The organism is Arthrobacter sp. 05L417 (genome assembly GCF_056397865.1).
Genome location: NZ_JBFTOG010000010.1, coordinates 1 through 55459 on the forward strand (window position 1 = coordinate 1; position 55459 = coordinate 55459).

Sequence of the window (55459 nt, forward strand, 5' to 3'; positions counted from 1 at the left end):
CCCTCATCGTCAAGCTGGTTGTGAGTCATTCATTACCTGTTGATTGAAGGAGCCGGCGATGGCCGTTGATAACAAGGGTTTTACGCGTGAAGAGATCCGTGAGTTCATGCATGAGTACTATTTGCAGCCGCACGGGACGAGGAAGGAATGGATGGCCTCGACGTCCGTTTCGGAATGGACGTTCCGCAGGTGGCGCAAGATGATGGTCCAGGGCGATATCGACCGTGGCCTGATTCCGCGGGAGCATGGAGGCATGGTCCCAACGAATCGTGAACTCTCCGCGTTTGAAAAAGCACGCGCGAAGGAAATGGCTGCCCACCGTGCCGAAGTCGAAAAACTCCAGAAGCGGGTGCAGGAGCTGGAGGACACGAATTCCGCGCTGGGAAAMGCTATCGGGCTCTTGCACGAGTTGAGCGTGCCAGAGCCCGATACAACCCCGACGAGCGCTCACAACGATTCATAGCGGCCGAGAACACTCTGGTCCTGGAGCTGCATGTGATCATCGGCTCCCAGCGGACAGCGCTCAAGCTGGCGGGCGTGTCGCGCGGGACCTGGCATTACCGGTCCAATCCCCGTCCGGCGGTGCAGCACCCGATCCACCAGGCCGACCGGGCCTACGAATCCCGGATCAGCACCGCACATCAGGACCGGATCCTGGGGCTCATCCTGGCCAGCTGGGAGAAGGGCAACTCCGTTGACCMTGCCTTCGCGACGGCCTGGGACAACGGCGTGCTGCTCGCCTCCAACCGCTCGTGGTGGCGGATCGCGGCAGAGTACGAGGACCAGCAGGCCCGCCCCACCATCCCGCGCAAGCGCGGGGGCACGCGTGGTTCCTCTGAAATGCCGGTCCTCAAGGCCACCGGACCCTGCCAGATCTGGTCCTGGGACATCACCGACATCTATTCCAAGTGGCAGGGCAAGGCTTTCAAGGTGTACTCCATCATGGACATCTTCTCCCGGGAGATCGTCGGCTGGCGGGTGGAGGAACGCGAGTCCGACCACCTCGCCGCGGAGATGTTCAAGACAGCCATCGCCCGGCACGGCGCCCCGCGCATCGTGCACGCCGATTCAGGCCCGGCCATGAGATCAACCCTGCTCCGTGACACCCTCACCGCCCGCGGCGTGGAACTCAGCCATAACCGCCCGTACGTCTCCAACGACAATCCCTTCTCGGAGTCAGGCTTCCGCACGATGAAATACCGGCCCGGCTACCCCCGGATCTTCAACGATCTCGAGGCCGCCAGGGAGTACCTCACCTGCTACGTGCACTGGTACAGCACCGATCACAAACACTCCGGCATCGCACTGTTCTCGCCATCACAAGTCCACGATGGCTCGTGGAAAGAACTCTGGAACAAGCGAGACAAAGTCCACCAGGACTACTACGAACGACACCCCGGAAGATTCCGCCAACGACCCGCCACACCGGCCCCCGCCACACACGCCGGGATCAACCTCCCGCAGACCAAAACACCCCAAAAACCAGCCCAGTGACTCCACACAGCTTGACAACTTTCGAGGACCGTCTCGCCGTCGTGCTCGTAGTTGGGATCGCCCATGGTGATCTTCTCGAGCTGGTAGCCGGCAACGTCGCACAATTCACGGATGATGAGCTCGAATTCAGGGGCGTTCTCGAGTTCGGCTTCGGCGGCCTCGGCCTGGCGCTCTTCGAGGTTCGGGATGAGGGCTACTCGCTCGGCGATGTGTGCCTTCAGCTGTTCCTCGTCCAGGTAGAGCACACCGTCCTGGCTGCGGAGCCACGCTGCGTTGAGTTCGATAATGTCTTCGGTTTCCAGGAGGGATTCGAATTCGCCGTCGAGGGCCTCGAGCTCGGCAACGGCTTCGGGTGCCACTTCGGACTCGTCAAGGTCGCCGTCCAGGTAGGCCTCGGCGTCGTCCTCGGACAGCGCGTCGAATGCCGCGGCGGTGCGGTTGAACAGCTCAAGGTGGCCTTTGGCACCCATCCCTTCGAGGCCTTCGCGGACAAACGCATCCACCTCTTCGCGTTCCGGGACCGTGAAGACGTACTGGGCGAAACCGCCAGCGAGTGCCTGGGTCAGGTAGTAGTCCACAAAGTAGCTGCGCAGGGCGTTGGTAGCGATTTCCTCATGGTTGAGGAGCTCCTCGTACATCTCGTTGACCACGGTGACGTTCGCGTCCACAACGTCTGCGTTGTCGGCCTCGATGCTGTCCTTCGTCAGAACTGTTACGTACCTGAAGGTGGTCTCATTGCTGGTCATGGGATTTCCTCACTGCTTGGAAGCTTGTGCTGCTCCGGACCCTTTCAACGTACGCGGGGGCGGTTGTCGGGCAAGCTAGGCAGAGGTGAACGTCCGGCAAAGTTTCAGGGCTGCTCCGTGGGCCCTAGGATTCATAGATAGCCTCCTGCCGAAAGTAGCCTTAACGAATGCCTTCCCATTCAGACGATTCCTGGGAACTGGCGATTCAGACACCCGCCATTAACGACCGCTCCCTCGCGGCCGGCCTCGCATATGCCATGGGAAGCCGGGTCAGCGGCATCACTTTCGACTCCGCCACGGGTCTGATGATGGGCAAGGTCAGGGGCAGCGGCCCATCTGCGTATTCGACGTCGGCCAAGCTGGTCCGTAAGCCCGGCGGCTGGAGCTGCACTGTGGGAGTGTGCAGTTGCCCCGTCCGCAAGGACTGCAAACACGTGGCCGCCCTGCTCTTCGCCGCCGAAGACCATCCCGCCGTGCGGGCACAGCTGCTCAGCGCGCCCGCGTTCGGACAGACGGCCCAGCCTGGGACAGCCGTGCAGCGCCCGGCCTGGGAGCAGGCACTCAGCAAGCTCATCGCCACTCCGGGGACCACCCCGCAAGGCCAGGGCCTCCCCTTGGCACTGGCGTTCGAGGTGGAAGAACCGGCCCCGCACTTCTCCTACACAGGCCGGCGGGATCCTCTCCGCAGCGTGCGCCAGCTCAAGGCCCGCCCGGTGATGATGGGGGCCAAGGGCAAGTGGATCCGGGGCGATGTTTCCTGGACCAACCTGAACTACCTCGGCTACAAGCGCGAGTTCAACGAAGCCCATATCGACTGGATGCAGAACTTCCTGGCCGCGCATTCCACCGCTGACTACCGGCAGCTCACGTCCAGCATGTGGATGCTCCTCAACGAGTTCGCCGGCAAGAACCTATGGAGCCTGCTGGCCGAAGCCTCGAAAGTCGGGGTTTCCCTCATCCACTCCGGCGGGACCGAGCCGATCCGCATTGCGGCGGATCCCGCCGTCGTCGGGCTTGACCTGAGCCGGCCCGACGACGGACTGCAGCTGGCGCCGTCGGTGACCTTGGGCGGCGACGCCCTTGATCCGGCGGCCTTGGGCTTGATCGGACGCCCGGCGCATGGGTTGTTCTTCACGGGCCCTGGCGAGGGGCACTTGCCCGGCGTACCGGCACCCGGGAACCTCATCACTCTGGCCCCTTTGGAGGGCGGCGAATCGCAGGAACTCCTCGATTTCGTCATGGGCGCATCCCGGCTCCAGATCCCGGCGAAGGACGAAGAACGATTCCTCACGGCGTTCTATCCGAAACTCAAGCAGTCCACGCGGGTCACGGCAGCGGACCATTCCGTTGAGTTGCCGGTCCTCGCCGTGCCCATGCTGTCCCTGCTGGCGAACTACGGCTCCGACCACCGGGTCCGGTTGCACTGGGAGTGGCACTACAAGGCCGGTAAGCTCGTGACGGCCCAGCCCCTCTGGCGGCACCCGGACGACCACGGCTACCGCGACGACGCCGCGGAAGCCCGGATCCTGGAGTCCCTGGGCCGGCCTTGGGATGTGGTTGCCGCGCTGGGCGAGTCGCCGAGCGGCGGTTGGGGGGCTCCACGGCTGGCGCCCTCCGTGGCTCTTGATGGCCTGGACACGCTGGCCCTCACCGAGGAGGTGCTTCCCCGCCTCCGCGAGCTGCCCGACGTCGTCGTGGATACCTCCGGCGAGATCGCCGACTACCGCGAGGCCACCGAAGCTCCCGTCGTCTCCATTTCGACCAAGGCCACCGACAGCCGCGACTGGTTCGATCTCGGCATCGTCATCACGCTCGAGGGCGAACCTGTGTCCTTCGCGGCGGTGTTCTCCGCCCTCGCGGCCGGCCAGAGCCGGATGCTGCTGCCCAGCGGCGCCTACTTCTCGCTGGACCTGCCCGAACTGCACCAACTCCGCGCGCTGATCGACGAAGCCAGGTCCTTGCAGGACAACCCGGACCGGCACGGCACCCTGCAGATCAGCCGTTTCCAGGCCGGGCTCTGGGATGAGCTCGCGCAATTGGGGATCGTCGACGAGCAGGCGGCCGCATGGCGCGAGGCCGTGGGCGGATTGCTCGACGACGGCGTGACCGGGCTGCCGCTGCCGGGCTCGCTCGATGCCGAGCTGCGTCCGTACCAGTTGGAGGGCTTCAACTGGCTGAGTTTCCTCTACCGCCACAGCCTGGGTGGCGTCCTGGCCGACGACATGGGCCTCGGCAAGACAGTGCAGGCGATCGCCTTGATGTGCGCGGCAAAGGAGCACGCCGAATCCGGCGCAGGTGGGGCGGGTGGCTCGGGTGGCGGCGCTCCCTACGCCCCCTTCTTGGTCGTTGCCCCCACCAGCGTCGTGGGCAACTGGGCCGCAGAGGTGCAACGCTTCGCGCCCGGCCTGAGCGTGAAGACCATCGGAGAGACCTTCGCCAAGAGCGGCGCGGATCCGCAGGAATCCATGGCCGGGACCGACGTCGTCATCACCTCTTATGCGCTGTTCCGGATCGACTACGAGGCCTACGCCGCCAAGGAATGGGCCGGGCTCATGCTCGACGAAGCCCAGTTCGTCAAGAACCACCAGTCGAAGGCATACCAGTGCGCCCGGAAGCTCCCGGCATCCTTCAAGCTGGCGATCACAGGAACGCCGCTTGAGAACAATCTCATGGAATTCTGGGCTCTGACCTCAATCGTCGCGCCAGGGCTGTTCTCCAGCCCGCGCCGCTTCGCGGAGTACTACCAAAAGCCGGTCGAAAAGAACGGCGACAAGGGCCAACTCGCCAAGCTCCGCCGTCGGGTCCGCCCCCTCATGATGCGCCGCACCAAAGAGCAAGTCATCAAGGACCTGCCGCCCAAGCAGGAACAGGTGCTCGAAGTGGTGCTCAACCCGCGGCACCAGAAGGTTTACCAGACGCATCTGCAGCGTGAGCGGCAAAAGATCCTTGGGCTCATCGACGATGTCAATAAGAACCGCTTCACCATTTTCCAGTCGCTCACCCTGCTGCGGCAGTTGAGCCTGGATGTTTCCCTGGTGGACGAGTCCTTGTCCGCGGTGCGCTCGTCCAAGCTGGACGTGTTGTTCGAACAGCTGGAGGACATCGTGGCCGAGGGGCACCGGGCGCTCATCTTCAGCCAGTTCACGGGGTTCCTGGGCAAGGTCCGGGAGCGGCTCGACGCGGAGGACATCGAGTATTGCTACCTCGACGGCAGCACGCGGAACCGGGCCGACGTCGTGAGCGAATTCAAGAACGGTGCAGCGCCCGTGTTCCTCATTTCCTTGAAAGCCGGCGGCTTCGGCCTGAACCTGACCGAAGCCGACTACGTGTTCCTGCTGGACCCGTGGTGGAACCCCGCCTCCGAAGCGCAGGCCGTGGACCGCACCCACAGGATCGGGCAGGCGAGGAACGTCATGGTCTACCGATTGGTGGCCAAGGACACCATCGAGGAAAAGGTCATGGCGCTCAAGACCAAGAAGTCGCAGCTGTTCGCGGATGTGATGGAAGGCGACGCCCTGTCCGGTGGCGCCCTGACGGCGGAGGACCTGGCGGGCTTGTTCGCGGAGTAGGGTTCACGCCTGCGACTCAGAAACAACCACCAAGGTCGGCGCTATTCACTTTTGATGCCACAAATGTGAATAACGAGCGAGCAACTCACCGTTCCAAAGACTAGAAGACCTCTTCTTGATTCCCACCTGAAGCAACCGTTTCGACGTGGCCTAGTCTGGACCGCATGGCTATCATCCACAGAGCGACCCTGAGTCCCAGCAAACTTGAACTCATCGAAAAGTACTTGCCCGTTCAGCCGTGGTTCACCGAGGACGGCTCCGCACCGCCCGAGCTGCTCGGAGCGTACCGCTTCGATGATCCGGACGGCGAAGTCGGCCTCGAGACCCACCTGGTCTCCCACGGCGGCAAGGTCTACCAGGTTCCCCTGAGCTATCGGGGTTCGGAATTGCCCGGCGCGGAGGACTCGCTACTCGGGACCATGGAACACTCCGTGTTGGGCACGAGGTGGGTGTACGACGCCTGCGCCGATCCCGTCTACGTCACTGCCCTTGCCACCGCCATCCTCACTGGACAGCGGGAAGCCGAACAGTTCGTGGACGTGGACGGCGTGCTGGAGCCACGCAAGAGTTCCGTCGAGGCCAAGGGCAGCGGAACTCCCGGTAGCGAAGTCCCTGCACTGACCCCGGCAGCCCCGATTACCGAACACAGCGTCACCAGCATCGACGCCGGTGAGCTCACACTGCTGGTGAACTGTGTCCTGGATCTGGGGACCCAGGGTTCGGAAGATTCGGCTGCCCTTCGGGGCACGTGGGCCGGACAGGAAGCGACGGTGCTGCTGGCGTCCCTCTCGCAGCACTAGAGGACTACTCCCCCGGTCGCGGCCGCCACACCACAACTGCCTGGGACCGCGCCCGGGGGCGCTGCCCGCGGGCCAGGCTGACGACGTCGCCCGCTGCTCCCGCGGCGAAAACGCGGGCCTCCATCGGGCTCCGCCGGCGCTGCAGTTCCTCGCTCAACTCGGCAACGCGGAACTGCAGCGCGGCCACCTGATTTTCGAGCTCAAGGATCCGCTTGATGCCCTCGAGGGACACGCCCTCGTGGGAGAGCCGCTGGACCTCGCGCAAACGGTCGATGTCGCGCTGGGAGTAACGCCGCGACTTGCCCGGGGCACGGCTCGGCGACACGATGCCGAGGCGGTCGTACTGGCGCAGGGTCTGCGGATGCATGTCAGCCAGTTCGGCCGCGACGGAGATGACGAAGATCGGCTGGTTGATGTCGATGCCCATGCCTGCGTCCCCTCCCATGTGTTCTGCCGCTACAAGCGGGCCTTGGCGGCCAGGTCGTGGCGGGGATCGGCGTCGGCAGTGGCTGCGGCGAATGCCTTGACGGCCTCCTCGGCCTCTTTGTTAAGGTTCTGCGGGACGGCGACGTCGATCGTCACCAGCAGATCCCCGGTCCCCTTCGATGTTTTGACGCCGCGGCCCTTGACCCGGAGCGTGCGCCCGGAAGGCGTGCCGGCCGGGACGCGGACGGTGACGGAGTCGCCGTCGAGCGTCGGCACGTGGATGTTGGAACCCAAAGCCGCCTCCGCGAAGGTGACCGGCACATGGATGCGGATGTTGTCGCCGTCGCGGTTGAAGAAATCGTGGGGCTTGACGTTCACCGTGATGATGAGGTCCCCGTTGCCGGCGGCACCGGGGTTGCCCTTGCCGCGCTGACGGACCTTCTGGCCGTCCCTGATGCCCGCCGGAATCTTCACGTCGATGACGTTGCCGTTGCTTTCGCGCAAGCTCACCGTGGTGCCGTGAATGGAGCCGGCAAAGGAAATCGAGGTGGATGCCGTGCGGTCGCTGCCTTTTTGGGGAGCGCGCTGGAAACCGGTCTGTCCGCCGCCGAAACCGCCGCCGAAGAGATCAGCGAACTCGGGCGGGATGCCTCCAGCACCGGCAGGCTGGCGCGCGCCGCCGCCGAAAAGCCCTCCGAACAAGTCCTCGAAACCGCCATTGGCCGGCCCGCCGCGAGCTGCTCCCGGAGCGAAGCGAGCCCCGCCCATGGCGCGAATGGCATCGTACTGCTGGCGCTCCTCGGCATCCGAGAGCACCGAATAGGCCTCCGAGATGTCCTTGAACTTCTTCTCCGCAGTAGCATCCCCGGAATTGGTATCCGGATGGTACTTCCGCGCAAGCTTGCGGTACGCCTTCTTGATGTCAGCGTCAGAGGCGTCCTTGGCGACACCAAGGATGGCGTAAAAATCCTTCTCAACCCAGTCCTGGCTGGCCAAGGGCGTTTCCTTTCGTTTCTGGTCAAGTCTGCGCTCCGCTGGATAGGGGGCCGTGCCCGCTTCGCGGTGCCCGCCACGCCGCGGCCCCCTATCCAGCTGCGCTGCGCTCATCCCACCTTAGGTGAGACGACCGCCTGAGCGGAGCGAGGCAAGGGGCCCGGGAGTGGCATCGGGCCTGCCGAAGCCGGGTGGCCAAGGATCGCAGATCCTAGGCCACCCGGCGAAGGGGCGGGGCCCCTTGTCTCGTTTCGCGGTGCGGCCCCCTCATCCGCGAAGGCGCGGTGAGGCGGTAACTCCGTCTACGCCGGCACAGCCACAATCACTTGGGCCGCGCGCAGCACGCGGTCGCCGGAGCGGTAGCCCGAGCGCAGCACTTGGCTGACGGTGTCTACTTCGATGTCCTCGCCAGGCTGCTGGATGAGGGCTTCGTGGATCGTGGGGTCGAAGTCGACTCCGGTTTCCGCGATGCGCTCCAAGCCGTACGTCTTCAGCGCGTTCTCCAGTTTGGCTGCGATCGCGGCGAACGGGCCGTCCACGAGGTCGCCGTGCTGGCGGGCGGCGTCGACGTCGTCCAGCACCGGCAGCAGGGAGTTCAGGACGCCGATGACGGCCATTTCCCCTGCGACGGCGCGGTCGCGTTCGACGCGCTTGCGGTAGTTGACGTACTCAGCCTGCAGTCGGAGGAGGTCGTTGCGGAGTTCCGCGGCCTCTGCTTCTGCAGCGGCTCCGGGGGCTACCGACTCTTCAGCCGGAACCTCCATGCCGTTGAGGATTTCCTCAGCCTGGGACAGGGCGTCGCCCTCGGCGGCAGCGGCGTTGGAATCAGCTGCCGATCCTTGGGCGTGGCGGGCGGCCCCGGTCTCCGGGTCAACCTTGCGGTTGTCCCGAATGACCGGCTTGTGCTGCTCGTTGCCCTCGTTGTTGGAAGGTGAGTGCTCTGCGTCGTTGCCGTGGTGAGGCATGCTTACTTCTTTTCGTCTTCGTCGATGATCTCGGCGTCGACGATGTCCTCGTCTGCAGCCTTGGGATCAGCGTGAGCGCCTTCAGCACCAGCGGCGCTGCTTGCGCCGTCCGGGGAACCGGCCTGCGAGTAGATCGCTTCGCCGAGCTTCGACTGCGAGTGCTGCAGCTTCTCGAAAGCGGTCTTCACTGCTGCGTCGTCGGTGCCCTCGAGGGCCTTCTTGAGGGCGTCGACGTCGGCCTTGACCTCGGTCTTGACCTCTTCAGGCAGCTTGTCGTCGTTTTCGGCGATGAGCTTGTCCACGGAGTAGGCGAGCTGCTCGGCAGTGTTGCGGGTGTCGGTAGCCTCGCGGCGGGCCTTGTCCTCGGCTGCGTGTTCCTCGGCTTCGCGGACCATGCGGTCGATGTCTTCCTTCGACAGCGCGGTGCCGCCGGTGATGGTCATCGACTGCTCCTTGCCGGTGCCCTTGTCCTTGGCGGAGACGTGGACGATGCCGTTGGCGTCGATGTCGAAGGTGACCTCGACCTGGGGGACGCCGCGCGGTGCCGGAGCGATGCCGGTCAGTTCGAACGTGCCCAGCGGCTTGTTGTCGCGGGTGAATTCACGCTCGCCCTGGAAGACCTGGATGGCCACGGACGGCTGGTTATCGTCAGCGGTGGTGAAGGTCTCGGAACGCTTGGTGGGGATGGCCGTGTTGCGCTCGATCAGGTGCGTCATGACGCCGCCCTTGGTTTCGATACCGAGGGACAGCGGGGTGACGTCGATCAGGAGGACGTCCTTGCGCTCGCCCTTCAGCACACCGGCCTGGAGGGCAGCGCCAACGGCGACAACTTCGTCCGGGTTGACGCCCTTGTTGGGCTCCTTGCCGCCGGCAAGTTCCTTCACGAGGTCGTAAACGGCGGGCATACGGGTGGAACCGCCCACGAGAACGATGTGGTCGATTTCGGAGAGCTTGATGCCGGTCTCGGCGATGACGTCGTGGAACGGCTTCTTGGTGCGCTCGAGCAGGTCCTTGGTGAGGTCCTGGAACTTGGCGCGGGTCAGCTGCTCGTCCAGGTGGACCGGGCCGTCGGGGGTGACGGAGAGGTACTGGAGGGAGACGTTGGTGCTGGTGGAGGAAGAGAGTTCCTTCTTGGCCTGCTCCGAAGCCTCGCGCAGACGCTGCAGGGCGATCTTGTCCTTGGAAAGGTCGATGCCCTTGATCTTGAGCTGGTTCAGCAGGTAGTCAACAACGCGCTGGTCCCAGTCGTCGCCGCCGAGGCGGTTGTCACCGGCCGTGGCGCGGACCTGGATGGTGGAGAAGCCGTCTTCGTCCTTGCCGACTTCCAGCAGGGAGACGTCGAACGTTCCGCCGCCGAGGTCGAAGACCAGGATGAGTTCGTCTTCCTTGCCCTTGTCCAGGCCGTAGGCAAGTGCAGCGGCGGTGGGCTCGTTGACAATGCGGAGGACGTTCATGCCGGCGATTTCGCCGGCTTCCTTGGTGGCCTGGCGCTCGGCGTCGTTGAAGTAGGCCGGGACGGTGATGACAGCGTCGGTGACCTTTTCGCCGAGGTAGCTCTCGGCGTCGTTCTTCAGCTTCATGAGGATACGCGCGGAGATTTCCTGCGGCGTGTACTTCTTGTCGTCAATGGCAACGGACCAGTCGGTGCCCATGTGTCGCTTCACGGAAGCGATGGTGCGGTCGATGTTGTTGACGGCCTGGCGCTTGGCAATTTCACCAACCAGGACTTCACCGGACTTGGAGAATGCAACGACCGACGGCGTGGTGCGTCCACCCTCGGCGTTGGCAATGACGGTGGGCTCGCCACCTTCGAGAACAGAGACGACGGAGTTGGTGGTTCCGAGGTCGATACCTACAGCGCGTGACATATGTTGCTTCCTTTCAATGAAACCGGGTTGAGCGTTCTTCACTCAACTGTACTCAGGCCTCGTTCGATGTCAATCCAAAGTTGAGTCAAGTGCGCTCAACTCTGCGGATTCGCGGCCAAGGAACCCCGGAAACTCGGAGATTTACGCGCGATTTCGCCGTGGGAGAACGCCGGTCGTGTCAGGCGGCATCGGCTTGTAGACCCATGCCACCAGCACCACGGAGATGATCATCAGGAGGAACCACGAGACAAGCTTGTCCGCCGACACCAAATGCCAGCCGTCCAACTGGCTCGGATACAGCCAGGCGTGCGACCAAGTGGCGATGTTCTCGGCAATCCAGATAAAGAGCGCCACCAGCAGGAACGCGACGACCAGTGGCATCCGGAGTCGACGCCGAAACACCCGGAAGTACATGACGCACCGCCCATAGATCACGGCGACGGCCGCCAGCAGGACCCAGCGGGCATCAAAGGTGAAGTGGTGGGAAAAGAAGTTCACATAGATTGCCGCAGCCAGGACCGCAGTGATCCAACGCCGCGGATACCGGGCGAAGCGCAAGTCGAAAACCCGGTAAACCCGCACCATGTACGAGCCGACCGCCGCATACATGAAGCCGCTGAAGAGCGGAACGGCGCCGACCCGCAGCACGCCCTCAGCCTCATAGGACCACGAGCCGACGCCGGTCTTGAACAACTCCATGACCGTTCCCACCAAGTGGAAGAGCACGATCACCCGGAGCTCGCGCAAGGTTTCAAGCCTCGTGGCCACCATCAGGATTTGGATCACGACGGCGGCGATCGTCAGGAAATCGTTCCTCGCGAGGCCGGCGTTGGCCGGGTACCAGAGGTGCGCGCCGAAAATGACGGCAAGGAGCGAAGCGCCGAAGATGCACGCCCAGGCCTGTTTGAGGCCGAAGACGGTGAACTCCGTGAGCCTGGACCGGAGTCCTTGGTCCGGCGCGCCGACCAGGAAGCGGCTCGCACTCCCGTCGATAAGTTCCTCTACCGCGGTGAGCTCACGCATGGGCGCCTACTCGCCAAGGCCGGTCTCGCCAAGGCCAAGCTCGCCCGGTCCGAGCCGACCAAGATAGTAGTTTTTCGGCCAATGTCTGACTTTTTCCGGCAGCCTTGGATAAGCCGCCGCCAAGAGCCGGATGGTGCCGTCGAAGCTGCGTCGATGGCGGGGCTTCCACGGAAGTCCGAATCCCGCACGAAGCTGCTCAGGCAGCAGGCCCGCGGTCAACAACCGGACCAACGGCATGCTCAAGCGCATCAAGAACGGTCCGCTCGTGGGATACAGGAGCTCGTGGGCCACCCTCAAGGCGGCTGCATCCGGTTCGAGGTTCCGCAGGGATTCGTCCAAATAGCGCGCGAAGGCCGGGCGGTCGGCAGGCCAGAGCTCCGCGGGAAGCTGCAACGCTGTCCCGATCCGCGCATACTCACGGTAAATACGATCGGCGGTGTCGTCGTCGAGGGCTCCATGGACCTTTTCGTAAACGGTGACGGCGGTGTCATAGAGGGTCGCCACCACCCAGAGCTGGGATTGCGCGTCGAAGGCGTTGTACCCCGCGGTGGAATCGTCCGCCGTCCGTCGAACCGGGGCGTGCGCACGATTCACAGCTCGGCGCACCGCTGTCAGTTGCTGTTCCGAGCCGTAGATAACGGCGTAGACGTACGTCATGGTGGCGCGCAGCCTGTCCAGCGGCCGTTCGGCGAAATTGCTGTGCTCCGCGACGCCATGACCGACCGCGGGATTGGCGATCTGCATCAGGATGGCGCGGCCTGCTCCGGCGAGCAAAACGCCCTCCGCACCGATGTCAGAAAGTCCACGGGCCATGCAGTTACTGTACCTTCGCGCACCGTCTTTCATGCACGGTTGCGAGGGCGGCTACAGCCCCACGATCCCCTGCAGGACCTCGAGCTGGTGCTCAAACAGCTCGTCGCGCGCGGCGAAGGTGTCAGCCCCGTATTGGCCGAACACCTCGAAGCTGACCGCCCCGAAAACCGACGTCCACACCAGCACACCCCGGGCCAACGCGGGTTCGGGAACAGTCACGCCCAGTTCGGCCCGGATGGCCGCTAGGTCTGCGGCAAGGGCAGAAGGAACGACGACGGCGGGCGCCACTTCGGCGGCCAAGGCACCGGCGCGGTAGGCGGCGTCGAAGATCCCCACCATCCGGTAAATCACCCGCGTTCCGGGTTCCGTAGTGCGCTCTGCGGGCGCCTGGTATCCGGGCACCGGGCTGCCGAACAGGAGGGCATACCTTGCCGGCTCGCGCAGGGCCCACTGGCGAACGGCCCGCCCGAGCGCCAGGAACCTGCCACGGTAGTCGTCCCCCGGGAGGGCATCGACGGCGGCATCCACTTCGTCGCCCAGCTCGCCGTAAGCGTCAATCAGCAGGAGGGTCAGAAGTTCGTCGCGGCTCTCCACATAGCGGTACACGGCGGAGGACACCACGCCGAGATCGCGGGCGACCGCCCTCAGGGACAAACCCGCGGCGCCATGCAAGGCAAGGTGCTGGCGGCCCAGCCGGATGATGTCCGCCACGGTCTGGGCCCGGGCCCGCTCGCGGGGCGTCGCTTGTTTGGCCACTGCGGCGGAAGGGAGGTCCATGCATCCAGCATGCCACAAAGGAGAGCACTGACAACAAATGTGAGCAGTGCTCTTGACATGCGATTCAGCAAGGTTCATTCTGAGTTCAGAGAGCACTGCTCTCGAAATAGCCTGACACTCAAGAGCGAAATTCCCAGCCAGAAAGCGAGCAACACCATGTACGTCGTCACAGGAGCAGGCCCCGTCGGATGGACCATCGCCGAGCAACTCGCGGACCGCGGAGAACAGGTGCGCGTCCTGACCCGCTCAGGCGGCGGCCCGGACCACCCGCTGATCGAAAAGCTCCGCGTGGATGTCTCGGACCCGGCCAAGTTGGCGCAAGCCTTCGACGGCGCCACGGCCGTCTTCCATTGCATCCACGGTTCTGCCTACCGGGCCAAAGCCTGGGCGGCCGAGCTTCCAGGAGCAGAGCGCGTGGTGATGGACGCCGCTGCGGCGGCGGGCGCCGTCGTCGTCTTCCCTGAGAGCCTTTACTCCTATAGCGAGCCGGACAAGACCATCACCGAAAGGAGCCCGCGGGAAGCGGCCGGTGGCAAGCGCGGGATCCGCTCCGCCTTGCTGAAGGCCCGGCAAGCCCACCCTGCGAATACCGTCAGCGTGGTGGCGGGCGATTTCTTCGGGCCGCGGGCCCGCATGGCGCATGCCGGCGAGCGCATGGTCCCCCTGGTCCTCAAGGGCAAGCCGGTCCAGGTTCTCGGAAGCGCCAAGCAGCCACACTCTTTCACCTATGTCCCGGATCTTGCCGCAGCCATGATCGCCGCGGCCCAAAAGCCCGAACTCTGGAACTCAGTGCTGCACGCCCCCACGGGACCGGCAATGACGATGCGGGAAATTGCGGGAAACTTCGCACGCTCGGCTGATCTTCCCGAACCGAAGCTGAGTGTGGTTCCAGGCTGGCTGCTCCGGACCCTGGGCCTGTTTTCAACCGACATGCGGGAGCTGGCCGAAATGCTGTACCAGTTCGAGCGGCCGTTCGTCATGGACTCCACTGCGAGCCAGGCCAAGCTCGGCCTGCAACCGACGCCGCTTCCTAGCGCGATGGCGGCGACCGTGGCCTGGTGGCGGGATCAGGAAGCCGTGGCCGCCCGCTGAGCCTCTTTCGACGCCGGATCGCGGGCCAAGCGTCCTGGCCACCAAATCCGCCCGCCGATGTCGTAGGACAGAGCAGGCACCAAGAGCGAGCGCACGATCGTTGTGTCGAGCAGCACCCCGAAAGCCACAATAAAAGAGATCTGCGCGAGGAACAGGATCGGAATGACCCCCAGGGCGGCAAAGGTCGCGGCAAGAACGACCCCCGCCGAGGTAATCACCCCGCCGGTGGCACCGAGCCCCTTCAAGATGCCGGCCCGGGTTCCGTTGAGCGTCGACTCTTCCCGGACACGGGTCATAAGGAAGATGTTGTAGTCAACGCCGAGGGCCACGAGGAATACAAAACCGAAAAGCGGAACCGAGGCATCCGCTCCGGGGAATCCGAACACATTGTTGAACACCCAGGCTGAGACACCCAACGCCGCCGCATAGGACAGCACTACGGTGCCAATCAGCAATAGTGGCGCCAGGACGGACCACAGCAGTGCCATGAGTACCAACAGGATGACGGCCAAAACGATCGGGATGATGCGCCACAAATCGGATTGCGCGCTGGCGTTGGTGTCCGCGGCTGTGGCGGTGGTTCCTCCTACCAGGGTCCCGGGCGCCTTGTCATGCAGCTTCTGCCGGAGGACTGCGATGGTCTGCTCGGCCTTCGCTGAATCTGCCTCCGAGGACAGCGTGGCATTGATCAATACCCGGCCGTCCCGCACCAAGGGGGCAGGGTCCGTCGCAGCTTCCGCCAGCGGGCGGACCCCGGAATTCGGTTGAGCCGAAACCACGGATGCATCCGAGATGCCTCCCTGGGCTTTGACTTCCGCAAGTACCGTGGCTGCCGACTTTTCCTCAGCCACAACCACCACCGGGCTCCCTGCACCGGCGGGATAATGCCGCCCCAGCGCCGTCTGACCATCGACTGCCTCGGATTTGCTCAGGATGAGTGCCGACTGCGGAACCCCGCTGGCTTGGAGTTGCAGCAGACCCAAGGCGCAGACCACCAAAACAGCGGCTGCGCCGAGCCATACGGCCCTGGGCCGCTTGGCTATGATGCCAGCCAGAAGCCTCCAGACCCGGGGGATGTCGGAGCTGGCCGGGCTGGCGACGCCGGCTCTCGCGGCCGAGCCTTTCCCCGGGGTACGCGGCCAAAATGCGGACCTGCCCAGCAAGCCGAGGGCCGCAGGAAGCAGGGTCAGGCTAGCCAACATTGAAAAGACGATTCCGATTGCGCCGATGGGACCCAATCCCCGGTTTGAATTCAGCTCCGAGAAGAGCAGGCAAAGCAACCCCACGGCGACCGTTGTCCCGGATGCCAGGATGGCCCCAAAGCTGCCCTTGTACGCGCGTCCCACCGCGGACCATTTGTTCGACGCCTGGCGCAGGGCCTCACGGTAGCGGGCCACAAAGAGGAGGGCGTAGTCGGTGGCCGAGCCGACCACCAGGATGGACAGGATCCCTTGGCTTTGTCCCGTCAATTGGATTGCACCCGCCTTCGCCAAGGCAAAGACCAGCAGAATCGAACCGCAAAGCGCGAAGACGGCGGTAAGCAACACCACAAAGGGCAGCACCACGGATCGGTAGACGGCCAGCAGGATGACCAAGACGGCACCGAGTGCCGCGAAAAGCAGTATTCCGTCGATGCCGCCAAAAGCGTTGACCAAATCGGCGAGAAAGCCCGCCGGTCCGGTCACGTAGGTAATTGTTCCAGCGGGAACGGCCGCCCCCGCGGTATAGTCCGTCGCCTTTGCGCGAAGCGCTTGGATGCTCCCTTTGACCCCGTTTCCTTCCTCAACCGGAACAATGAATTGCGCCGCCTTGCCATCCGCGGACGGAATCGGCCCAACCGTCGACGTCGAATGGCTGGCCCCGACGACGGCGGACAGTTGGGTGCCAAGGGACGCTAATCCGGCGAGTTGTGCGGGTGAGAGCTTCTCAGGAGACTCGATCAGCACCACCGCGGGAACACTGCCGCTGGAAGTGAACTTACCTTGCCACTCACGGGCTTCGGTGGATTCGGCGCTCGCTGGCAGGAAGGATGCTTGGTCGTTGCTGGACACCTCGCTGAGCTTTCCAAAGGTAGGGCCTCCGATTCCGCCGACCCCTATCCACGCCGCCAGCGATAGCACCGCCCCCGCCAACCACAACCGCGACCTGCTTCGTCGGCCGGTTCCCGGCAGTTTGTCCGTCATGACCGCACCCTTCGTAATTACTTCCACGACGAAATATATCTATCATGGAGATAATTGGTCAATGGCATCTCGGTGGGATAATTTGAGGCTGAAGGAGGCCTCATGGATGACAATCAGCACGTCCGGTCCTCAGCTGTGCTCCTCGGGCTACTCCAGCAGTTCACGGTCGAAACGGAGCGCTACGTCGAGGCCGTCAGCAACCACCACCACCTCCATCGAACGGACCTGAATGCGTTGGCGGCCATGGTGGCTGCCGCGCGGGAGGGCAAGACCATGACTCCCGGGGCGCTCAGGGCGGCACTCAACCTGAGCTCGCCGGCAACAACTGCTCTTGTGGACCGGCTCGACAGGGCGGGCCATCTGGCACGCCGCCGCAGCGAAACGGACCGTCGTCAGGTTCACCTGGAGATGACTGATTCCGCGCGCGCTACCGGCAGTGAACTGTTTTCGCCCCTGGCAGGCGCCATCGCGCCGGTCATTGACGCACTTTCGCCGGAAGAACTCCACACAGTCATGACTTTCATGCAAGGCGTCATCGAGGCCACCACGACGGCCCGGAACGATGTCACGCCAAAAGGGTAACCATCGAATGGAGTTACGCCTGTGATCCCAGTGACTCGCAGGCCACTGCGGGAGTAACCTATAGCACATCGGCTGTGCTGGACCACTTTGTGGGACTGGGGTGTCACCGTGGGTGTTGTGAGATCGTCGTTGACCGAGCTCCTCGGGATACTTTCGGACGCCGTTTCGCCCGAGCGTGTCCGCTTCGACGACGGCTCCGAACCGCCTTCCGGTCAACCAAGGGATGCCGCTGTCACCGTCCACGCCGTCGCCTTGAACCGGGTTGGCCGCTCCCGGCGTGAAGGCCCGCTGCTGGACCTCGAGCTCAAAGTTGCCGTGGAATGCCACGGCCCCACGCAGCTGGACAACATGGAGAAACTCCTGCTGGCCCTTGAGCAAAACACCCAGTACTCGGTGGTCTCCAGTGGCGAATTCCAGCCGGACGAATACGATTCCGGCATCCGCCAAGGCCTCGGTTTCCTGATCCGCGTCCCGGTGGGGATACGGCTCGACGAGCCTTTCGGACCGCCTGTCACTGAACCCCTCATCGCGTCCACCACAGTGGCCCGCCGGATCCACGGCCGGCTGGTCGACGTCCACAACAAGGGCATCCCCGATGCCTACATCCGCCCGCATTCGTCCGCCGCCGCCGTCGTGAGCGATCCCACCGGCCATTTCGAGGTCCTGGCCTCGGCAGACGAACTCCAGCACTTTGTCGTGGCAGTCCGCGGCACTGAACGTGAAGTCTCAGCAGACACGAGCAGCCTGCCGGTCATCATCCGGTGGGAGTGAAAGGGAGCACACCATGGCGAATTACCAGGCGCCGGGAGTGTATGTACAGGAAGTGCCCAGCGGTGCCCGCTCGATCGGACAGGTCAGCACCAGCATTGCCGGTTTTGTAGGAGTTTCACCAGACCCGTCGGCATATCCGGACGAAGCAAGGGTTCTGGACAACTGGACCCAGTTCGTGGACCAATACGTCGGCAAATCCACGCAGGGCACACCCCTGTCCAACGCCGTCTTCGGATTCTTCGCCAACGGCGGGAGCCGCTGCTATGTGGTCAACATCGGTTCCGGTAGCAGCCTCACCGGCACCGCCGCGAAGCCCACCGGCGTGACTCTGTTCGAGGCGATCGACGACATCTCCATGGTGGCCGCCCCCGGATACAGCGACGCCGAAGCGTACGCGGCGCTGCAGGCCCATGTGGAGCATCCCTTGCGGCAGGACCGCATGGCGATCATGGACACCCCGGAGAAAGTGGACGACGTCGGAGCCCTCACCCGGGCGGCTACTTCCGGCGTGCCGGACGCCCCGAAGCCGAGCGACGGTGAATCAGACGACAAAGCCGATGCCGACAAGACAAAGACCGGGCGGGCGACCGGCGAGGACGCGATCGGAGCGCCCCAATCCCCCGGCGGCTACACAGCGCTGTACTTTCCGTGGATCGTCATGACCGATCCGGTGTCCGGCAAGAAGGTGACTCAACCGCCGTCGGGCCATGTTGCCGGAGTGTGGGCCCGCGTGGACGCGACGCGTGGTGTCCACAAGGCCCCCGCGAACGAACCCATCCAAGGAGCGCTGGACCTGGTCCGGCGGGTCAGCCGCGGCGAACAGGAAGTACTGAACCCGGCCGGGGTGAACTGCATCCGCTATTTCCCGGGAGAAGGCATCCGCATCTGGGGTGCCCGGACCAAGGCACCCGAGGCAAGCGAATACCGCTACGTCAACGTCCGCAGGCTGACCAACATGATCAAGGAATCCGTGGCTGACGGTACGCGCTGGGTGGTCTTTGAACCCAACGACCACACCTTGTGGAAGTCCATCCGACGCGACATCGGCGCATTCCTGACCAACGTCTGGCGGGACGGGGCTCTGTTGGGCACTACTCCCCAACAGGCCTTCTTTGTGAAATGCGATGAAGAGACCAACCCGCCCGAAGTCCGCGATGCGGGGCAGGTTGTCACCTTGATCGGCATCGCACCCGTCAAACCCGCCGAGTTCGTGATCTTCAAGCTCATGCAGTCGGCAGACAACACCAGCGAGACAGAGAGCGCAGGAGCCTGAAATGAGCACGCAGCCAAGCACGCCAGCCCCTGCTGCCCAACCCGGGAACGTGGTGGACCCCTACCGCGCCTATAACTTCAAACTGGTCATCCAGGGCGTGGTCCAAGGACACTTCACCAAGGTTGAAGGGCTTGGGCTGAAGATCGACCGCATCTTGTACCGCTCCGGTGGCGAGAACAGCACGGTCCGGGTCATCCCCGGCCAGGTCGAGTACACCCCGGTGACCCTCCGCTATGGGCTGACCGACTCCACCGAAATGCTCCAATGGCTGTTCAAGGCCGTCGATGGACGTGTGGAGCGGCGCAACGTCTCCATCGCCATGCTCAACGACGCCGGCTCGGTGGAGGTCCGCCGCTGGAACTTGCTCGGCGCCTGGCCATGCGACTGGTTCGGGGCCCCGTTGGATGCCCTCGGCAAGGACCTGGCCATCGAATCCCTCAGCATCGCGTACGACCGCTTGGAGCTCGACGATGCCCGCGCTCCCGTGGCTTGACGGGAGGCGGTTCCGGAATCCGTGGCGTCATAAGGCGGCGCGGCGGCTGCGGGAACTCGCGGAAAGGCTCGAACGGCCGTCGCAACTTGATGCCGAAGCTGATGCCGGGGCTGCCGTTGTTGAAACAGGGCGCATCGCCGGGACTGGGCGCATCGTTGGGACTGGGCGGGCGGTCGGAACGGAGGGCCCGACGCCGGCTCGAAGACTGGACACGTCCGGCGCACCGGAGCATTGGGTCCAGTTGCTCCGCGACGCCGGCCTCGTCGCCAACCCCAACCCTCGCTCACATACACCCCCCACCAGCCCCAACCCTCGCTCACATCCGGGCGAGTCCAGCCCCAATATCGTGAGCGAGACCGGGCCCGCAAGCCCGGCCCGGAACAGCGCCCTGGGGCCCGTGGCCCGTACGCTCCCCCGCTTGATGCTCGGCTCGCGACTGCAGAGACCCACATCCACGGGCTCCCTGCCGGACCGTGCCGCCGGAAGCGCAGCCACCATTTCCTGGCCACACCTCGCGCCGCCGGCAATCCCCGTAGGCGAGGCAACCATCGATGCCCCAGCAGCCCCCGCGGTGGATGCCGTATCCCCACACGCTCCGCAGTCAACGCGCCCGGTGCTGAGACTTCGTGGAATCCCGCTGGTCATCGCCAAGGACCGGCCCGCCACTCGACAAGTAGTTTTTGAACAAGCAGTCCCAACTCAGGCAGCCCTTGAACAAGCTGAGCAGCGCCAGGAAGCCCCAACAGGCTCCAACAAGACCAGCCCGCCTAACCCAATCACGGCTCAGCCGGCCACACCGCCCCTGCACCAACCGCCAGATGCGGCGCGCGCCGTCGTCGTCCTCCCAGAGCACCCGCGCCCGGAGCACCCGAACGCGGAGCACCCGAACGCAGAGCACCAAGGCCACCCGAGCACGACGCCGGAGCGTGCCCCCTCCGCACCAATAACCGGAAACTGGCCCGAAATGGCCCCACGCCCCGCGCCCCGGCCCGCCGCGGAAAGAGCAACAACAGAAGAGATGGCCCGCGCCGCCCGACTGAGCAACGAACAATTGGCGGTCTGACATGGAACGCGTCGCTTTCCTGATCGAGGACACCGGGGAACACCTTGGGTGCCTGCTCAATCCGGAAACCGTAGTCATGTCGCGAACCGCGGGCGTGGAGCCTCGGCGCTCGGCAGGGGGCAAGCTGACCGGAACGGGGCTCGCGGACGATCCCTTGCTCTTCACGGGAGGCGGACACACCGAGCTTCGCTTGGATCTCCTGTTCGACGTCGACCTCGCGCCGGCGTCGCTCCATGTGCAGGACGTGCGCCAGATGACGCGGCCCATCTGGGCGCTCGCAGAGAACTCGGCCGAGGTGGAGAGGCAACGCCGGCCGCCGTCGGTCCGGTTCGTGTGGGGGCGCGCATGGAACGTGCCCGGGATCGTGACCGAAGTAGCGGAGCGTTTCGACCGCTTTTCGCCGGATGGCTCCCCCTTGCGTTCGTGGATGCGCATGGTATTTGTGCGGGTCGGGCAGAGCGCTGACGAGGAAGGCGGCGAGAACTACGAGCTCGCCCAGCGGCTGCCGGCGGTGGACCTGACGGCGCCGCCCGTGGATACGCTCGCGGTGGGCGGCGACGGCAGTACGGACAGGAATGCAACAGCGCCCGACGGCGGCGAGCTGGTTCCGGAGGTTCCGCCCGGTGAGCTGGGACGCCTCAGCCTGGCCGCCTTTGGCACGCCGCTGCTGTGGAAGTTGCTGCTGGAGTACAACAACATCGACGATCCCGCGCACTTCGACGGCCCCCTCGCCGTTCCCCCGGTTGGCGAGGCGCCATGAGGCAGCTCCAAGGCTTGCCGGAACTCATCGTCACCCTCGGGCGGCGCCGGCTCTCCGCATCCGAAACCGCGGCGATCATCTCGGTGCAGGTCCTCAGCTCGCTCGCCAGGCCGGCCCAGTGCCTCATCAGCTGGCGCCCCGGTCCGGGACGCTCCGCGACAGCGCGCGGCGGAGTGGACCCCGCGCCGGGGGATGCGCTGCGCGTGGAACTCGGTGGCCAGCGCACTCCGCTTTTCGTGGGCGAAGTGACCGTGGTGGAACACAGCTACGGCGCAGATCTTTCGCAGGAAGTCCGCGTCCGTGCCTACGACGCCCTGCACCGCCTCAGGAAACGCCAGTTCACCCGATTGCACAGCGACGTCGACCTCGCCGGGTTGGCCCGCACACTTACCGAGGGCACAGGGCTGCAAGTGGTAGGCGGCGCAACCCGGCTGGGTGAGGTGTACCAGTGTGCCCGCTCAGACTTGAGCCTGTTGGTGGAACAGAGCGCCCGGGCGGGTGCGTATCCCGTGGTCGATGGCGACGTCCTGAGACTCGGCGATTTGTCCGGCGAAGGCGAACCTATCGAGCTGGAACTTGGCAGCAGCCTGCATTCGGCCGAGGTGGAACTAAGCCAGGAGCCGGCGTACCTCGGGGCCAAAACCACAGGCTGGCGGTCCGACGACGCCTCGGTGCAGGAAGCCTCTGCCAATACCAGCGACGCGAAAGCCAACGTCTCCGCGGACCCTGCGCTCCCGAGCGTCGGCGCGGGCGGCGATCTCCTGCGCGACAACGAGGCCCTCGCGTCCCAATCCGCAGCCCACGGCTTGGCCCAGGCGGATCTCGACGTCCGGATGGCCGGGCAAGTCACCGCAGTCTTCGTGGCCGACGGCGATCCGCGCCTCCGGGCGGGCCGTCGGGTTCGCGTGCGCGGACTCGCGACGTCGCTCGAAGGCACCTACGCGATTGCCACTGCCACCCACCGGCTGGACAACACGGGCTACGAAACCACCATCGCCACGCGTCCCCCGGAAGCCCCTCCCGTCCGGCGTCCCGACGTCTTCACCCTTGGCACGGTCCTGGATGTGGAAGATCCGGAGGGCCGCGGCCGGGCACGGGTCGGGCTCCCCGCATATCCGCCGCTGGAGTCAGCCTGGGCGCCGGTCCTCACAATGGGAGCCGGAACAGGGAAAGGTTTCGTGGTGCCGCCAGCCGCGGAGGACACTGTGCTGGTCCTGCTGCCTGCCACGGATCCGGCGCAGGCCATCATTCTGGGCGGTCTCTATGGCCGCGAACAGACCCCGGACAACAGTGTGAACTCGCCTCGGGATAGCCGGTACGCCTTCCGGAGCGCTGACGGCCAGCAGATAGTGCTCGACGGCGGCAATCGCACCGTCAGCTTCACGGACGGACATGGCTCAACGGTGGAACTCGGGCCGGACAAGCTGCGCATCACCGCGGCTACGGACCTGGTCCTGGAGGCACCGGGTAAGGCTATGAAGATCCGGGCCAAGACCGTCGATTTCGAGGAGGCCTGATGCCGAAGCTCCTCGTCAAGGAAGCCATCCTGCGCTGCGGACACGACGGGAAAGTGGAAAACGTCCCTTCCCAGCAGTGGGTCCGCGTTGCCGGCTCGCCGGTTTTGGTCGACAACGATCCGCAAGGGCGCGACATCAGCATGTGCCCCAACGTAGGCCTCAACATCAAGCCCTGCAACAAGACACTGCAAGTGATCAAGGGATATTCGGGCTTTGTCCGGATCGGCGGCAAAAGGGTCTGCTTGGACACCGTGGAGGGCTACACGGACGGCACCCCGCCGGGTGCCGTCAAGTACACGGTCCGGCGGCCGGGCCAGGAATCCGTGGCGGCGGGATCATGAGAGGCGGCGAATCGTGAGCGTCCCCAGGTACAAGTCGGTGGCCTTCGTGCACCCGGATTTCGATGCCGCCACCGGCCTTCCCGGCTTGCGGCTGACGCCCGACGGACGGCTCGCTACCGTCACGGACGCAGCTTCGGTCCGTCAGGCCCTCCTCCTGCTGCTGAGCACCAGGCCCGGCGAGCGCGTCAACCGGCCCACCTACGGCTGCCATCTGTTCCGGCTCGCTTTCGCGCCCGCGGATGACACCACGGCAGGCCTGGCCATCCATTACGTTGCCCGGGCCGTGGAGCAATGGGAGCCCCGGATCACCGTTCTGTCCTTGGATGCCTCCCGGTCCCCCGAAAGCCCTGAAGTGCTGGAGGTCCGGTTGCGGTACCGGGTCCGGTCCACCCAGCTCGAGGACCAGCTCGCCATCGCCCTGCCCGTTGATTCCGGAGGTGCAGCATGAGTATCCCCGTCCCGAATCTCGATGACCGCAGCTTCGCGGACCTCGTTGCCGGCGCCCGCGAGCGCATCCAGCAGATCGCCCCGGAGTGGACTGACCTCTCCGTCCACGATCCCGGCATCACCATCCTCGAGGCTTTCGCCTACCTCACGGACACCCTGATGTACCGGCTCAACCGTGTCCCGGAAAAACTGTATGCGGTCTATTTGAACCTGCTTGGCACCAGCCTGTACCCGCCCAGCACGGCCGAAACCATCCTCGAATTCACGCGGGCGTCGGCGGGAAGCGCTACTGACAACCAGGACATCCGCATCCCTCGCGGGACCCAGGTCAGCTGCCCGCCAGGCGTGCCCGGCTCGCCGCAACCGGTATTCACTACGACGACGGCGGCCGTCCTCGCGGCAGGCCAGTCCAGTGTCCAGGTCCCGGCAGCCGATGTCACCTTGTACGACGCCGTCCCCATCGGCGTCGGAACCGGTCGCCCGGGCCAGAGCTTCGTCATTCCCAATGCGCCGATCGTCTCCGGGGCTGGCCTGTCCATCGCCGTCGAAGTCCCCTCCGGCACCCAGCTGAGCAGTGGCGAAGCCGTCCTGGTGGACGGCAAGCCTTTCCGGTTTTGCCGCGAAGTCGAGGCCTTCGCGGACGCCGGCCCGGACGAGGCCCCGGTCCGGATCGACCGGAGTGCCGGCGTCGTGATGTTCGCATGGTGGGACGAGGAGTCCGCAGCCCGGACAGCAGTTGTTCCCGGCCCGGGTGCCGGGGTGCGCGCCTGGTACCGCGGCGGCGGCGGTCAGCGCGGCAATGTCGGGGCGGGCCAGTTGACGGTCATGCGCGCCCCGATCCCCGGGGTAAAGGTCAGCAACCCGGAACCCGCGACCGGAGGCCGCGACGGCGAATCCCTGGAGAACGCGCTGCGCCGGGCCCCGCAGGATTTCCAGGCCCGTGACCGCGCGGTCACGGTGCGGGACTACGAGGTCCTGGCCATGCGCCATGGCGGTGTCGCGCGGGCCCGTGCGTTCACGCGGCGGGACATCTGGGCCTTCGCCAAACCGGGCGAGGTGGAGGTGGTGCTGGTGCCGTTTGTCCCGGGCGCTTCCGAAGAAGGCGCGGCAGCCCCTGTTCTCGTGCGCGCCGCCGAGCTGACTTCCCAGGCACGTGAAAGCGTCCGCCTTGAAGTGGAACAGTACCTGCGCCGCCGCTCCACCGTGGGAGCAGAGCCTGTGGTCCGCTGGGGTCTCTACAAACAAGTGCTGGTGGACGCGAGGATCGTGGTTCGCCCTGATGAGGACGCCGATGCGGTGAAGTCCAGGATCGTGGGCCGGCTCGCGGAGGGCATCAGTCCGCTCAACCCGGGTTCTTCCAACTACGGTTCGGGCTTCGGCAAGCCGTTGCGCGTCTCCAACCTCTACCGGGCGATGGAGGAGGCCGAACCCGGGGTCCAGTACGTGGACCGGGTACGGCTCGAAGTGGACAAGGTTCCGGATACCGATGCCTTGGCGCTGGTTCAGGCTGAAGGACAGGACAACACGTGGTTCGTGGCGCAGGACAGTACCCTGTTCCGCACGACCAACTCCGGCGATGGCTGGGAGGCGTGTGCCGAATTTGGCTCGGAGGCGGCCAGCGAAGCGGTGAGGTCCGTCGCGCCTTTCCGCTCTCCGGCGCCGGGCCGCTTCGGCGGAGCTGGCTATGGCCCTGGCGGTTTCGGTCCCGGGCAGCATCCCGGCATGGTGGCGGTCAGCACCGTGACCCCCGCGGGCTCGCGCATCTACGTCAGCGAGGACCTCGGCGAATCGTGGCGGCGGGCCGCGGAACTGGGATTCGTCGTCGCGGATTTGTGCTGGGTGGACCGGCAAGGGGTCCCGGTGCTTCTGCTCGCAGGCGAGCATGGCCTCTACGAGCTGCCGATGGGTGAGGGTGCTATCCCGGTCCAGAACGTGGTGGATTCCACCCAGCCGGATCGCGGCTTCTACGCGGTGGACGCCTTGGTGGACGTCCGCGGCCGGACCGGCGTGGTGGTGGCGGCGGAGGCCTCCGCGGGCGTCTGGCTTTCCCCCGACGCCGGGGCTGCCGGCAGCTTCAAGCAGATCAGGGCGGCGGGCGAGGACATCCGCTGCATGACCATCCAGTACGACGGCGGCGCGAGCTACGTCTGGCTGGGACGTTCCGTTCCCGAAGGTACAGGGAGTGGCTGCCTCCGATTGAAGATCGATGAACTCGCGCGCACCCAGTTCGATGACGCCCTCATGGCTTCCTGGGAACAATTCAGCGCGGGCTGGACAGGCGGAAGCTGTTGGGGCGTGCATGTGATGGGCGATGCAGCGTACGCCGCCACGCAAAGCGGAGGCGTGTTGCGCCTTCAGCTCGGCCAGGCTTCCGCGCAGTGGAGTGTCCCTGATGTGAACTGCGGGCTGCCCCTCAGGGACCGGACTCGTTTCGAGCCGGTCCGCGCTGTGTCCGGCAAAGTGCACGACGACGGTTCGCCGCTTGTGCTCGCGGCTGGCCCCAAGGGGATCTACCGGAGCACGGACAACGCCTTGTCCTGGGCGAGCTGCACGCGGCGGATGGTTGACGACGTCGTGACCCTTCCCGAGACGTGGCTGTTCTCCTCGGGCGAGCACCGGATCGACGTGGTGCGTGGCAATGGTTGAACCCGTACCCCGTAACTCTCCTCTGCTGAAGGTCCTTCCCGAGATCTACCAAGTAGCGGCGGAAACCAGCACGCCACTGCAGGCCCTGATCGCGGTGGCCGAGGACATGCATCGGCCCGTCCGTGATGTCTTGGACCGCATCCACACCGTTCCCGATCCCGGCCGCTCGCCGTCGTCGTTCATTCCTTTCCTGTCGCGGTGGGTGGACCTTGACTGGTTGACCCTGCCAAGCCCGGAGTCCGTGGACTCCGCGGCGGCGGGAGTCCCAGTGGCCAGACAGCGGGACTTGATTGCGTGCGCCGCCTCGTTGTCTGCGCGCCGGGGCACCGTGGACGGTCTCACCCGCTTCCTGCAACTGGCCACCGGGGTCCCGGGATTCGCCGTCGAATCCGTCCCGGGCGAGTTCCACATCAAGGTTCTGGTCCCTGCGGCTGCCGCCGGGCACGTGGAGCTGGTCCGCAGGATCGTCAAGGGAATCAAGCCTGCCCACGTGACGGACGAGATCGAGGTGGTGGGCACGTGAACGGGCCTGTGCCGTGAACGACGGGAACCGGAAGCCCCTCATCGTGGTGATCGTGTGCGGTGTCATCGCTGCGCTCGTGCTGGTTTTCGGCGTGAGCTGCGGCGGCGGGAACAACAACGCGGCGGCCAGTTGGCAGTCGGGCTTCTCGCAGGCTGCCAAAGGAGGCACCCTCGCGGCCTCGGATCTCGTAGGCCCAGGCGGCCAGTGTTCGGCGGCGGCAACGCAGCTGCTCGTGGCGGGAAGCTGCGTTTTCGAGGTCAAGAAGTTCGGGGGTCTGTTCGATCTGGGCAGCCCCACCAAGCGTGCCCGGCTGGCTCCCCAGCAAGCAGTCACCGTGACGCTCCTGGTGGAGGGCACACGAACAGAACAGGACGTCTCTGCCGGGGACACTGTCAGCCTGACCTTCGGCACCTCCGGGGGTCAGCTGGGGATCACGTGCCGCGTTGTTGGCACGTGTGCGCTGAAGCTCCTGGAAGCAGGAGGATGAGTTCATTGCCCGAAAGGCGGTTGTTGCATGAGCACCATCACCATGACGCTGAGTTCTCCCACGGTGGAACTCAAGGACGGCAAAGGTTCCCTCACGGCGTCCGTGACCAACGGAGCTCCCGGCCCCGAACGCGTGGTGCTCGGAGCCTTTCCCGGAGTGGAAAGCACACCGCCGTCGCCGACGTACGCCACCATCCCCACTCCGTTGCGGACCATCGCAGCCGGAGCTACCGAGCAATACCTGGTCAATTTCGACACCGCCGGTGCCGCGCCAGGCTCTTATCCGGTGAAACTGATCGCCTACTCTGCCGACGACGCCCCTGAGGACTATGCCGACCAGGCCCACGGGGTGACGCTGACCGTCACCAAGCCCGCCGAAACGCCCAAGCCGCGCCCTGGATTCCCGTGGCTGTGGGTGATCGTCGGCGGCGTCGTGCTGTTGGCGGCTATTGGTGGGGTGATCTGGTTCCTCCTCAAGGACGTCAATGTGCCGGACGTGAAAGGCAAGCCGCAGGCAGAGGCGGTACAAATCCTCAAGGACGCCGGGTTCTCCACAGCCACCACGGACAAGGAAAGCGATCAGACCGCCGGGACGGTGGTCACCCAGTCTCCGGAGGCCAACAAGTCCGCCGGGCGCGGTTCCACCGTCAACCTGGAGATCGCAACGCCGGTGAAATCGGTGGTGCCTGCGGTCCTGGGCTTGCGGATCGAGAATGCCCGCACAGCCTTCCAGACCGCAAAAATCCAACTTGATTTCACCCAGGGTTCCACGTGCACGTCCTCGTCCGGATTCTTGCAAAGCTGCGTGGTTGTTGGGGTGAATCCCGATGTGGGGAGCAAGGTGAACCAGAACGCCCTCGTCCTTGTCCGCACTGAAATACGGCAAAACGTCATCATCGAGCCGAATCCCATCAACATTTGCATGGTCCAGCCGCAGGTCTGCGCGATCAAGCAATAGGGCGCCCTTGGTGCCGCGTGTCATCCGGTGCCGAAAACGGTGCCGCCCGTGAAATGATCAACCATGCGTCCGATGCAGCACTCCAGCAAACTACAGAACGTCCGCTATGAACTCCGTGGGCCCATCCTCCAAGCGGCCAAGACCATGGAGGCCGAAGGGCACCGCATCCTCAAGATGAATCTTGGGGACACCGCGCCCTTTGGGCTGGAAGCTCCGGAGTCCGTTGTGGTGGACATGATCCACCACCTCCGCGGAGCCCAGGGTTACAGCGATTCCAAGGGCATCTTCACGGCGCGGACAGCCATTTCGCAGTACTACCAGACCAAGAACCTGATGAATATCGGCGTCGAGGACATCTTCATCGGCAACGGCGTCAGCGAACTGATCTCCATGACGCTGCAGGCCTTCCTGGAGAACGGGGACGAGGTCCTCATCCCCGCGCCGGACTATCCGCTGTGGACGGCCACCGTGACGCTCACGGGCGGCAAGCCGGTGCACTATCTCTGCGATGAGGGCCAGAACTGGTGGCCGGACATGTCCGACGTCGAAGCCAAGATCACCAAGCGCACCAAGGCAATCGTCATCATCAACCCGAACAACCCCACGGGCGCGGTATACCCCCGCCACGTCCTGGAGCAGTTCGCGGCACTGGCGCGCAAGCATGACCTTGTCCTGTTCTCGGACGAGATCTACGAGAAGATCCGCTACGAGGACGCAAAGCACATCCACACGGCGTCCGTGGCAGACGACATCTGCGTCCTGACCTTCAGCGGCCTTTCCAAGGCTTACCGCATGCCCGGCTATCGGGCCGGCTGGGTCGCTGTGACCGGCCCGCACGCGGCAACCGCCGAATACCGTGAGGCGCTGGAGCTCCTGGCTTCCCTCCGGTTGTGCTCCAACGTTCCGGCGCAGCACGCCATCCAGACCTGCCTGGGCGGCTACCAGAGCATCGAGGAGCTCATCAGGCCAGGTGGCCGGCTCCGGGAACAACGGGATCTGGCCTTGAAGCTCCTCACGGCAATCCCCGGCGTGAGCTGTGTGCCGGCAGCCGGTGCAATGTATTTGTTCCCACGGCTGGACCCTGACGTCTATCCGATCGAGAGTGACGAGAAATTCGTCCTCGACCTCCTGCAGGACCAGAAGATCCTGGTCTCCCACGGCTCGGCTTTCAACTGGCCCACCCCGGACCACTTCCGCTTCGTCATCCTGCCGTCCGTCCGTGAGATCGAGGAGGCCGTCCGCAGGATCGCGACCTTCCTGGCCGCCTATCGGAACCGGCCTCAAGAGTAGGGCCTTTTTCAGTCCCCCGCCGAGCCGCTGACCCGCAGCGCGTTGATGATCGCCGGGATCGAGCCAAGAAGCATGATCAGGGCCCACACCAAGGCAACCACCACGGTAATGAGCGCCCAGAACTGGTCCCCGATGGACACAAGTGGGCCGGGGAGGAAGCTGTGGATGATGCCGAGGATGACCTGCAGGAGCACCGATACCAGGAGCAGCACCACGAGCCCGGTGACCTTCAGGAATTTCGGCTGGCTCAGAATCAACAGCACCGCGAAAACGATCTTGAGCAGCAACAGGAGGGCAAGGATCGCCGCCGCTTGGCTTGTGGGAAAACTTCCCCATAGCGCCAGGTAGGCAATAGTCCCGAAGGGTGCGGCCACGAACAGCCCGAACATCAGGAACAATTTCGCCAAGGCGAGGAGGGCCGTGAAGAACGCGCCCACCACCCAAAGAAGCGTGACAATCAAGGTGACAATGCCTTGGATTCGTCCGTAAACCCTGAGCTCCATGATCAGGCTGAGTCCGAGCATCACCACGGTGAACAGCAACAGCCCGTCCAGGAACGCAAGGAAACCGATCCCTGTGCCCGGTGGAGCAGCTGATGCGCGTTGGGTTTTTAAGAAGACGTCGATCGGGACGCCGAGCTTGTCCGCTTCGTCAGGCGAAACGGGTTCGACGGCGGTACCTCCGAGGAGGATCGACAAGCCGATTTCAGCCATCACGACGACGGCGAAGACGGCCACTGCCGCAACGAAGAACGGGCGGCGCAAGGCATCCGGGGATGGTCCGTCGCGCAGCCCGCCGAGGCCCGTTCCGCGCCCCAGCTGCGACCCCTGACCCCACCACGCTGGCGCCATGGGTCCATTGTGGCAGGCAGGGGGTTGAAAACAAGGTTTAGCCCAAGTTCCGCCCGCTTTCCACTCCATCGGGGTAGCGTTTCCCTATGAACGAGCAGAAGCCTGAAGACGTCTACACACACGGCCATCACGAGTCCGTCGTACGCGCCCACGCCTCCCGCACAGCCGAGAACTCTGCTGCGTTTGTCATCCCGCATCTCACCGCCGGGACATCGGTGCTCGACGTCGGATGCGGGCCTGGGAGCATCACTTGCGACTTCGCGGAGCTGGTGGCTCCCGCGAAGGTCGTCGGGCTCGACCGTTCCGCCGAGATCGTGGCCCAGGCTGCCTCGCTCGCGGCCGAACGTGGTGTGGAAAACGTGGAATTCGTGACGGGCAACATCTACGATCTGGACTTCGAGGACGAGACCTTCGACCTCGTCCATGCCCACCAAGTCCTGCAGCACCTGACCGACCCCGTGGCCGCGCTGCGCGAGATGCGGCGCGTCGCCAAGCCCGGCGCCATCGTTGCAGTGCGCGACGCCGATTTCCACGGCATGAGCTGGTACCCGGAAGTCCGCGAGCTCGACGACTGGATGGAGCTCTACCAGAAGATCGCCCGACGGAACGGAGCGGAGCCCGACGCCGGGCGGCGGCTCGTGTCCTGGGCGCAGCAGGCGGGCTTCACCGACGTCGCGCCCTCCAGCAGCAACTGGCTGTACGCCACCGCGCAGCAGCGCCGCTGGCAGTCGCGGGTGTGGAGCGAGCGGGTCCTGCACTCCGCCTTTGCCGAGCAAGCGCTCGAATACGGGCTTGCCAACGAAGCTGACCTGGCCAGGATCGCCGCCGGTTGGCACCGTTGGGGCTCCACTGATGATGGCTTCTTCCTGATCCCGAACGGGGAAGTCATCGCACGGGCTTAGCGGCTACCCAAAAGTTTCTTAAGATTTCCAGCAACCCATGTCGAAAACGGTCCCGCAGTTCCGACCCATGAATGAAAGCGCCCACACGGAGCGCCGCTCACAAGGAGTTCGAGATGAAATACATGATCATGATGTTTGGTTCTGCCGAGGGCATGATGGAGACCGCGGATCCCGAATGGATCAGGGAAATGATCGGGTTCATGATCCAGATCGACAAGGATCTCAGCGATTCCGGCGAGATGGTGTTCAACGCCGGGCTGGCCGACCCCGGTACAGCCAAGCTGGTCAAGCAGACGGATAGCGGGGTCATCACCACCGATGGACCTTTCGCCGAAGCCAAGGAATCCCTCATCGGCTACTGGGTAGTGGACGTCGCCGGCGAGGAACGGGCCGTCGAAATCTGCTCCAGCATCGTGAAGTACGCGCCGGTCGTCGAACTGCGCCGCGTCCAGGACGCGCCGCCGGAGGTCTAGCGCTTGGCCGAACTTTCCGGGGAATCCACGTTCGAGGACCTGCTGCGCACCCTTGCGCCGCAGGTCCTCGGCGTGCTCGTCCGCAGGCACGGCCAATTCGCCGAGTGCGAGGATGCCGTCCAGGAAGCGCTGCTTGAGGCAGCATTGAAATGGCCCGCCTGCGGTGTCCCGGACAACCCCAGATCCTGGCTGCTCACGGTCGCCACACGGCGTTTGGTGGACTACTGGCGCAGCGAAAGTGCCCGGCAAGCTCGCGAACAACGCGCGGCGGCCTTGGAACCGCCGCCTCGCGAGGAGCCTTTCTCAAGCAGCGACGCGGACGGGTTTGCGGAAGACACCCTCACCCTCCTTTTCCTGTGCTGCCACCCCGCCCTCTCTGCACCCTCGCAGCTGGCACTGACATTGCGGGCAGTCGGAGGGCTCACGACGGCGGAAATCGCCAGCGCGTTCTTTGTCCCGGAAGCCACCATGGGCCAGAGGATCAGCCGGGCCAAGCAGAGCATCAAGAAAGCCGGAGCCCGTTTCGAACTTCCGGAAACGGGCGATCGAAAGGCGCGGCTCGGCGTCGTACTCCACGTCCTGTACCTGATCTTCAACGAGGGCTACGCGGCAAGTTCCGGCCCATCCATGCAGCGCGAAGACCTCACCGCGGAGGCGATCCGCCTTGCGCGGCTCCTGCAGGGGCTTCTTCCGGACGAACAGGAGGTGGGCGGGTTGCTGGCCCTCATGCTCCTCACCGATTCGCGACGCCGGGCGAGGTCCCTCCCGGACGGTATGCTCGTACCGCTCGCTGAGCAGGACCGCGGGCTGTGGGACACGGCGCAGATCGCCGAGGGGCTTGAACTCTTGTCAGCCGTGTTGGGCGCTGGGCATCCGGGGCCCTATCAGCTGCAGGCAGCCATCGCTGCAGTCCATGCCGAGGCGGCCTGCGCGGACCAGACCGATTGGCCGCAGATCCTGGCGTTGTACACGGTCCTTGAAGCCATGGCTCCAAGTCCGGTGGTGTCGCTCAACCGGGCAGTGGCCGTGGCGATGGTTGAAGGGCCGCGGGCGGCCCTTGAGCTGCTGGATGGGCTTGGGACTGGGCTGGGAGACTGGCACAGGCTCGACGCCGTTCGCGGGCACCTGCTCGAAATGTCCGGCGACCTTGCGGGCGCCCGGGAGTGCTTTCTTGCCGCGGCAAAGAAGACCGGAAGCCTTCAGGAGCGGCAGTATCTTCTGGTGAAGGCGGCCAAACTCGGGCAGTTGTCCACATAGCTCTACCCAAGACTCGTCGTGATTGGGCTCGACGCCGAGATGCAGCTGGAAAGCATCCGGGTTGTCACGGAGTCCATTGAAGGCAGCCTGGAGACGCTCTCGTAACCGCTCGCCCGGGCGGCGCATCAGCTCGTCCGGGCCCGGCTTCCTGCGGGCATAAGCTGGATTGGTGCAAATTTCGCTTTGGCTGGCCCTGGTAGGCGCCGGCACCCTGATCAGTTTCACTCCCGGCGCCGGTGCCATCTCCACCATGAGCAATTCGCTCAACTCCGGATTCCGCCGCTCCATCTGGGGAGTGCTGGGCCAACAGGCGGCACTGATCATCCACATCCTGATCGTTGCGCTCGGCGTAGGTGTTCTGGTCTCGAGCTCACCCGTGGTCTTCAACGTGATCCGCTACACCGGGGCGGCATATCTGGTGTACATGGGCATCCGGCAATTCCTGCACCGGCCGGACCTGGACAAGGAAAAAGTGGAGGCCCGGCGGAACGAGCCGGCGTGGTCCATGTTCCAGCGAGGTATTTGGGTCAACTTGCTCAATCCCAAGGCGATCGTTTTCTTCCTGGCCTTCATGCCGCAATTCATCCGCCCCGAGCAGCCGCTGATTCCGCAGTATCTGATCCTCAGCACCACGATCGTTTTCATCGACATCTGCGTCATGTGGTTCTTCTTCGCCTTGGCAGCCCGTTCTTTCCAACGGTTCACGCACAATGAGCACGGACAAAAGGTCCTGAACCGCACATTCGGCGTGCTCTTCATGTCCGTGGGTGTGCTGCTCGCCGTCATCCACTAAAACAATCGTTCGTTATCGGGCAGGCCGCCAGCCGGCTTGGACCAGCGCGCTTCGGACCTTGGCTACGGCAGCTTTCGCATCGTTGAACATGTGGCGCTTTGAGATCCGGACCTCCGTCCAGCCCAGCGCCTCATACCGTTCCGAACGGCTGATGTCCCGCACCACTTGTGCTTCGTTGCCGTGGCCCTCGCCCTCGTATTCGATGCCGATTTTGTACTTCTTGTACGACAAGTCAGGCTGCAGGAACCTCCCGCCGTCCTCGGCCTCAACCGGCACATTGAGTGCGGGTTCCGGCAGGCCTGCCCTCACGATCGCCAGACGGAGCAATGACTCCTGCGGCGAATCCGAGCCTATCCGGATCAGTTGGATGGCTATTTTGGCTTTGCGCAACCCTCTCTTGCCTTTATGGCGATCGATCATTCGCTGAAGATCCCCAAGAGTGCACAGCGGCGCGTCCCGCCCTTCGAATTCAACCCGCGGTATCCGCACACAGCTGTCCCCCATGACCACCAATTCGTCCATGGTCAGTATCTCGGCCATGTCCAACCAGGTGCGCTCCACAGTGGTGACAGGGACGCCATCAACCGTAGTGACCTCGTCCGCATAGAGCTTCATGCGGTGCACGACGACGTGTGGCCGGTTGAGATGGGCAGCACCCTCGGGGCGGATCACATGGAACATTTGCGCTGGCTCCTTCTGGCGACGTCGCGGCAAGCCAAGAAGTTCTGCCGCTGTGAGGTGGGATGCGGCGCATCGCTCATTGACCTCGACGAACGGGCGCACGCGGACGCACAATGGGAGCTCCGCCGTCGGGCTCTCGGAACGGATTCCCTTTCCGAGCCCCGTCAAAGAGCTATGCCGCAAACGCCTTGCGCTAACACCTTCTCGTACCGCTTCTACGACCGTGAAGGGCCGACTCGCGAGATTCGCCGGAAGCCGGCGTGCCGTTTTCATGGACCCATCAGAACAGAAAACAACCCACCCTCGCTGAAGTTATCCACACCCTCCATCGATTGCTCCAGAATTGTCGTTTTGGAGCCTCAAAACGACAATTACTCAGCAATCGACGGGGAAACCTACCCCGTGGAGCCGCGCACCACCAACGAGCTCTCGAGTGTCAGCTGCGGCTGTTCCAGCTCACGGCCTTCCATCAACCCCCGGAGCTGCTCGCCGGCCTTGAGTCCCAGCGGAGTGGCCGGCAGATGCACACTGGTCAGGCTCGGGTTGCTCGTGGCTGAATACGGCAGGTCATCGAAGCCGGCAACCGCGAGTTCCGCCGGAATCCGGACACCGGCCACGCGGGCTTCCTGCAGCACACCGTAAGCGTGGGTGTCCGTTCCGCAGACGACGGCGGTTACGCCGGCGCGCTGCCAGTCCGGCCAGGCGGCAGCGAAGGCAGCCGCTGCAGCGCCGACGTCGATGGTGGTACTGATGATGTGGGCGTCCGCAACGGAAATACCGCAAGAATTTGCCTCATCCAAGAACGCCGCCCGGCGCACTTCGAACGTGGCCGTGCCCGTCACGCTGTCCACATAGGCGACTCGCTTGTGCCCGGAGGCCGCAAGATGCGCGGCCAATTCACGGGCGCCATGGGCAACGTCGAGATTCACGGAAGGAGCGTAGGCTTCAAGCCCGGGGGCATCGAGAAGGACCAAGGGCCCGGCGACGGACAGGTCCTCCAGGAAGGCCGCGTTGGGCGCATCCACCAGCAGCCCGGCAGGGCGAAGGGCCAGGAGCTTTCGGACGTCCTCCGCTCGGGGGAACTCACCGGCGTCAGTCACGGAGAGCAGTAGTTGGTACTCGGAGCCGAGCGATTCCCGGACTCCGGCGATGACCTTGGCGAAAAAGGGGTTGGAAATGTCCGGCGCCACAAGGATCACAATCGAGCTCACGCCCTTGGCCAAAGAACTTCCGATCCCATCCACTACGTAGCCGAGTTCGGCGATGGCCTGGCGGACGCGCGAAATGTTGTCTTCGGACACCCTGCCCTGGGTTTTCCCGTTGGCAACCAGGGACACCGTCGCAGTGGAGACCCCTGCCAGGGAGGCCACCATCGACGCAGTGACGCGCTGCGTACGGCTTGGGGCCCGATGCACTGGTTCCGCGGATTCCATACAACGATCGTAGTCGGAATCCGCCTCCTGCCGTGCCGCAAGGCATCAAGCGCTTGACGCACTTTGCGTTAAGCGCTTGACGTAGCACGCAAGCCAGTGCCAGAATTCCCCTGAATGCTTTAGCGCCCTGCCTCGGCAGGCCCCAATGACGTGGAGATGAACATGGACCCCAACACCATGACCCGTGAACGCAAGAAGATCATCCTGGATTGCGATCCCGGGCATGACGACGCCGTGGCCCTACTGCTGGCCCACGGCAACCCGGACATCGAACTGCTCGCCGTCACCACGGTGGTCGGCAACCAGACCCTCGAAAAGGTCACCCGCAACGCCCTCTCGGTGGGCACCATTGCTGGCATCACGGGTGTCCCCTTTGCCGCCGGCTGCGACCGTCCGCTGGTCCGCTCCATCGAAACCGCACCGGACATCCATGGCGAAACCGGCATGGACGGCCCCGAACAGCCCGGGTCCACCATCGAGCTGGACCCGCGCCACGCCGTCGACCTCATCATCGAAACGATCATGGCGCACGAGCCGGGCACCGTCACCCTCGTCCCCACTGCGGGACTCACCAACATCGCCATGGCAGCCCGCAAGGAACCACGCATCGTTGAACGTGTCAAGGAAGTCGTCCTCATGGGCGGCGGCTACCACGTAGGCAACTGGAGCGCCGTGGCGGAATTCAACATCATCATTGACCCCGAGGCCGCACACATCGTCTTCAACGAAAAGTGGCCCGTTGTGATGGTTGGTTTGGACCTCACGCACCAGGCCCTGGCCACTCCCGAGGTCGTCGAGAAGATCGCTGCCGTTGGCACCAAGCCTGCCAAGTTCGTCATGGAACTGATGGAGTTCTTCACCAAGACCTACAAGGACGCCCAGGGCTTTGACTATCCTCCGGTGCACGATCCCTGCGCCGTGGCCTACGTCATCGACCCCACCGTGATGACTACCCGCAAGGTCCCCGTCGACATCGAACTGCAGGGCAAGCTCACGCTTGGCATGACCGTGGCCGATTTCCGCGCCCCCGCACCGGCCGACTGCAACACCTCCGTCGCCGTCGACCTCGATCACGAGAAATTCTGGAACCTCGTCACCGACGCGATCATCCGCATCGGCGAGCCCGGCGAGCCCGGCGAGCCCGACGGCGGCGCTCCCGCCGCCGTCGCAAGCCAACCCGCCGCCAGCATCGCAGGAGAGGCCAAGTAAATGACCACCCTCATCAACGAAACCAAGACCAACCGCGGCAATGTCGCGGCCCTCATGGTCGCCCTGCTGGCCGCCTGCGTGGCCTTCCAGCTCAACGCTTCAATGCTCAGCCCGGCGCTGGTGACCATGGGCAACGAGCTTCACACGGACCAGGCGGTCATCGGCCTCTCCCAGACCTGGTTCTTCACGGCGGCAGCCCTGTTCTCGCTCTTCCTGCCGCGCCTGAGCGACATCGTCGGACGCAAGAAGATCCTCCTCGGCATGATGCTGCTGATGGCCGTCGGCTCGGTCATCGCGGCCATGGCACCGGACGTCACCTGGCTCTTCGTGGGCCGCATCATCCAGGGCGTCAGCGGCCCCACCGTGCCGCTGTGCCTCATCATGCTGCGCTCCGCCGTCAACAACCCGCGCAAGTACGGAGCCCTGATGGGCCTCATCACGGCAGTCAATGGCGGCGTAGCCGGTGTCGACTCCTTCGTGGGCGGTTACTTCGCCGAGCACTTCGGATTCCGCAGCATCTTCTGGCTCATGGTTGGCCTCGCAATCGTGGCAACAGCCTTGATCGCCATCCTTGCCGGCGAGAGCAAGCCTGCCGCCGGGACCGGCATGGACTGGCTGGGCGTGTTCTTCATTGTCATCGCGGTGGGCGCACTCCTGACAGCCCTCAATGAAGGATCCAAGCTGGTCGGCGCCTTCTCTTCCGGAACGCTGATGCTGGCCATCGGACTGATTGTGGTCGCCGCCGCTGCGTTCGCCGCCTTCTGGACAGTGGAGAGGCGCTCCCAGCAGCCGATGGTGGAAACGATCCACCTTCGCCAGCGTTCCACCTGGGCGCCACTGCTGACCACCACCCTCGCCATGACCGGCATCTTCGCAGTCATCAACGGCATCGTCCCGGCCTACGTCCAGGCCGCGGCACCGGGATTCGGGGTCGGCCCCACCGAGATGTCGCTCATGATCCTCACGCCGTACGCCCTCCTCGGCTGGGTATTCGGACCCATCAGCGGCCGGCTCGCCCCCGTGCTCGGCTACACCAAAGTCCTGCGCATCGGCATGCTGGGCAGCATCGCGGCCCTGGCGATCATCGCGTTCCTCGGACTCAGCAGCCTTCCCCTCATGATCGTGGGAACGGCCTTGCTCGGCATCATGTACGCCGGTACGGTCAACATCATGCTCAACGGACTCGGAGTTGTCCTCTCCCCCGCCGGCAACCCCGGCTTCCTGCCCGGCATGAACGCCGGAGCCTTCAACCTCGGCGCCGGCCTGAGCTTCCTCGTGTTGCCGGCCGTCCTTGTGGCCACCTCGGCGCTCGGCGACGCCAAGGCCTCGTACTTGACAGTCGTCGTCGTCGGCCTGGCCATCACGGTTGCCGCCTTCGCGGCGTCGCTGCTCATCCCCAAGCCCCTCGAAGCCGAGGTTGAAAAGTGAACCGCAGGATCGTGGTCGTCGGGTCCTTGAACGCGGACCTGACCATCTATTGCGAGCGGCTCCCGCTCCCGGGCGAAACCGTCCACGGTAACGGTTTCGCGGTCAATCCCGGCGGCAAAAGCGCCAACCAGGCCGTCGCGGCGAGCAAGTTGGGCGGCACGGTGAGCCTGATCGGCGCGGTCGGAAACGACTCCAACGGCGCCATGCTCCTCGCCTCCGCGGAAGGGGCCGGCGTGGACGTTTCGCGCGTCCGCCGTTCCGCGGATGTGGCCACCGGCGTCGCGGTTATCGCGGTGGACGCGAACGGTGAGAACAACATCATCATTTCGGCCGGGGCCAACGGAACGCTCGCTCCGGCGGACGTCCCGGCGGACGCTTTCGGCGACGCCGCGGTGCTCTGCCTCTGCCTGGAGGTCAGCCTTGAGACCGTGGAGGCTGCCGCCAAAACAGCGCACGACGCCGGCGCAACAGTTCTGTTGAACCTCTCGCCGTACGCCGAGATCCCGCAAAGCCTGGCCGCGTTGAGCGATGTCCTGCTCGTGAACGCCCACGAAGCCTCGATGTTCCTGGGCGACGCCGAGATGCCCCACCCGGGCGCCCACGCAAGCGCCTGGGAACCGGTTCGAAGCCAGTTCGCCGAGCGGGGGCTGGAGCGGGTCCTCGTTACCCTAGGCTCCCATGGCTCAGTGGTGCTGGATTCCGTCGCCGCGTCCGGGGAACAGATCTCCCGGATCGCACCCACCAAGGTCAATGCGGTGGATACGACCGGCGCAGGGGACGCCTTCACGGGCGCCGTGGCTGCCCGCCTCGCCGCGGGCGAAACCTTGGCCGAAGCCGCAGCGTTCGCTTCGGTTGCCGCAGCGCTCGCCACTACCAAGAAGGGCACCCAAGCCGCGTACCCCGGTGCCGAGGAAGTCCTGGAGCACTTGCGGATTTCCTGACTCAGCCTGTCCTTCTACGCCTCCACCAGCGACTTTACAAATTCTATGATTCTGACTAGCCAAGACGGGGTGGGATCCTCCATGCTTGCTCCATGTACTCAGCGTCGAGCCCATACCGCATCATCACCGTCTGCACGGGAAACATCTGCCGCTCACCCATGGCGGAACTGATGTTGACCGAAGCGTTCGACGCCGGAGGGCTCGGTGGAGCGGTTGTTGTGGACTCCGCGGGAACTACCTCCTACGAGGCAGGGCACCCCATCGATCCACGTGCAGCCCGGGTCCTTTCGGCACACCGCATCCGCTCGGAAGGACACGTTGCCAGGAGCTGGCGCCAGGAGTGGTTCCGGGAGCGGGACCTGATTTTGGCCCTCGACGTGGATCACTATGGGTGGTTGCACGAGGCCGCCCCGGATTCGGAAACACTCGCCAAGATCCGGATGCTGCGCAGTTTCGACCCGTCCGTAGCAGGCCGGAGCACCCTGGACCTGGGCATCGAGGACCCCTGGTACGGGGGCCACCACGATTTCGACGTCACCTGGGACCTCATCCGCGCGGCCGTTCCTGGGATCGTCGCCCACACCCGGGACGTCCTTGCCGCCAGGCAGCTCGCACAGCACCACGACCCACAGCAGGTACGCTCTATTTCATGACCCCAGCACCCGTGATCATCGCCATCGATGGCCGGTCCGGCGCGGGAAAGACCACTCTCGCCGTCGAACTAGCCGCCCGCCTCCGCATGCATCACAAGGTGTCGCTGTTCCATCTCGAGGACATCTATCCGGGCTGGAACGGCCTCGCCGCGGGAATCGAACGGTACGTGACCACGGTCCTGGAACCGCTGCGGCGCGGCGACGCCGCCGAGTGGGTCAGTTGGGACTGGGAGAAACACTACGATGGCCGCAGCCACGTGACCTTGCCTGCCGAAATCGTCATTGTCGAGGGCGTCGGGGCAGCCGCGAGTGCCGCCCGGCCCATGCTGGACGCCGTGGTCTGGGTGGACGCTCCCGACGACGACCGCCGGCATCGTGCGATGGCCCGGGACGGCAGCAGCTACGAACCGTTCTGGGACAGCTGGGCGGCGCAGGAGGACGAGTGGCTGGAGACCGACGACGTCCTCGACCACACGGATGTCAGGGTGCTGAACCGCGCGGACGGAAACGCCCCGGACGACGCCCTGCAGGCGCTGAGCTACCTCTCTTCGCTCTCCCCCGTGCTGGCTCCCGAGCTCTCGGCGCGCCGCGGATTGCAGCTCAAGGCCGAACGGATCGACGCCACGCCGGACGCCGCTGACCTGTTCCAAGCGCTGTACGCCAAGTCCGCCAATGCCGTCTGGCTCGATTCCTCCAACACGTCCTCCAACAGGGACACAGTCAGCGACGCCGGATCCCCCAACGCCGCGGCCGAGCGGAGCCGCTTCAGCATCCTCGCGGACGACGGCGGTTCATTCGGTCAGGCTGTAACGCACAGTTCCGGATCCACCCGGCTGAGTGCCGGATGCGCCACCGTGGAGACCACCGGTCCCTTCTTCCGCTGGCTGGACACCGTGTGGGGCCGCAAGGCCTTGAGGGCACCGGAAGGCTATGACTGCGAATTCACGCTCGGTTGGCTGGGGTACCTCGGCTATGAACTGAAGCGGGAGACCGGTGGCAGCGATGTCAAAGCCGGCACTCCGGATGCGGCGTTGCTCTTCGCCGGCCGGGCGGTGGTGATCGACCACCGTGACGAAACAGTGTGGCTGCTCGCCATCGATGCCCCAGACGCCGGCGATTGGCTTGGGCTTGCGCGCGGGGCCGTGCTGTCTGCGGCGTCGGCACCCCAATCGGCCACCGCGCCGAGGCACCCGGCCGGGGATCCCGCCGTCGGGAGTTCCGCAGTGGCACTTGAGTTCTCCAGCCGCGACACCGAGGACGAATACAAAAGCAAAATCACCGAAGCCCAGAACCAGATCGCCGAGGGCAACACGTACGAGGTCTGCTTGACCACCACCGTGACCGCCTCGGATCCCGGGCTGGACCCGTGGGAGAGCTACCTCGCGCTGCGCAAGCGCAACCCGGCGCCGTTCGCGAGCTACTTGCGGTTCGGCGATCTGACGGTCGCGAGTACCTCGCCGGAGCGCTTCCTGCGGATAACTTCCGACGGCGGCATGCGGGCCGAGCCGATCAAGGGCACCAGGGCGCGGGCCAACGATCCGGTCATCGACGAGGCGCTGCGCCGTGGCCTTGAATCCTCGCTCAAGGACCGTGCCGAGAACATCATGATTGTGGATTTGCTCCGCAACGACCTCAGCCATTTCGCCGTGCCCGGATCGGTGACCGTCAGCCGGTTGTGCGCGGTGGAAAGCTACGCCACGGTGCACCAGATGGTGAGCACCATCGACGCCCGGCTGCGACCCGGAGCACCGCGGGCCGAGGCAGTGGCGGCCGCGTTCCCTGCCGGGTCCATGACGGGCGCCCCGAAGATCAGCACCATGGACATCCTTGACGGCTTGGAGTCCGGACCGCGCGGCGTCTATTCCGGCGCGATCGGGTACTTCTCCCTCAACGCGGCGACGGATCTCGCCGTCGTGATCCGGACCTTGGTGATGGGTCCCGACGGCGACGGCGGACGCACGCTCAGTCTCGGCGTCGGCGGCGCCATTACGGCGGACTCGACGCCCCAGGACGAATACGAGGAAATCCGGACCAAGGCGTTCGGCGTGCTCTCCGCCCTGGGCGCGGAGTTTCCCACTACCTGAGAATCAGTCGTGTTCTTCCGTCCTGGCGCGGACCGTCCGGGGATCGTTGCGGGTGATCGTGTAGTAGATCAGGCTGGCGAGGATGGCCCCCACGAACCATGAATACGGGCCCAGGCCCGAGCCTCCCGGGAGGAAGGTCTGCAGTGCCGGGACCAGCGCCAAGACACCCGCGACGACGGCGGCCGGAACCAGCGCGGCAATGGCCTTGAGGTTCCAGCCTTTGGTGTAGAAGTAGAGGCCGTTCTCGTCCTCGTGATACAGGTCCGAGACCTTGCACCGCTGGTGCCGGATGCGGAAGAAGTCCGTGAAGATGACCCCGAACAGTGGACCGAGCAACGCGCCGAGGCCGCCCAGGAAATACACGATCACCACGGGGCTGCTGAAGAGGTTCCAAGGCAGGATCACAATTGCGAGCACCGCGCTGATGAGGCCGCCACGGCGGAAGTCGATCCGGTGCGGGGCCACGTTGGCGAGGTCGTAGGAGGCTGAGACGAAGTTGGCCACCACATTGATGCCGATCGTGGCCACGACGAAGGTCACGGCGGCGATGATGGTGATCCACGGATTCTTGATCGCCTGGACGATCGCCACAGGATCGGTGATGACCTTGAACATGTCCTGCCCGCGGTACTGGTCTGCGGTGAAGTAGGACGCCGCGCCGGCCGTGACCACCACCGTGACAAGGGCGAACGCGATGAAGTTCACGGGCAGGCCCCAGAAGTTGCCGCGCAGGATGGTCTTCCGGTCCGGCGAGAACCGGGAGAAATCGCAAAAGTTCAGGAGAAGCGCAGCAAAGTACGTGACTGTGAGGGCGATGGCAGAGAAGAACTGGGTCAGGGCTGCCGGGCCGTCCAAGGGCGCGACGCCGGGGATCGAGAGGCTGAACTTGTTGCCCGCTTGCGTCAGGATGTAGATCGCGAGCGCGAACATGGCCACCCAAATGGCGGGACCGGCCCAGTCCTGGAACTTCCGGACCGTCTCCATGCCGCGCCTGATGACGAGCAGCTGGACCGCCCAGAGGACCAGGAAAGCCGCCCAGCCGAGCGGCGTCAGGCCAAGGATGCGCGGCACGTCGGGACCGTCGAGCGAGGTCAACTCGGGCCACACGGAAAACAGCAGCACCAGCACGGCTTCCGAGGCGAGCCAGGTCTGGATGCCGTACCAGGCGATCGCGATAAGTGCCCGGATCAGGGCAGCCAGGTTCGCTCCGAAGAGGCCGAACGACATCCGCGCGAGGACCGGATACGGAACGCCCGTTTTCTGCCCGGCCGTCCCGGCAAAGTTCATGAGGAAGTAGACCAGGGTGATGCCGAGGACCAGGGCCAGGAAGACCTGCCAGCCCACCAGTCCGGTGATGAAGAGGCCTGCCGCGAAAGTGTAACCGGCGATGCTGTGGACGTCGCACATCCACAGGGCGAAGAGGCTGCGAACCCTCCAATTGCGTTGCCGCGCCGGTGCGAGGTCCGCGTTCCATAGCCTGTCGCTGACCAATCGGCCTTCGGCGAGGATCCGGACTTTCTCAGGGTATTCGTCTCCCGGCTCAGGCAGTGCCTGCACAGCCGGGGACTCGTTTTTCCGCGCCATGACGCCTCCGAAGAACGCTTCCAAACATGCTTGGAATTACAGAATCGCCCCATTGCGGCCGGAAGGAAAGCCCTCTTGGGAGTGCCCGCACCCCAAGCATTAGCATTGGTCCCACTACGTCTTACTAGGAGGGTGCATGCCGTACATCGTTGACTTCGAGAATGTTTCTACTGTCGGTCTGGAATCGTCTCCCGTTGCCGAGGCGCTTGCCGGGTTGCGTGCCAACGAGGGCCGCTACTACCGGAACAAGTACGACCATGCCTTCACAGTGAGCCCTGCGGGCGAGGTTCCGGAGGTGGTCGAGCGGGTGAGCCGTATCCTGAAGGACGAGCGTGACATCGTCATCAGCTCCCGCCCGCTGGAAGCGACAGCCTTCGAAGTCGACGGTTTGCGGATGGCCTACGTTTTCTACGAGTCGGGGCTGTCGATCAACGTCATGTACAGCATCGATGCCGGCGGAAAGCGGGCGGTCGGATTCAAACTCGCCGAAGGCATGGAGATTCCGGAAGAACTCGCGTCACGCTTCAAGTTCGCTCGCCAGAAGTCAAAGTTGGCAGGCGTTATCCGCGGCTCGTTTTTCGTGATCAAGGGCGAGTACTAGCAGTCGGCGGAGGCAGCCAGCTCATGCCCCGAGGTTCAACATTTCGACGTAGCGGTCGATCATCATGTGTTGGCCCTTGATCTGGGAGATCAGCTCCGGGCTGGCGATCTCGCCGTCGGGCAGTTGTCCCGAGCCGCCGGACGGTCCCAGCGGAAGGATGATGACGGGCTTCGACGGCGTGTAAGCGGCCAGTTCCGCGGAGCCCTCAATCTGGGCTTGGATGTTCTTGGCAACCACGGCGGCCTCGCGCCCAGCGACGCCGGCTTTGTTCACGTCAATCGCCGAAATGTCGCCCAAGGCGTACACGTTCTCGAAGCCCACGACGCGGAGTTCGGAGGTGACGTCCAGGTAGCCCTCGGCAGTCCGCGCGGCAAGCAGGTCTCCGGCCGCATAGTCCGTCTGCGGAGCTATTCCGTAGCAGCGGAACCAGATGTCCGCCTCAATTGCAGTGCCGTCCGTGGTATTGACCGTGAACGTGGCGAATTCACCCGCAGGAACCGGAGGCAACTGCACCAACGCGCTGCCCATGATTCGCCGCACGCCTATCTCATCCAGCTGCCGGTTGACCTCGGTCCGCAGCCGCGGATCGTACGGTCCGGGAAGGATGTCCGGCGCCAGATCCACCAGCACAATGTCTTTGTCCGGCCACGCGGAGGCGATCTCGCCGGCAAATTCAAGGCCTACCGCCCCGGCGCCCAGCAGCATCACCCTGTCCGCGCGTTTGAGGTCATCATGTGCGGCTTGGTAGCGGGCGATGGCGTCGGTGGTGACCAGTCGATCACTCTTGGCCGGGAAGGGATAGCTGGAACCGCTCGCGAGGACGATGTAGTCCGGCGCCAAGCTGGCACCCGAAGCCAACTCGACGGTGTGCCCGTCCACCCGGACAGCGCGGTCCCGGAGTACCTCACCGTGCGCCAGCAGGCGGTCATAGGGAAGGAACATCCGCGGCAGGAAATCGGTTTGGACCACAGATCGGAGGGCCGCAATGTTGTGCACGAAAGCGTCCTTGGGCTCCACCAACGTAACGGTCGCATGTTCGTCCAGCGCCTTGGCTACGGAGATCCCGCCGTAGCCTCCGCCGATAACCACCACAGTGGGGTGCTGAGCCTGGTCATTCATGGCAACTCCCTTATGTAAGAAGCTCACGCTGCTCGGCTTGTGCCGCTCAGATCGTTTATGAGTCACAACGATTTCGAATAGTCAATAATTTCCTCAGTGATAAGATTTTCCTGATGAGTTCTTCGGCAGCGGGAAAGCAACTGGGGTTCCTCTTGGCGCGCCACGGGCGCATCATGAATACGCGCCTCCGCCAGGCGCTGGACTCCTCCGGGTTCAGTCCAAGGCATGCCGTGCTGCTGTGCCGGCTTGACGAGTCCGGGCCGCTCAGTCAGCAGGGCCTCATCGATATCCTCTCCATCGACGCAAGCGGACTGGTGGCGGTCCTGAACGACCTTGAGCGCGAAGGGCTGGCGGAGCGCCGCCGCGATCCCGCGGACCGCCGTCGCCATATCGTTGAAATCACTGCGGAAGGCAAGCGCGCGGTGGCGTCGATTGAAGTTGCGGTGGCCGACGTCGAGCAGGAGGCCTTTGCCGGATTCTCCGCCGATGAGCTCCAGCAACTCCATGGGCTGTTGTCGAGGATCCACGCCGAACCCGCGGATGAGGCCTGCGCCGAGGACTGAGCCCTACTGCAGCGTGGCGGTCAACCGCGCAACGTTGTCCACGTATTTGGCAAGCATCGGCCGGTGCAACCAGTCCTGCAGGGTCAACTCCCGGCACATTTCCCGGTAGCTCGACTCCACGGAGCGCATGCTGTCCACGGCTTCGGCGCCCAGTAGCATCACGGACACCTCCATGTTGAGCGAGAAGGAGCGCATGTCCATATTGCTGGAGCCGAGAACTGCCACTTCTTCGTCGATGGTGAAGTGCTTGGCGTGCAGCACGTATGGCGCGCGGTAGAGGTAGATCCGTACCCCGGCTTCGAGGAGCGCCTCGTAGTAGGAGCGCTGCGCATGGTGGACAAGGAACTGGTCGCCTTTCTCAGAGACGAAAAGCTCCACGTCGACGCCTCGCTGGGCCGCCGTCGTGATGGCATACAGCAGCGAATCGTCGGGCACGAAGTACGGACTGCAAATCGAGATTCGGTGCTGGGCCGAGTAGATCAGCGTGTTGAACAGGCGCAGGTTGTTTTCCGTGACAAACCCCGGGCCGCTGGGAACCACCTGGGCTGTCATCCGGCCGGGTGTTGCCTGGACCGCGACCTGCAGTTGATGTTCGAGGGATTCATCGGTTTCGCTGAGCCAGTCAGTAGCGAAGACAACGTTGAGGGTCGCAACGATCGGCCCCTCCATCCGCGCCATGAGCTCCACCCACTTACGCCCGGCGCGTCGGTGCTTGGGGTTGTTGTAGGAAGGCTCGATCAGGTTCTGGGAGCCGGTGAAGGCAATTTCGCCGTCGATCACCAGGATTTTCCGGTGGTTCCGCAAATCCGGACGGCGCCACTGGCCGTGGATGGGCAACAACGGCAACATCCGGCGCCACTGGATCTGGCCGCGCTTGAGCCTGCGGACCAGCTTTCGGTAGCCCGGGATCCGCAGCGTGCCGATGTGGTCGAACAGAAGGCGGACATTGACGCCGCGCGCGGCTGCATTTTCCAACTCAGTGAGGAGTTCGTCCGTTACCGAGTCGCTGCTCATGATGTAGAACTCCGCGTTGACGAACTTCTTGGCCCCCCGGACCGCTTCCGCCATGGCCTTGATGGATTCCTCGTAGCCGGGGATCAGCTCCACGGAGTTGCCGTCCACCATCGGCAGCGAGCCGAGGCGCTGGTTCAGTTCACCAGCCGAGGTCACCCATTCCGGTCCCGAGTATTTGCTGACGACGTCGGCGAGCGCCGACGTGCCGGCGCGCACCCGTTCGTTGACTTCCTCCTGCTGTTCACGACGACGGCGGGACAAGCGGAAATTGCCGAACAACAGGAACAGGACGAAACCGACTGACGGAACGAGGAAGACGGCCAGGAGCCAGGCCATGGCCGTGGTGGGACGGCGGTTTCCAGGTATAACGCCGAGCAGCACGACCCTCAAGATGATCTCAACGATGGCCCACGCGCTGAGGAGCCAGGTCCACTCGATCCCGAACTGAAAAGGAAACAGCACCCCGCACCCCCACGGTCAAACAACCAATCAAAGAACTAGCAGTCAGCCCAGCCTATCTGGCGCACCCTTCCCAACTGTTTGTCCTGCGGGCCAGCACTAAGCTGGAAGCATGACTTTACCTGCCTCGACGGTCCTCGTTTTCCTGGATCCAGCGTTCGAAAACGGCCGCATCGCCGATTCCAGCCAGCCGCAGCTCATGGCAACCGACCTGGGCGCCACCCGAGGCGACGGCGTCTTCGAGTCGCTGCTCGCCGTCGAGGGCCGTGCGCGGAAGGTGCAAGCGCACCTGAACAGGCTTGAGAGTTCAGCCCGCGCACTCGACCTCAACATTCCTGAGCCGAACGTCTGGCGCCGTGCGATTGACACCGCGATCACCGAATTCCGCGACGCCTTCCCCGCGCCAAGCCCGGCCGAGGACGAGGTTGTCGTCAAGCTTCTGGTGACGCGCGGCGTTGAGGGCGCTTCGACTCCTACGTGCTGGATCCAGGCTTCGCCGTCCCCCGCGGGCAGTCGCCGGCAGCGCGAGACGGGCATCGACGTCGTACTTCTTGACCGTGGCTTCGACACGGAAGCGGGCGACCGCGCCCCTTGGCTGCTGCTCGGCGCCAAGACTCTGTCCTATGCCGTGAATATGGCCGCGCTGCGCTACGCGCACAAGCAAGGTGCGGACGACGCGATCTTCACCTCAACGGACGGGCGTGTCCTGGAGGGCCCGACCTCCACGGTGTTGCTGGCTCACGTTGAAACGGTCGACGACGGCGCCGGCTCGGTACGCACCGTCAAGCGCCTCATCACTCCGCAACTGGACAGCGGAATCCTGCCGGGCACGTCCCAGGACGCGCTTTTCACCAAGGCAAAGGCAGCGGGCTGGGAGCTCGGCTACGGCCCGCTGGTTCCGCAAGACCTGTTCGACGCCGACGCGGTGTGGCTGATCTCGAGCATCCGGCTCATCGCGCCCGTCAACCATGTGGATGGCAGGGAGATCGGCACCCCGGCAATGCGCAAACAGCTGACGGCCGAGCTCAACGAGCTGTTCGCGGGGATCGAGTAGGGTTTTCGCGACTGCTACTGGCTCAGGATCTGCTCCCGCAGGATGTCTGCGTGTCCGCAGTGTTGCGCGAGCTCGCGGAGCATGTGGAGGTACACCCAGCGCAGCGGAAGCGGGCCACGTCGGTTGCCGTTGAGCATGTCGTCGAGCCCCAAGGACGATGTCGCCTGGCGCGATGCTTCGCATGCCTCGCGGTGTGCCTGCTGGATTGAAGCGACGGTGTCGCCGTCATCGAGGATAAACGACTCGTCCGGCGTCGAAGGGATGCCGATCTCGGCACGGGAACGGCATGTGATGGCTTCGTCGAACCAGACCTTCTCGACGAAGGTCGCGTGTTTCACGAGGCCGAGCAAGGTGGTCCGGGACGGCACCAATGACCGCCGGGCCTGTTCCTCCGTCAACCCGTTCAAGGAGTCATTGAGCGCGCGCCGGTGCTCGTCGATGAATGCCTCGAATTGGATCCGGATTGGCTGGTTGAAGATGTCCTCGGCAAGCGTCACTGTTGCACCTATGTTTTCCGTCAAGCAGGGATTCAGTCAGGATCGACGTGATCCGAGCTTAGCCGGGGAATAGACTCCGTTCATGCGCCTGGCGATCATTGGAGCGGTTCTGCTTGCGGCCGGTGCCGTGGCGATCGCCACGGGCGCCCTGCCTTTCGCCGATCTCGCGGCACTCGTGGATCGGGTGGCTCCGATTCTGCTGTTCGTCGTCGCGATGACCGTTGTGACTGAGCTGTGCAGTGAGGCCGGAGTCTTCCTTTGGACTGCCCGCCGGCTCCGTTATTGGGGCCGCGGATACAGCATTCTTTTGTGGCTGTTCCTGGCGGTCTTCGCGACGCTCAGTACCGTCTTCCTGTCTTTGGATACGACGGCGGTATTGCTGACCCCGGTGGTGGTCAGTGTGACGCGGCAAGCCGGGCTGCCGGCGCTGCCCTTCGCACTGACCACGGTGTGGCTGGCCAACACGGCAAGCCTGCTGCTGCCCATTTCCAACCTGACCAACCTTCTGGCCCAGCACAGCCTTGGCGGTATTACTCCGGGCGGGTTTGCCGGCCTGATGTGGGCCCCCTCCCTTGCGGCCGTTCTCGTACCGCTGCTGTTCATCGGGATCGTCTTCCGGCGGGATCTGCGCAACCGCTATTCACGGATCCCGCTCGGGCGGATCAGGCCGGATCAGCCAGCCGGCGCCGAATCCAGGCCTGCGGCGGACCGGATTCTGCTCGGGTGCAGCGCTGTGGTGCTGGTGTTGCTGCTGCCTGCCTTGGTGTCCGGGATCCCGGTATGGATCCCGGCCCTGGCCGGGGCCGTTGTGCTGGGCGTGGTGTTCGCGTTGCGGCGCCGGCGTGTTCTCAAGGTGTCGCTGATTCCTTGGTCCTTGTTGCTGTTCGCTTCCGGCCTCTTTCTGGTGATGGAAGCAGCCAGGCACCTGGGGGCCCCCGTGTTGCTGAGTCAACTGGCCGGACAAGGCCAGGGCTTCATGGATTTGATTCGGCTTGCCGCGACGGGCGCCGCCGGTTCCAATGTCCTCAACAATTTGCCTGCCTACCTGCTGGCAGAACCGCTCGCCGGGACACCCGCGCGGATGGCGGCGTTGCTGATCGGAGTCAATGCGGGCCCGATCATCACCCCCTGGGCGTCGCTGGCCACCCTGTTGTGGCACGACCGGCTAATGCGCATGAACGTGCTGATTACGTGGAAGGGATATGCGATCTTCGGACTGATCGTTGCGCCTCTGACGGTGTTCGCGGCGGTGGCGGTGCTGGCAGCCACCGGACAGTGAGCGCGTTCGGCGCGTGCCGGAAACGGAGCCTATCGCCGGGTGCGAAGAATCGGGACAGAATATAGAACAGCTCGGGCGGTAGCACCGGGCCCGTACGAGAAGGATCTACCTCATGCTCAGTCTGCAGGACATCGATAACATCGTCCTCAACGGAGGGATTGTGGTGGACGCCGACGGGGAAAAAATCGGCTCAGTGGAACAAATCTTCACCAGTGGTGATTCCGGGGATCCTGTCTTTGTCACTGTGCGGACCGGCTTGTTCGGCATGTCAGAGTCTTTCGCCCCGCTTTCCGGGGCCAGCCTGGAGAATTCGGTGATCAGGGTGGCCTTCGCCAAGGACAAAGTGAAGAACGGTCCGCGCATCGAGAGCGACCGCGGCGTGATCACGGAGACGCAGGAACAGGAACTCTACAGCTATTACGGGCTCGTGACCGAGGAATCCAACGATGCCGCCATGGGAACCGGTCGCGAGGATGCCGGGCTCAAGACGGTGGACACCGCGCCCGGGGAGAACGCACCGGAGGGGTCTCCGCAGATCCCGCAGCCGCCGCACCTGCGCGGTGGCCCGCCACCCCCGCATCCGCCGCACCTGCACAAACATGTACCCGGGCCCCCGCATCCCGGCCCACCCCCGCCGCATCGGCCACCTGGGACCGCGCCGGAACCGGGACACCTTCAATAGCCGCGGCCTGCTTGCCGGAGGATTTCAGCCGCCGGCCGTGATCCTTACCGCGGTCACTCCGCCGCCGGTAGACGCGGCGGAAGCGCCTGCATATGCCCGCATCACCATGACCTGGACAGTGACCGGCCCTGGCTGCAGCTGAACAACGCGAGCATAGGGAACAGAGCAATCGAACGTCTGGTCCTGCGGGGCCAGGCCGGTCCGTGGATCCTGGGCGATGACCAACTGGACGTCCGAGGCGCCAACACAGGCTGCGGTCACGGTATACGGGCCTGCGTCCTCCACCCTCGCAGTCTTTCTAATCCCGCTGACGGGGCCACCCACCGTGCCTGAATCCTCCAGGATCACCGCTCCGCAAGCAGCCCCGAGAAGTTGCTTGGCGGCAACGAGGTTGCTGGCTTCGAGCGCAACGGTTGCCTGATCCTTAGTGGGCAACTGGACCCGTGGCGGGGAACTCCGCGTCGGCCCGGCAGCCGGCTGCGGATCGCCGGCGTCGGTATATTCGCAGCCGGACAAACCGGCCGCAAGCAGCAGCCCTGCCAGTAATACCCCTACGGTTTTGGTTCCCCCATGCCCCACCATGGATCCGAGTGTAGCGGGCCAGGCAATTTAGCTTGCCGAACTCTATTGTGCCGCCATGGCGGCAGTAGTTAACTAGTCCCGTGAACTCTGCTGGGGAAGGGTGATCTGCCTCTCGGCCCAGCGGGCACCTGGTTTCACGGTGCCGTGGAATCAGCAAAGTTGATGGAGGGCATCATTGTGAGTGCAGTTTCTTCGTCCCAGAATTTCAATCACGGTTTTCCCACGCCAGGACCCCAGGATCCCTCGCCCCAGAAGGTCATGGATCATGTTTTCTTCCTCTCCGAAGGGGAATGGAAAAAAGTCCGCGAAGAAGAGCAATTCGACCACATCGTCATCGGCAGCGGGTTCTGCGCCTACGCCTTTGCTGAGCGGACACTAACAGTCAACCCGCACGCACGGATCCTGATCATTGAACGGGGTCCGTTTTTCTTGCCGCAGCACTTCCAGAACCTTCCGCTGCCCTACAAGGAGACCCTGGGGGGCCTCTCGGAGACCTTCCCGTGGACCTTGGCGGCCGCCACGGCCACCCAGCCGCCAGGCAAGATTTCCTGGCAACACGGCATGGTCCCTTTCTACGGCGGACGCAGCATCATGTGGAGCGCATGGTGCCCCCGCCCCGAGGAAGATGAAATGCGGGGCTGGCCGCGGGCAGTGATGGACGCCGCCAAGTCGCACTTCACGTCCGCGGAAGACCTGCTCAACGTGGTTTCGGCGGACCAAATCGACGCCGGTCGGTCGGCCGCCGTCGTCGATCTGATCAACGACACCCGGCCCGTCTACGGAATCATGCAGAAAGCCCTCCAGGAAAGGCTTGAGGCGGGCCTTCACAAGATCGATGCCACCACCCGCAGCATGCCGGCCCCGCTCGCTGCGGCGACCGGCGCGACGTCGGGCGTGGACTTCGCGAAGTTCTCGACGCCGGCAGTCCTCCTTGAACTGACGGACAAGCAAGCGGCACTTGAGGCCCAAGGCAAGGGCGCCGCTCTTCGCATGGTCACGGACTGCACCGTGTTGAGCGTGCTCCAGCAGGACGGACGGGCCACGGCGTTGAACACCAACCGCGGCGTGGTGAACGTCGGCAACGCCAATCTGGTCTTGGCCATGGGCACTCTTCCGCCGGCAACCCTGGTCCTGAATTCCTTCCCGCAGGTCCAGGGCGCCGGTGGGCACTTCAGCGCCCACTTCATCACCTCGCTGGTGGCCCGGGTTCCCCGCGAGGATTTTGATTTCAGCGAACAACTCGGCGAGTTGGAACTGGCGGCCATCTATTTGGCGGGCAAGAGTCGGGCCGGAATGCAGTACCACGTGCAGCTTTCGGTCCTCTCCGACCGTTGCCCGGACAAGAACGCCCAGAAGTCCGAACGCTACGCTCCCGACGTCGTCGCCACGGCTTCGCTCGCCCAGCTGCGGTCCTCGGAGGACTACTTGGTGTTCGTCTGTGCCGTCCTCGGCGAACTGGACGAAAGCAACCCGGAGAACCATTTGCGGCTCTCCGGCGGCACGGACCCCACCTGCAACGTCACCTTGCAGGTGTTGGCCAACGCCACCGACGACGACACATGGGACACCATGGACGAGGGAACTTTCCAGATGCTGGAGCGGGTCCTGTCCCCCGCAGGTGCGGAGCGCGTCGAATACTGGCACGGAGATCCCGACGCCGGAACCTGGGGTGCCGAGCGTCCCGCCATCCCGGAGCGCCGTGTGCCGGGCTTGGTCCACGAAAGCTCAAGCCTGCCGATCGGCGAAGAGGAGGACGCCGTCGTCGGGACCGACTACCGCCTCAACGGTGTGCGGAACGTTTTCGTCACCGGCGGAAGCCTCTGGCCCACCGGCGGTTCCTGGAACCCCACCATGACAATGGTGGCCTTGGCGCAAGACCTCGCCGAAAGACTAGAGGCCGACGGCGGAACGGCGGTTGCGCCATGACTGTCGCCCCGGCGTTGGACCCGGCGCTCCTTCCCACAGTTCCGCCCATGAGCGTCGCCGATGTGCTGGACCGGCAGGACGGCGTGTACTGGGTGGTGAAGGACGCGAATTCGGTCTTTCTGTGGGTCAACCAGAACTTCGCGGACCTGGTGGGCATGAGCAAGTCGGAGTTGATCGGGCACCAAGACTCGCGCGCGGAACACGTTGCCCACGACAAGGAAGTGATGGCGAACGGAAAGCCGCTGCTCAACTTTCACGAAACCATCGCCGTCCCCAGCAAGGAGGGCGGCATGGTGAATGTGGACATCGTGACCCAAAAAGGGTTGCTGCGTGCCCTGGGCAGCAAGGACATCATCGGGATTACCGTCTGCTTCTCGCTGAAGGATCCGGTCACATGAGTGGATTCGCCGAGGACTGGATCAAACAGCTGGACATGTCCCCCGCTAGCGTGGGCGGCTGGTTCGCGCCCGCGCTCGTGAGCAACGAGGATATCGCCGGTTCGGCGCTGCCTCCGCGCTTCGGCGTCGACCATCCGCTCTACAGCTCCAACTGGTACCTGCTGGAGGCGGGGGAGGTCCTCCAGTTGCACGCCCTCAAGCAGGACGAACTGTGGTTCTTCCATTTGGGGACACCAATCAGGCTGCATGTCTTCTCCCGGGAGCTGGGCTATCAGGACTTTGGGTATACCGAGGCCTTGTTGGGTCCGGACCCGGAAGCAGGCGAGACCTTGCAAGGAGTTGCCCCCAACTCCACCTGGTTCGGTGCCGAGTTGGCCGGACCGGGGTTCGCCTTGGTCAGCTGCAGCCTCTCACCGGGATACGAGAGATCGGACTCCACGAAACCAACGGCTCGGGACATCGAGTCGCTCGTTTTGAGGTTCCCCGGGCATGCCGAGCTGATCCTGCGCCTGGCGGCGGTATAGCCGGTTGGCGACGAGGCTAGGAGGAATGCCCGGATAAAACGTCTGGTGCGCCGGTTCTGGGGCCGGCGCACCAGGCTTCTCCCCCAACTGACTCGCAGTTGTTGTCGTTCTGAGCGCCCAAAACGACAACAAATGCGAGTGAGTTGGGCTTCTCAGGATCCGATCGGAGACAGTGCCCGCACCAGGCCGAAGAGGTCCTTGGGGTCATCGGGGTTGGCGACGAGGTCGATCTCTTCGAAGAATTCCGAGCCGTCAACGGCATTGCGGAGATACCGCAAGGCGGAAAAGTCCTCGATCGCGAAGCCCACGGAATCGAATATCGTGATCTGGTCCTTGGAGGTCCGGCCCGGCGCGTGCCCGCCCAGGACCTGCCAGAATTCGGTGACGGGAAAATCGGCGGACATTTGCTGGATCTCGCCTTCAATCCTCGTCTGGGGATCGTATTCCACAAAGACGTCGCCGAGGCGGAGGATGGCAGCGTCGAGTTCGGTCTTCCCTGGGCAATCGCCGCCGATCGCGTTGATGTGAACACCGGGCGAAACCTGGTCTGCTGTCAGGATCGTGGCATTGGCC

54 protein-coding genes (1 of these 54 cut by a window edge) are annotated in these 55459 nt (G+C 64.5%); 36 read left to right on the forward strand and 18 right to left on the reverse strand.

Annotation, left to right across the window (positions count from 1 at the left end):
• Window positions 1-58 precede the first annotated feature (58 nt).
• Window positions 59-463, forward strand: a complete 405-nt coding sequence (locus tag AC1DJW_RS10005) for a hypothetical protein (RefSeq protein ID WP_476901318.1) — start codon at window positions 59-61, stop codon at window positions 461-463.
• 32 nt (window positions 464-495) lie between these two features.
• Window positions 496-1494, forward strand: coding sequence for a transposase (locus AC1DJW_RS10010; RefSeq protein ID WP_476901319.1), 999 nt, complete (start codon window positions 496-498; stop codon window positions 1492-1494).
• Here AC1DJW_RS10010 and AC1DJW_RS10015 read toward each other — a convergent pair.
• Window positions 1383-2240, reverse strand: a complete 858-nt coding sequence (locus tag AC1DJW_RS10015; RefSeq protein ID WP_476901320.1) for a DMP19 family protein — start codon at window positions 2238-2240, stop codon at window positions 1383-1385. The genes AC1DJW_RS10010 and AC1DJW_RS10015 overlap by 112 nt on opposite strands.
• Before the next feature lie 167 nt (window positions 2241-2407).
• Between AC1DJW_RS10015 and AC1DJW_RS10020 the strand changes: the two genes are divergently transcribed.
• Together AC1DJW_RS10020 and AC1DJW_RS10025 are read left to right on the forward strand one after the other, a co-directional pair.
• Window positions 2408-5809: a DEAD/DEAH box helicase gene (locus AC1DJW_RS10020; RefSeq protein ID WP_476901321.1), complete on the forward strand. Its 3402-nt coding sequence runs from the start codon at window positions 2408-2410 to the stop codon at window positions 5807-5809.
• A 164-nt stretch (window positions 5810-5973) separates the two neighbouring features.
• Entirely contained in the window at window positions 5974-6609 is a 636-nt protein-coding gene (locus tag AC1DJW_RS10025; RefSeq protein WP_476901322.1) for a CG0192-related protein, read from the forward strand.
• Window positions 6610-6613: 4 nt separating this feature from the next.
• Here AC1DJW_RS10025 and AC1DJW_RS10030 read toward each other — a convergent pair whose 3' ends face one another.
• From AC1DJW_RS10030 to AC1DJW_RS10060, 7 genes are all read right to left on the reverse strand, one after another.
• Window positions 6614-7036, reverse strand: coding sequence for a heat shock protein transcriptional repressor HspR (locus tag AC1DJW_RS10030; protein WP_269995195.1), 423 nt, complete (start codon window positions 7034-7036; stop codon window positions 6614-6616).
• Window positions 7037-7065: 29 nt separating this feature from the next.
• Window positions 7066-8031: a DnaJ C-terminal domain-containing protein gene (locus tag AC1DJW_RS10035; RefSeq protein WP_284752868.1), complete on the reverse strand. Its 966-nt coding sequence runs from the start codon at window positions 8029-8031 to the stop codon at window positions 7066-7068.
• 299 nt (window positions 8032-8330) lie between these two features.
• A complete protein-coding gene (locus tag AC1DJW_RS10040; protein WP_390280028.1) occupies window positions 8331-8993 on the reverse strand; it encodes a nucleotide exchange factor GrpE in 663 nt (220 codons plus the stop codon).
• A gap of 2 nt (window positions 8994-8995) precedes the next feature.
• The gene (gene dnaK, locus AC1DJW_RS10045) at window positions 8996-10861 is read right to left on the reverse strand and encodes a molecular chaperone DnaK (protein WP_476901323.1); all 1866 of its coding nucleotides are present in this window, start codon (window positions 10859-10861) and stop codon (window positions 8996-8998) included.
• A gap of 141 nt (window positions 10862-11002) precedes the next feature.
• Window positions 11003-11884, reverse strand: a complete 882-nt coding sequence (locus AC1DJW_RS10050; RefSeq protein WP_476901324.1) for a DUF817 domain-containing protein — start codon at window positions 11882-11884, stop codon at window positions 11003-11005.
• Window positions 11885-11890: 6 nt separating this feature from the next.
• On the reverse strand, window positions 11891-12697 hold the full coding sequence (locus tag AC1DJW_RS10055; RefSeq protein ID WP_476901325.1) for an oxygenase MpaB family protein: 807 nt from the start codon (window positions 12695-12697) through the stop codon (window positions 11891-11893).
• 51 nt (window positions 12698-12748) lie between these two features.
• A complete protein-coding gene (locus tag AC1DJW_RS10060; RefSeq protein ID WP_476901326.1) occupies window positions 12749-13474 on the reverse strand; it encodes a TetR/AcrR family transcriptional regulator in 726 nt (241 codons plus the stop codon).
• Between the two features lie 156 nt (window positions 13475-13630).
• Here AC1DJW_RS10060 and AC1DJW_RS10065 point away from each other — a divergent pair, with 156 nt between their 5' ends.
• Entirely contained in the window at window positions 13631-14566 is a 936-nt protein-coding gene (locus AC1DJW_RS10065) for an NAD-dependent epimerase/dehydratase family protein (protein ID WP_284752863.1), read from the forward strand.
• On the opposite strand, the gene AC1DJW_RS10070 is transcribed toward AC1DJW_RS10065, so the two are convergent.
• Window positions 14542-16749: an MMPL family transporter gene (locus AC1DJW_RS10070; protein WP_476901327.1), complete on the reverse strand. Its 2208-nt coding sequence runs from the start codon at window positions 16747-16749 to the stop codon at window positions 14542-14544. The two genes, AC1DJW_RS10065 and AC1DJW_RS10070, sit on opposite strands and share 25 nt — an antisense overlap.
• A 102-nt stretch (window positions 16750-16851) precedes the next feature.
• Here AC1DJW_RS10070 and AC1DJW_RS10075 point away from each other — a divergent pair, with 102 nt between their 5' ends.
• The 14 genes from AC1DJW_RS10075 to AC1DJW_RS10140 all read left to right on the forward strand — a co-directional run bounded on the left by AC1DJW_RS10075 (window position 16852) and on the right by AC1DJW_RS10140 (window position 29899).
• The gene (locus tag AC1DJW_RS10075) at window positions 16852-17331 is read left to right on the forward strand and encodes a MarR family winged helix-turn-helix transcriptional regulator (RefSeq protein WP_476901328.1); all 480 of its coding nucleotides are present in this window, start codon (window positions 16852-16854) and stop codon (window positions 17329-17331) included.
• Between the two features lie 108 nt (window positions 17332-17439).
• The gene (locus AC1DJW_RS10080) at window positions 17440-18102 is read left to right on the forward strand and encodes a hypothetical protein (protein WP_476901329.1); all 663 of its coding nucleotides are present in this window, start codon (window positions 17440-17442) and stop codon (window positions 18100-18102) included.
• A 13-nt stretch (window positions 18103-18115) separates the two neighbouring features.
• A complete protein-coding gene (locus tag AC1DJW_RS10085; protein WP_284752861.1) occupies window positions 18116-19375 on the forward strand; it encodes a phage tail sheath family protein in 1260 nt (419 codons plus the stop codon).
• 1 nt (window position 19376) lies between these two features.
• On the forward strand, window positions 19377-19868 hold the full coding sequence (locus AC1DJW_RS10090) for a phage tail protein (RefSeq protein WP_284752860.1): 492 nt from the start codon (window positions 19377-19379) through the stop codon (window positions 19866-19868).
• 346 nt (window positions 19869-20214) lie between these two features.
• Window positions 20215-20931: a hypothetical protein gene (locus tag AC1DJW_RS10095; RefSeq protein WP_476901330.1), complete on the forward strand. Its 717-nt coding sequence runs from the start codon at window positions 20215-20217 to the stop codon at window positions 20929-20931.
• Window position 20932: 1 nt separating this feature from the next.
• Window positions 20933-21691, forward strand: coding sequence for a CIS tube protein (locus AC1DJW_RS10100; RefSeq protein ID WP_476901331.1), 759 nt, complete (start codon window positions 20933-20935; stop codon window positions 21689-21691).
• Window positions 21688-23208, forward strand: coding sequence for a phage baseplate assembly protein V (locus AC1DJW_RS10105; protein ID WP_476901332.1), 1521 nt, complete (start codon window positions 21688-21690; stop codon window positions 23206-23208). The genes AC1DJW_RS10100 and AC1DJW_RS10105 overlap by 4 nt, the downstream gene beginning before the upstream one ends.
• Window positions 23208-23549, forward strand: a complete 342-nt coding sequence (locus AC1DJW_RS10110) for a hypothetical protein (protein WP_390280011.1) — start codon at window positions 23208-23210, stop codon at window positions 23547-23549. Before AC1DJW_RS10105 ends, AC1DJW_RS10110 begins: the two co-directional genes overlap by 1 nt.
• Before the next feature lie 13 nt (window positions 23550-23562).
• The gene (locus AC1DJW_RS10115) at window positions 23563-23997 is read left to right on the forward strand and encodes a GPW/gp25 family protein (protein WP_284752856.1); all 435 of its coding nucleotides are present in this window, start codon (window positions 23563-23565) and stop codon (window positions 23995-23997) included.
• Window positions 23994-26642 (forward strand): baseplate J/gp47 family protein, encoded by a 2649-nt coding sequence (locus AC1DJW_RS10120; protein ID WP_476901333.1) that lies wholly within the window; start codon window positions 23994-23996, stop codon window positions 26640-26642. The genes AC1DJW_RS10115 and AC1DJW_RS10120 overlap by 4 nt, the downstream gene beginning before the upstream one ends.
• Window positions 26635-27165 carry a phage tail protein gene (locus AC1DJW_RS10125; protein ID WP_284752854.1) on the forward strand — a complete coding sequence of 177 codons (531 nt, stop codon included), beginning with the start codon at window positions 26635-26637 and terminating at the stop codon, window positions 27163-27165. The genes AC1DJW_RS10120 and AC1DJW_RS10125 overlap by 8 nt, the downstream gene beginning before the upstream one ends.
• Window positions 27166-27178: 13 nt before the next feature.
• On the forward strand, window positions 27179-27652 hold the full coding sequence (locus AC1DJW_RS10130) for a hypothetical protein (RefSeq protein ID WP_390280005.1): 474 nt from the start codon (window positions 27179-27181) through the stop codon (window positions 27650-27652).
• Window positions 27653-27679: 27 nt separating this feature from the next.
• On the forward strand, window positions 27680-28609 hold the full coding sequence (locus AC1DJW_RS10135) for a PASTA domain-containing protein (RefSeq protein WP_476901334.1): 930 nt from the start codon (window positions 27680-27682) through the stop codon (window positions 28607-28609).
• Between the two features lie 63 nt (window positions 28610-28672).
• Window positions 28673-29899 (forward strand): pyridoxal phosphate-dependent aminotransferase, encoded by a 1227-nt coding sequence (locus tag AC1DJW_RS10140; protein WP_390280001.1) that lies wholly within the window; start codon window positions 28673-28675, stop codon window positions 29897-29899.
• 8 nt (window positions 29900-29907) lie between these two features.
• On the opposite strand, the gene AC1DJW_RS10145 is transcribed toward AC1DJW_RS10140, so the two are convergent.
• Window positions 29908-30750, reverse strand: a complete 843-nt coding sequence (locus AC1DJW_RS10145; protein WP_476901335.1) for a hypothetical protein — start codon at window positions 30748-30750, stop codon at window positions 29908-29910.
• An 86-nt stretch (window positions 30751-30836) separates the two neighbouring features.
• Here AC1DJW_RS10145 and AC1DJW_RS10150 point away from each other — a divergent pair, with 86 nt between their 5' ends.
• From AC1DJW_RS10150 to AC1DJW_RS10165, 4 genes are all read left to right on the forward strand, one after another.
• On the forward strand, window positions 30837-31652 hold the full coding sequence (locus tag AC1DJW_RS10150; protein WP_234751019.1) for a methyltransferase domain-containing protein: 816 nt from the start codon (window positions 30837-30839) through the stop codon (window positions 31650-31652).
• Window positions 31653-31765: 113 nt separating this feature from the next.
• On the forward strand, window positions 31766-32125 hold the full coding sequence (locus AC1DJW_RS10155) for a YciI family protein (RefSeq protein WP_284752849.1): 360 nt from the start codon (window positions 31766-31768) through the stop codon (window positions 32123-32125).
• A gap of 3 nt (window positions 32126-32128) precedes the next feature.
• Window positions 32129-33382: an RNA polymerase sigma factor gene (locus tag AC1DJW_RS10160; RefSeq protein WP_476901336.1), complete on the forward strand. Its 1254-nt coding sequence runs from the start codon at window positions 32129-32131 to the stop codon at window positions 33380-33382.
• Between the two features lie 169 nt (window positions 33383-33551).
• Window positions 33552-34175 carry a LysE family transporter gene (locus AC1DJW_RS10165; RefSeq protein WP_269995229.1) on the forward strand — a complete coding sequence of 208 codons (624 nt, stop codon included), beginning with the start codon at window positions 33552-33554 and terminating at the stop codon, window positions 34173-34175.
• A 12-nt stretch (window positions 34176-34187) separates the two neighbouring features.
• On the opposite strand, the gene AC1DJW_RS10170 is transcribed toward AC1DJW_RS10165, so the two are convergent.
• Window positions 34188-34856 carry a hypothetical protein gene (locus tag AC1DJW_RS10170; RefSeq protein WP_390279993.1) on the reverse strand — a complete coding sequence of 223 codons (669 nt, stop codon included), beginning with the start codon at window positions 34854-34856 and terminating at the stop codon, window positions 34188-34190.
• A gap of 395 nt (window positions 34857-35251) precedes the next feature.
• Entirely contained in the window at window positions 35252-36229 is a 978-nt protein-coding gene (locus AC1DJW_RS10175) for a LacI family DNA-binding transcriptional regulator (RefSeq protein ID WP_476901380.1), read from the reverse strand.
• A 222-nt stretch (window positions 36230-36451) separates the two neighbouring features.
• Between AC1DJW_RS10175 and uriH the strand changes: the two genes are divergently transcribed.
• From uriH to pabB, 5 genes are all read left to right on the forward strand, one after another.
• On the forward strand, window positions 36452-37498 hold the full coding sequence (gene uriH, locus AC1DJW_RS10180; RefSeq protein ID WP_476901337.1) for a uridine-preferring nucleoside hydrolase UriH: 1047 nt from the start codon (window positions 36452-36454) through the stop codon (window positions 37496-37498).
• Window positions 37499-38926, forward strand: a complete 1428-nt coding sequence (gene uriT, locus AC1DJW_RS10185; RefSeq protein ID WP_476901338.1) for a uridine transporter UriT — start codon at window positions 37499-37501, stop codon at window positions 38924-38926.
• Complete coding sequence (locus AC1DJW_RS10190; protein WP_476901339.1) at window positions 38923-39867, forward strand: ribokinase; 945 nt, start codon at window positions 38923-38925, stop codon at window positions 39865-39867. The genes uriT and AC1DJW_RS10190 overlap by 4 nt, the downstream gene beginning before the upstream one ends.
• 92 nt (window positions 39868-39959) lie before the next feature.
• A complete protein-coding gene (locus AC1DJW_RS10195) occupies window positions 39960-40520 on the forward strand; it encodes a low molecular weight protein-tyrosine-phosphatase (RefSeq protein WP_476901340.1) in 561 nt (186 codons plus the stop codon).
• Window positions 40517-42604 (forward strand): aminodeoxychorismate synthase component I, encoded by a 2088-nt coding sequence (gene pabB, locus AC1DJW_RS10200; protein WP_476901341.1) that lies wholly within the window; start codon window positions 40517-40519, stop codon window positions 42602-42604. Before AC1DJW_RS10195 ends, pabB begins: the two co-directional genes overlap by 4 nt.
• Before the next feature lie 3 nt (window positions 42605-42607).
• Here the strand turns inward: pabB and AC1DJW_RS10205 are convergent, their stop codons facing one another.
• Entirely contained in the window at window positions 42608-44188 is a 1581-nt protein-coding gene (locus AC1DJW_RS10205) for an NCS1 family nucleobase:cation symporter-1 (RefSeq protein ID WP_459342018.1), read from the reverse strand.
• Window positions 44189-44324: 136 nt separating this feature from the next.
• On the opposite strand from AC1DJW_RS10205, the gene AC1DJW_RS10210 reads away from it, so the two are divergent.
• Entirely contained in the window at window positions 44325-44789 is a 465-nt protein-coding gene (locus AC1DJW_RS10210) for a phage tail protein (RefSeq protein ID WP_390279980.1), read from the forward strand.
• 21 nt (window positions 44790-44810) lie between these two features.
• Here the strand turns inward: AC1DJW_RS10210 and AC1DJW_RS10215 are convergent, their stop codons facing one another.
• Window positions 44811-45908, reverse strand: a complete 1098-nt coding sequence (locus tag AC1DJW_RS10215; RefSeq protein WP_476901342.1) for an FAD-dependent oxidoreductase — start codon at window positions 45906-45908, stop codon at window positions 44811-44813.
• 113 nt (window positions 45909-46021) lie between these two features.
• Here AC1DJW_RS10215 and AC1DJW_RS10220 point away from each other — a divergent pair, with 113 nt between their 5' ends.
• Window positions 46022-46471 (forward strand): MarR family winged helix-turn-helix transcriptional regulator, encoded by a 450-nt coding sequence (locus AC1DJW_RS10220; RefSeq protein WP_476901343.1) that lies wholly within the window; start codon window positions 46022-46024, stop codon window positions 46469-46471.
• Window positions 46472-46474: 3 nt separating this feature from the next.
• On the opposite strand, the gene cls is transcribed toward AC1DJW_RS10220, so the two are convergent.
• On the reverse strand, window positions 46475-47947 hold the full coding sequence (gene cls / locus AC1DJW_RS10225; protein ID WP_476901344.1) for a cardiolipin synthase: 1473 nt from the start codon (window positions 47945-47947) through the stop codon (window positions 46475-46477).
• 109 nt (window positions 47948-48056) lie between these two features.
• Between cls and AC1DJW_RS10230 the strand changes: the two genes are divergently transcribed.
• Window positions 48057-48998, forward strand: coding sequence for an aminodeoxychorismate lyase (locus tag AC1DJW_RS10230; RefSeq protein ID WP_284752835.1), 942 nt, complete (start codon window positions 48057-48059; stop codon window positions 48996-48998).
• Between the two features lie 14 nt (window positions 48999-49012).
• On the opposite strand, the gene AC1DJW_RS10235 is transcribed toward AC1DJW_RS10230, so the two are convergent.
• Window positions 49013-49519: a DinB family protein gene (locus tag AC1DJW_RS10235; protein ID WP_476901345.1), complete on the reverse strand. Its 507-nt coding sequence runs from the start codon at window positions 49517-49519 to the stop codon at window positions 49013-49015.
• Between the two features lie 58 nt (window positions 49520-49577).
• On the opposite strand from AC1DJW_RS10235, the gene AC1DJW_RS10240 reads away from it, so the two are divergent.
• Together AC1DJW_RS10240 and AC1DJW_RS10245 are read left to right on the forward strand one after the other, a co-directional pair.
• Window positions 49578-50774, forward strand: a complete 1197-nt coding sequence (locus AC1DJW_RS10240) for an SLC13 family permease (protein ID WP_476901346.1) — start codon at window positions 49578-49580, stop codon at window positions 50772-50774.
• A gap of 112 nt (window positions 50775-50886) precedes the next feature.
• Window positions 50887-51456 carry a PRC-barrel domain-containing protein gene (locus AC1DJW_RS10245; RefSeq protein WP_476901347.1) on the forward strand — a complete coding sequence of 190 codons (570 nt, stop codon included), beginning with the start codon at window positions 50887-50889 and terminating at the stop codon, window positions 51454-51456.
• 24 nt (window positions 51457-51480) lie between these two features.
• Here the strand turns inward: AC1DJW_RS10245 and AC1DJW_RS10250 are convergent, their stop codons facing one another.
• Window positions 51481-52038 carry a hypothetical protein gene (locus AC1DJW_RS10250; protein WP_476901348.1) on the reverse strand — a complete coding sequence of 186 codons (558 nt, stop codon included), beginning with the start codon at window positions 52036-52038 and terminating at the stop codon, window positions 51481-51483.
• Window positions 52039-52296: 258 nt separating this feature from the next.
• On the opposite strand from AC1DJW_RS10250, the gene AC1DJW_RS10255 reads away from it, so the two are divergent.
• The 3 genes from AC1DJW_RS10255 to AC1DJW_RS10265 are packed head-to-tail and all read left to right on the forward strand — an operon-like array spanning window position 52297 to window position 54886.
• Window positions 52297-53964, forward strand: coding sequence for a GMC oxidoreductase (locus tag AC1DJW_RS10255; RefSeq protein WP_476901349.1), 1668 nt, complete (start codon window positions 52297-52299; stop codon window positions 53962-53964).
• 47 nt (window positions 53965-54011) lie between these two features.
• A complete protein-coding gene (locus tag AC1DJW_RS10260) occupies window positions 54012-54362 on the forward strand; it encodes a PAS domain-containing protein (RefSeq protein ID WP_476901350.1) in 351 nt (116 codons plus the stop codon).
• A complete protein-coding gene (locus AC1DJW_RS10265; RefSeq protein WP_284752828.1) occupies window positions 54359-54886 on the forward strand; it encodes a cupin domain-containing protein in 528 nt (175 codons plus the stop codon). The genes AC1DJW_RS10260 and AC1DJW_RS10265 overlap by 4 nt, the downstream gene beginning before the upstream one ends.
• 152 nt (window positions 54887-55038) lie before the next feature.
• Here AC1DJW_RS10265 and AC1DJW_RS10270 read toward each other — a convergent pair whose 3' ends face one another.
• On the reverse strand, window positions 55039-55459 hold the 3' end of the coding sequence (locus AC1DJW_RS10270; protein ID WP_476901351.1) for an ornithine cyclodeaminase. 611 nt of this gene lie beyond the right edge of the window; 421 of the gene's 1032 nt are visible here — the last part of the coding sequence; its start codon lies off the right edge, out of view; the stop codon is at window positions 55039-55041.

Excerpts from the sequence above, each read along its gene's own strand:
- AC1DJW_RS10265 (WP_284752828.1), top strand. The coding sequence starts at position 54,359 with ATGAGTGGATTCGCCGAGGACTGGATCAAACAGCTGGACATGTCCCCC.
- AC1DJW_RS10215 (WP_476901342.1), bottom strand. The coding sequence starts at position 45,908 with ATGAATGACCAGGCTCAGCACCCCACTGTGGTGGTTATCGGCGGAGGC.
- AC1DJW_RS10030 (WP_269995195.1), bottom strand. The coding sequence starts at position 7,036 with ATGGGCATCGACATCAACCAGCCGATCTTCGTCATCTCCGTCGCGGCC.
- AC1DJW_RS10020 (WP_476901321.1), top strand. The coding sequence starts at position 2,408 with ATGCCTTCCCATTCAGACGATTCCTGGGAACTGGCGATTCAGACACCC.
- AC1DJW_RS10250 (WP_476901348.1), bottom strand. The coding sequence starts at position 52,038 with ATGGTGGGGCATGGGGGAACCAAAACCGTAGGGGTATTACTGGCAGGG.
- AC1DJW_RS10230 (WP_284752835.1), top strand. The coding sequence starts at position 48,057 with ATGACTTTACCTGCCTCGACGGTCCTCGTTTTCCTGGATCCAGCGTTC.
- AC1DJW_RS10085 (WP_284752861.1), top strand. The coding sequence starts at position 18,116 with ATGGCGAATTACCAGGCGCCGGGAGTGTATGTACAGGAAGTGCCCAGC.
- AC1DJW_RS10040 (WP_390280028.1), bottom strand. The coding sequence starts at position 8,993 with ATGCCTCACCACGGCAACGACGCAGAGCACTCACCTTCCAACAACGAG.
- AC1DJW_RS10260 (WP_476901350.1), top strand. The coding sequence starts at position 54,012 with ATGAGCGTCGCCGATGTGCTGGACCGGCAGGACGGCGTGTACTGGGTG.
- uriH (WP_476901337.1), top strand. The coding sequence starts at position 36,452 with ATGGACCCCAACACCATGACCCGTGAACGCAAGAAGATCATCCTGGAT.
- AC1DJW_RS10100 (WP_476901331.1), top strand. The coding sequence starts at position 20,933 with ATGGAACGCGTCGCTTTCCTGATCGAGGACACCGGGGAACACCTTGGG.
- AC1DJW_RS10140 (WP_390280001.1), top strand. The coding sequence starts at position 28,673 with ATGCGTCCGATGCAGCACTCCAGCAAACTACAGAACGTCCGCTATGAA.
- AC1DJW_RS10090 (WP_284752860.1), top strand. The coding sequence starts at position 19,377 with ATGAGCACGCAGCCAAGCACGCCAGCCCCTGCTGCCCAACCCGGGAAC.
- AC1DJW_RS10105 (WP_476901332.1), top strand. The coding sequence starts at position 21,688 with ATGAGGCAGCTCCAAGGCTTGCCGGAACTCATCGTCACCCTCGGGCGG.
- AC1DJW_RS10145 (WP_476901335.1), bottom strand. The coding sequence starts at position 30,750 with ATGGCGCCAGCGTGGTGGGGTCAGGGGTCGCAGCTGGGGCGCGGAACG.
- AC1DJW_RS10155 (WP_284752849.1), top strand. The coding sequence starts at position 31,766 with ATGAAATACATGATCATGATGTTTGGTTCTGCCGAGGGCATGATGGAG.
- AC1DJW_RS10060 (WP_476901326.1), bottom strand. The coding sequence starts at position 13,474 with ATGGACCTCCCTTCCGCCGCAGTGGCCAAACAAGCGACGCCCCGCGAG.
- AC1DJW_RS10065 (WP_284752863.1), top strand. The coding sequence starts at position 13,631 with ATGTACGTCGTCACAGGAGCAGGCCCCGTCGGATGGACCATCGCCGAG.
- AC1DJW_RS10170 (WP_390279993.1), bottom strand. The coding sequence starts at position 34,856 with ATGTTCCATGTGATCCGCCCCGAGGGTGCTGCCCATCTCAACCGGCCA.
- AC1DJW_RS10150 (WP_234751019.1), top strand. The coding sequence starts at position 30,837 with ATGAACGAGCAGAAGCCTGAAGACGTCTACACACACGGCCATCACGAG.
- AC1DJW_RS10245 (WP_476901347.1), top strand. The coding sequence starts at position 50,887 with ATGCTCAGTCTGCAGGACATCGATAACATCGTCCTCAACGGAGGGATT.
- AC1DJW_RS10255 (WP_476901349.1), top strand. The coding sequence starts at position 52,297 with ATGGATCATGTTTTCTTCCTCTCCGAAGGGGAATGGAAAAAAGTCCGC.
- AC1DJW_RS10025 (WP_476901322.1), top strand. The coding sequence starts at position 5,974 with ATGGCTATCATCCACAGAGCGACCCTGAGTCCCAGCAAACTTGAACTC.
- AC1DJW_RS10015 (WP_476901320.1), bottom strand. The coding sequence starts at position 2,240 with ATGACCAGCAATGAGACCACCTTCAGGTACGTAACAGTTCTGACGAAG.
- AC1DJW_RS10240 (WP_476901346.1), top strand. The coding sequence starts at position 49,578 with ATGCGCCTGGCGATCATTGGAGCGGTTCTGCTTGCGGCCGGTGCCGTG.
- uriT (WP_476901338.1), top strand. The coding sequence starts at position 37,499 with ATGACCACCCTCATCAACGAAACCAAGACCAACCGCGGCAATGTCGCG.
- AC1DJW_RS10210 (WP_390279980.1), top strand. The coding sequence starts at position 44,325 with ATGCCGTACATCGTTGACTTCGAGAATGTTTCTACTGTCGGTCTGGAA.
- AC1DJW_RS10195 (WP_476901340.1), top strand. The coding sequence starts at position 39,960 with ATGTACTCAGCGTCGAGCCCATACCGCATCATCACCGTCTGCACGGGA.
- AC1DJW_RS10070 (WP_476901327.1), bottom strand. The coding sequence starts at position 16,749 with ATGACGGACAAACTGCCGGGAACCGGCCGACGAAGCAGGTCGCGGTTG.
- AC1DJW_RS10125 (WP_284752854.1), top strand. The coding sequence starts at position 26,635 with ATGGTTGAACCCGTACCCCGTAACTCTCCTCTGCTGAAGGTCCTTCCC.
- AC1DJW_RS10220 (WP_476901343.1), top strand. The coding sequence starts at position 46,022 with ATGAGTTCTTCGGCAGCGGGAAAGCAACTGGGGTTCCTCTTGGCGCGC.
- AC1DJW_RS10175 (WP_476901380.1), bottom strand. The coding sequence starts at position 36,229 with ATGGTGGCCTCCCTGGCAGGGGTCTCCACTGCGACGGTGTCCCTGGTT.
- AC1DJW_RS10135 (WP_476901334.1), top strand. The coding sequence starts at position 27,680 with ATGAGCACCATCACCATGACGCTGAGTTCTCCCACGGTGGAACTCAAG.
- AC1DJW_RS10075 (WP_476901328.1), top strand. The coding sequence starts at position 16,852 with ATGGATGACAATCAGCACGTCCGGTCCTCAGCTGTGCTCCTCGGGCTA.
- AC1DJW_RS10050 (WP_476901324.1), bottom strand. The coding sequence starts at position 11,884 with ATGCGTGAGCTCACCGCGGTAGAGGAACTTATCGACGGGAGTGCGAGC.
- AC1DJW_RS10110 (WP_390280011.1), top strand. The coding sequence starts at position 23,208 with ATGCCGAAGCTCCTCGTCAAGGAAGCCATCCTGCGCTGCGGACACGAC.
- pabB (WP_476901341.1), top strand. The coding sequence starts at position 40,517 with ATGACCCCAGCACCCGTGATCATCGCCATCGATGGCCGGTCCGGCGCG.
- AC1DJW_RS10055 (WP_476901325.1), bottom strand. The coding sequence starts at position 12,697 with ATGGCCCGTGGACTTTCTGACATCGGTGCGGAGGGCGTTTTGCTCGCC.
- AC1DJW_RS10120 (WP_476901333.1), top strand. The coding sequence starts at position 23,994 with ATGAGTATCCCCGTCCCGAATCTCGATGACCGCAGCTTCGCGGACCTC.
- dnaK (WP_476901323.1), bottom strand. The coding sequence starts at position 10,861 with ATGTCACGCGCTGTAGGTATCGACCTCGGAACCACCAACTCCGTCGTC.
- AC1DJW_RS10205 (WP_459342018.1), bottom strand. The coding sequence starts at position 44,188 with ATGGCGCGGAAAAACGAGTCCCCGGCTGTGCAGGCACTGCCTGAGCCG.